At 68.3% G+C, this 57,671-nt stretch carries 43 protein-coding genes and 1 pseudogene (1 of these 44 only partly in view); 25 read left to right on the top strand and 19 right to left on the bottom strand.

Features of this window, described 5'->3' with window-relative positions; all coding sequences use genetic code 11:
• The first annotated feature begins 145 nt into the window (after positions 1-145).
• The 3 genes from DID99_RS04630 (at position 146) to DID99_RS04620 (ending at position 1,602) form a co-directional block, all read left to right on the top strand.
• Complete coding sequence (locus DID99_RS04630; protein ID WP_260434335.1) at positions 146-538, top strand: HPr family phosphocarrier protein; 393 nt, start codon at positions 146-148, stop codon at positions 536-538.
• 76 nt (positions 539-614) lie between these two features.
• Entirely contained in the window at positions 615-836 is a 222-nt protein-coding gene (locus tag DID99_RS04625) for a hypothetical protein (RefSeq protein ID WP_044843444.1), read from the top strand.
• Between the two features lie 211 nt (positions 837-1,047).
• On the top strand, positions 1,048-1,602 hold the full coding sequence (locus DID99_RS04620; RefSeq protein WP_257772146.1) for a GNAT family N-acetyltransferase: 555 nt from the start codon (positions 1,048-1,050) through the stop codon (positions 1,600-1,602).
• A gap of 93 nt (positions 1,603-1,695) precedes the next feature.
• Here the strand turns inward: DID99_RS04620 and DID99_RS04615 are convergent, their stop codons facing one another.
• The 3 genes from DID99_RS04615 to DID99_RS04605 form a co-directional block, all read right to left on the bottom strand.
• Positions 1,696-2,181: a DUF1641 domain-containing protein gene (locus DID99_RS04615; RefSeq protein ID WP_124485837.1), complete on the bottom strand. Its 486-nt coding sequence runs from the start codon at positions 2,179-2,181 to the stop codon at positions 1,696-1,698.
• Between the two features lie 113 nt (positions 2,182-2,294).
• Positions 2,295-2,777 carry a BON domain-containing protein gene (locus DID99_RS04610; RefSeq protein ID WP_044843441.1) on the bottom strand — a complete coding sequence of 161 codons (483 nt, stop codon included), beginning with the start codon at positions 2,775-2,777 and terminating at the stop codon, positions 2,295-2,297.
• 512 nt (positions 2,778-3,289) lie between these two features.
• Complete coding sequence (locus DID99_RS04605) at positions 3,290-3,685, bottom strand: DUF305 domain-containing protein (RefSeq protein ID WP_044843440.1); 396 nt, start codon at positions 3,683-3,685, stop codon at positions 3,290-3,292.
• A 189-nt stretch (positions 3,686-3,874) separates the two neighbouring features.
• Between DID99_RS04605 and DID99_RS04600 the strand changes: the two genes are divergently transcribed.
• Complete coding sequence (locus DID99_RS04600; RefSeq protein WP_124666180.1) at positions 3,875-5,701, top strand: thiamine pyrophosphate-requiring protein; 1,827 nt, start codon at positions 3,875-3,877, stop codon at positions 5,699-5,701.
• A gap of 73 nt (positions 5,702-5,774) precedes the next feature.
• On the opposite strand, the gene DID99_RS04595 is transcribed toward DID99_RS04600, so the two are convergent.
• Together DID99_RS04595 and DID99_RS04590 are read right to left on the bottom strand one after the other, a co-directional pair.
• A complete protein-coding gene (locus DID99_RS04595; protein ID WP_124666179.1) occupies positions 5,775-7,562 on the bottom strand; it encodes a glycoside hydrolase family 15 protein in 1,788 nt (595 codons plus the stop codon).
• A gap of 5 nt (positions 7,563-7,567) precedes the next feature.
• Positions 7,568-7,825 (bottom strand): hypothetical protein, encoded by a 258-nt coding sequence (locus DID99_RS04590; protein ID WP_409362690.1) that lies wholly within the window; start codon positions 7,823-7,825, stop codon positions 7,568-7,570.
• Positions 7,826-8,080: 255 nt separating this feature from the next.
• Between DID99_RS04590 and coxB the strand changes: the two genes are divergently transcribed.
• Genes coxB through DID99_RS04570 form a run of 4 tightly spaced genes read left to right on the top strand, consistent with a single transcriptional unit; the run spans position 8,081 to position 13,788 of the window.
• A complete protein-coding gene (gene coxB / locus DID99_RS04585; RefSeq protein ID WP_124666260.1) occupies positions 8,081-9,136 on the top strand; it encodes a cytochrome c oxidase subunit II in 1,056 nt (351 codons plus the stop codon).
• A gap of 13 nt (positions 9,137-9,149) precedes the next feature.
• Entirely contained in the window at positions 9,150-11,789 is a 2,640-nt protein-coding gene (gene ctaD / locus DID99_RS04580; RefSeq protein ID WP_124666178.1) for a cytochrome c oxidase subunit I, read from the top strand.
• Positions 11,786-12,187, top strand: coding sequence for a cytochrome C oxidase subunit I (locus tag DID99_RS04575; RefSeq protein WP_124666177.1), 402 nt, complete (start codon positions 11,786-11,788; stop codon positions 12,185-12,187). Before ctaD ends, DID99_RS04575 begins: the two co-directional genes overlap by 4 nt.
• Entirely contained in the window at positions 12,178-13,788 is a 1,611-nt protein-coding gene (locus tag DID99_RS04570) for a cytochrome c (protein ID WP_124666176.1), read from the top strand. Before DID99_RS04575 ends, DID99_RS04570 begins: the two co-directional genes overlap by 10 nt.
• 66 nt (positions 13,789-13,854) lie before the next feature.
• On the opposite strand, the gene DID99_RS04565 is transcribed toward DID99_RS04570, so the two are convergent.
• The 9 genes from DID99_RS04565 to DID99_RS04525 form a co-directional block, all read right to left on the bottom strand.
• Positions 13,855-15,201: an MFS transporter gene (locus tag DID99_RS04565; protein ID WP_124666175.1), complete on the bottom strand. Its 1,347-nt coding sequence runs from the start codon at positions 15,199-15,201 to the stop codon at positions 13,855-13,857.
• An 80-nt stretch (positions 15,202-15,281) separates the two neighbouring features.
• Positions 15,282-15,680: a RidA family protein gene (locus DID99_RS04560; RefSeq protein WP_124666174.1), complete on the bottom strand. Its 399-nt coding sequence runs from the start codon at positions 15,678-15,680 to the stop codon at positions 15,282-15,284.
• Positions 15,681-15,815: 135 nt separating this feature from the next.
• Positions 15,816-16,592, bottom strand: a complete 777-nt coding sequence (benD, locus tag DID99_RS04555; protein ID WP_124485832.1) for a benzoate diol dehydrogenase BenD — start codon at positions 16,590-16,592, stop codon at positions 15,816-15,818.
• Positions 16,589-17,611: a benzoate 1,2-dioxygenase electron transfer component BenC gene (gene benC / locus DID99_RS04550; protein WP_124666173.1), complete on the bottom strand. Its 1,023-nt coding sequence runs from the start codon at positions 17,609-17,611 to the stop codon at positions 16,589-16,591. The genes benD and benC overlap by 4 nt, the downstream gene beginning before the upstream one ends.
• 39 nt (positions 17,612-17,650) lie before the next feature.
• Positions 17,651-18,139 carry a benzoate 1,2-dioxygenase small subunit gene (gene benB / locus DID99_RS04545; RefSeq protein ID WP_124666172.1) on the bottom strand — a complete coding sequence of 163 codons (489 nt, stop codon included), beginning with the start codon at positions 18,137-18,139 and terminating at the stop codon, positions 17,651-17,653.
• Positions 18,136-19,494 (bottom strand): Rieske 2Fe-2S domain-containing protein, encoded by a 1,359-nt coding sequence (locus DID99_RS04540; protein ID WP_124666171.1) that lies wholly within the window; start codon positions 19,492-19,494, stop codon positions 18,136-18,138. The genes benB and DID99_RS04540 overlap by 4 nt, the downstream gene beginning before the upstream one ends.
• 116 nt (positions 19,495-19,610) lie before the next feature.
• Complete coding sequence (catA, locus tag DID99_RS04535) at positions 19,611-20,555, bottom strand: catechol 1,2-dioxygenase (RefSeq protein WP_124666170.1); 945 nt, start codon at positions 20,553-20,555, stop codon at positions 19,611-19,613.
• A gap of 74 nt (positions 20,556-20,629) precedes the next feature.
• Complete coding sequence (gene catC / locus DID99_RS04530) at positions 20,630-20,920, bottom strand: muconolactone Delta-isomerase (protein WP_044843427.1); 291 nt, start codon at positions 20,918-20,920, stop codon at positions 20,630-20,632.
• Positions 20,921-20,965: 45 nt separating this feature from the next.
• Positions 20,966-22,102, bottom strand: coding sequence for a muconate/chloromuconate family cycloisomerase (locus tag DID99_RS04525; RefSeq protein ID WP_124666169.1), 1,137 nt, complete (start codon positions 22,100-22,102; stop codon positions 20,966-20,968).
• Positions 22,103-23,358: 1,256 nt separating this feature from the next.
• Between DID99_RS04525 and DID99_RS04520 the strand changes: the two genes are divergently transcribed.
• Together DID99_RS04520 and DID99_RS04515 are read left to right on the top strand one after the other, a co-directional pair.
• Positions 23,359-24,507, top strand: a complete 1,149-nt coding sequence (locus DID99_RS04520) for a dsDNA nuclease domain-containing protein (RefSeq protein ID WP_124666168.1) — start codon at positions 23,359-23,361, stop codon at positions 24,505-24,507.
• Positions 24,508-24,770: 263 nt separating this feature from the next.
• Positions 24,771-26,207, top strand: coding sequence for a hypothetical protein (locus DID99_RS04515; protein WP_124666167.1), 1,437 nt, complete (start codon positions 24,771-24,773; stop codon positions 26,205-26,207).
• A gap of 383 nt (positions 26,208-26,590) precedes the next feature.
• On the opposite strand, the gene DID99_RS04510 is transcribed toward DID99_RS04515, so the two are convergent.
• Positions 26,591-27,982, bottom strand: coding sequence for a hypothetical protein (locus DID99_RS04510; protein ID WP_124666166.1), 1,392 nt, complete (start codon positions 27,980-27,982; stop codon positions 26,591-26,593).
• Positions 27,983-28,469: 487 nt separating this feature from the next.
• Here DID99_RS04510 and DID99_RS04505 point away from each other — a divergent pair, with 487 nt between their 5' ends.
• The 3 genes from DID99_RS04505 (at position 28,470) to DID99_RS04495 (ending at position 32,522) form a co-directional block, all read left to right on the top strand.
• Positions 28,470-29,942, top strand: coding sequence for a benzaldehyde dehydrogenase (locus tag DID99_RS04505; protein WP_124666165.1), 1,473 nt, complete (start codon positions 28,470-28,472; stop codon positions 29,940-29,942).
• Positions 29,943-29,956: 14 nt separating this feature from the next.
• Positions 29,957-31,084, top strand: a complete 1,128-nt coding sequence (locus tag DID99_RS04500; protein WP_124666164.1) for an NAD(P)-dependent alcohol dehydrogenase — start codon at positions 29,957-29,959, stop codon at positions 31,082-31,084.
• Between the two features lie 172 nt (positions 31,085-31,256).
• The gene (locus DID99_RS04495; protein WP_260444542.1) at positions 31,257-32,522 is read left to right on the top strand and encodes a helix-turn-helix domain-containing protein; all 1,266 of its coding nucleotides are present in this window, start codon (positions 31,257-31,259) and stop codon (positions 32,520-32,522) included.
• Between the two features lie 192 nt (positions 32,523-32,714).
• On the opposite strand, the gene DID99_RS04490 is transcribed toward DID99_RS04495, so the two are convergent.
• The 3 genes and pseudogenes from DID99_RS04490 to DID99_RS04475 all read right to left on the bottom strand — a co-directional run bounded on the left by DID99_RS04490 (position 32,715) and on the right by DID99_RS04475 (position 36,444).
• Positions 32,715-34,475 (bottom strand): ShlB/FhaC/HecB family hemolysin secretion/activation protein, encoded by a 1,761-nt coding sequence (locus tag DID99_RS04490; protein ID WP_124666163.1) that lies wholly within the window; start codon positions 34,473-34,475, stop codon positions 32,715-32,717.
• 190 nt (positions 34,476-34,665) lie between these two features.
• Positions 34,666-34,987: pseudogene (locus DID99_RS38425) on the bottom strand (polymorphic toxin type 22 domain-containing protein).
• A gap of 272 nt (positions 34,988-35,259) precedes the next feature.
• The gene (locus tag DID99_RS04475; RefSeq protein ID WP_044843420.1) at positions 35,260-36,444 is read right to left on the bottom strand and encodes a sugar transporter; all 1,185 of its coding nucleotides are present in this window, start codon (positions 36,442-36,444) and stop codon (positions 35,260-35,262) included.
• Positions 36,445-36,636: 192 nt separating this feature from the next.
• Between DID99_RS04475 and DID99_RS04470 the strand changes: the two genes are divergently transcribed.
• Complete coding sequence (locus tag DID99_RS04470; RefSeq protein ID WP_044843419.1) at positions 36,637-37,311, top strand: HAD family hydrolase; 675 nt, start codon at positions 36,637-36,639, stop codon at positions 37,309-37,311.
• A gap of 123 nt (positions 37,312-37,434) precedes the next feature.
• On the opposite strand, the gene DID99_RS04465 is transcribed toward DID99_RS04470, so the two are convergent.
• Complete coding sequence (locus DID99_RS04465; protein ID WP_124521841.1) at positions 37,435-37,677, bottom strand: DUF6566 family protein; 243 nt, start codon at positions 37,675-37,677, stop codon at positions 37,435-37,437.
• A gap of 178 nt (positions 37,678-37,855) precedes the next feature.
• Here DID99_RS04465 and DID99_RS04460 point away from each other — a divergent pair, with 178 nt between their 5' ends.
• The 11 genes from DID99_RS04460 to malQ form a co-directional block, all read left to right on the top strand.
• Positions 37,856-38,551 carry an MgtC/SapB family protein gene (locus tag DID99_RS04460; protein WP_124528698.1) on the top strand — a complete coding sequence of 232 codons (696 nt, stop codon included), beginning with the start codon at positions 37,856-37,858 and terminating at the stop codon, positions 38,549-38,551.
• Positions 38,548-38,886 (top strand): hypothetical protein, encoded by a 339-nt coding sequence (locus DID99_RS04455; protein ID WP_124666161.1) that lies wholly within the window; start codon positions 38,548-38,550, stop codon positions 38,884-38,886. Before DID99_RS04460 ends, DID99_RS04455 begins: the two co-directional genes overlap by 4 nt.
• Positions 38,883-41,105, top strand: a complete 2,223-nt coding sequence (locus DID99_RS04450) for a VTT domain-containing protein (RefSeq protein WP_124666160.1) — start codon at positions 38,883-38,885, stop codon at positions 41,103-41,105. Before DID99_RS04455 ends, DID99_RS04450 begins: the two co-directional genes overlap by 4 nt.
• Positions 41,096-41,911, top strand: a complete 816-nt coding sequence (locus tag DID99_RS04445; protein WP_124521753.1) for an endonuclease/exonuclease/phosphatase family protein — start codon at positions 41,096-41,098, stop codon at positions 41,909-41,911. The genes DID99_RS04450 and DID99_RS04445 overlap by 10 nt, the downstream gene beginning before the upstream one ends.
• A 12-nt stretch (positions 41,912-41,923) precedes the next feature.
• Complete coding sequence (locus DID99_RS04440) at positions 41,924-42,412, top strand: phage protein NinX family protein (RefSeq protein ID WP_124666159.1); 489 nt, start codon at positions 41,924-41,926, stop codon at positions 42,410-42,412.
• A gap of 185 nt (positions 42,413-42,597) precedes the next feature.
• On the top strand, positions 42,598-45,990 hold the full coding sequence (locus tag DID99_RS04435) for an alpha-1,4-glucan--maltose-1-phosphate maltosyltransferase (RefSeq protein ID WP_124666158.1): 3,393 nt from the start codon (positions 42,598-42,600) through the stop codon (positions 45,988-45,990).
• On the top strand, positions 45,990-49,400 hold the full coding sequence (gene treS / locus DID99_RS04430) for a maltose alpha-D-glucosyltransferase (protein WP_124666258.1): 3,411 nt from the start codon (positions 45,990-45,992) through the stop codon (positions 49,398-49,400). Before DID99_RS04435 ends, treS begins: the two co-directional genes overlap by 1 nt.
• On the top strand, positions 49,397-51,598 hold the full coding sequence (glgB, locus tag DID99_RS04425; protein ID WP_124666157.1) for a 1,4-alpha-glucan branching protein GlgB: 2,202 nt from the start codon (positions 49,397-49,399) through the stop codon (positions 51,596-51,598). Before treS ends, glgB begins: the two co-directional genes overlap by 4 nt.
• A 32-nt stretch (positions 51,599-51,630) precedes the next feature.
• The gene (gene glgX / locus DID99_RS04420) at positions 51,631-53,745 is read left to right on the top strand and encodes a glycogen debranching protein GlgX (RefSeq protein ID WP_124666156.1); all 2,115 of its coding nucleotides are present in this window, start codon (positions 51,631-51,633) and stop codon (positions 53,743-53,745) included.
• A 9-nt stretch (positions 53,746-53,754) separates the two neighbouring features.
• Positions 53,755-55,650, top strand: a complete 1,896-nt coding sequence (treZ, locus tag DID99_RS04415) for a malto-oligosyltrehalose trehalohydrolase (protein WP_124666155.1) — start codon at positions 53,755-53,757, stop codon at positions 55,648-55,650.
• Positions 55,647-57,671 carry the 5' portion of a 4-alpha-glucanotransferase gene (gene malQ / locus DID99_RS04410; RefSeq protein ID WP_124666154.1) on the top strand. It continues 282 nt past the right edge of the window, so only the first 2,025 of its 2,307 coding nucleotides appear in the window; it begins with the start codon at positions 55,647-55,649; the stop codon falls past the right edge of the window. Before treZ ends, malQ begins: the two co-directional genes overlap by 4 nt.

Below are 57,671 nucleotides of genomic sequence, written 5' to 3'. Positions count from 1 at the left end.
CCACGGATCGGCAGGGCAGCGCAACGCGCACACGACATTATAATGCAATACACATAATCCAGTTGTCGTATTATAATCGTCAGCTTTCGATCATTCGCCGGACTTGATGGCGGTTTCGCTGAGGATGTCGACATGTTCGAGATGAATGCCGCACCGGCACCCGATGCACGGCGCGCGGCGCCCCGTCGGGAAGCCGCGCGCCGCGCGTTCCCGCCGCGCTGCCGGCCGGCCATTGCACGCCGTTCCGGCGATTTTCCCCGAGGCTGATCCGCACGTGGCAACCGTCGTCTACGTTGAAATCGGCCCCGCATGGAACCGCGGCCGTGCGGCCGCGTCCCGCGACGCGATCGTCGCGGCGGCGCACCGCTTCCAAAGCGAGATACTGCTGCTCGCCAACGGGCTCAGCGGCAGCGCGAAGGACGCAACGGCCATCGCGGCGCTGCAGATGCATGGCGGCACGTCGGCGCAGATGCTTGCCACCGGCCCCGACGAGGAAGCCGCGCTCCAGGCGCTGCTGCCGTTGCTGCAGGCGGGCTGACGCCGCCGCGCGCCGCGTCGCCCGATCCCACGGCCTCGTGCCGTTCACCCTGAATCACCCGTCCCCTGAGGAAGCGATGAACGACAACGTCACGTCCAATACCCCCAACCTGTCCGCGTCCGCGCTCTGGGCGCTCGAGCGCCTCGCCGACGTGCGCTACGGCCGCGACGCGCCGGCGCTCGGCTGGTCGGTCGAGCAGGAACTCGTCGGCGCGGGCTTCGTCAGCCATGCCGCGCATGGCCGTTCCGGAGCATCGATCACCGCGCACGGCCGCAACTTCCTGAAAAGCCGGAAGTAGGAAACAGGAAACGGCCGGCACAGGCGCGCCGCCGCCACGCGGCCGCCATCCCGTGCCGGCCCCGTCGGGCGACGGCTATCCCGGCGATGCGATTCGCATGCCCCGCTGCCGGCGGGGATTTGCGGCCGCGCCGCGGTTTCCGCGGTATCGTACGGGACCCAAGCGCGGCGCACCGTGCCGCCTTCGCCTTCCTTTCCTCATGGAACGCCCGATGACCTCCCGCGCCCTGCCGCCCGTCACGTCCCCGCCGGTTCTCGACACGCCCCGCCTGATCCTCGAAGGCCATCCGCTCGGCGACTTCGACGCGCTCGCCGCGATGTGGACCGAGCCGACCGTCGTCGAGCACATCTTCAACGGCAAGCCGTCGGCGCCGCGCGACTCGTGGATGCGGCTGCTCGCGTATCGCGGGCTGTGGCCGCTGCTCGGCTACGGCTACTGGGCGATCCGCGAGAAGGCGTCGGGCCGCTATGTCGGCGATCTCGGCTTCGCCGACTTCCACCGCGCGGTCGAGCCGCCGATTCGCGGCGTGCCGGAAGCCGGCTGGGCGCTCGCGAGCTGGGCGCACGGCAAGGGCTATGCGACCGAGGCGCTGGCGCATGCGCTCGGCTGGCTCGATGCGCAGAACCGGTTCGAACGCAGCGTGTGCCTGATCGCACCGACCAACGTCGCGTCGATCCGCGTCGCGCAGAAGGCCGGGTATGCCGATCCGGTGCGGATCCGCTTCAACGACGCCGATTCGCTGCTGTTTTCGCGCGCGTGCCGCTAGGCACGATGCCGCCGTCGCTGCCGACGACGGAACGCGCAGCGATCGCGAGCCAGCACAACCCTTGCATGCCGCGGGTCGGTGCGCCCGCCGCCGTCACGTGTCCGCCGGCTTGTCGCTGAGCGCGGATGACGCCGGATTCTCCGGCTCGCGCGCGAGGCCTTGCGCGAACACCTTCAACCCTTCGAGCAGCGGCGTCAGCGCATCCCACAGCGCTTCGTCGTGCAACAGCCGGTACGCGCCGCGCACGCCGGGCGCGACGTGCTCGTGCTCGGCCGGCTGCCACGCGCCGATGTGATGCAGCGCGTCGGCTGCCGCGAACACGGCCTTGCCGAACTGCTCCGGCGGAATCCGCGACAGCGCCGTCACGAGTGCCGCGAGGTTCTGCATGCCGCTTTGCATGCCGGGCTTGTCGAACGCGCCGACGAACGTCTCGGCCATCTGCGCATTCGCACTGACGACCTCGTTCGCGAAGCGCAGGAAGCCATGGCGGTGGAGGCTGCCGAGCAGGCTTTCGAGCGCGTGGTGCGCGTCGGGCTCCGGTGCCGGGGGCGTCGTGGCGGGATAGGGACGATCGGTCATCAGCGGTTCTCCGGATGAGGCGCGGCGTGACGGACGTTGCGGCCGCCACGCGTGCGCCGGATTCGTGTCGTGCTTCGTTCACCGCGCCCGCCGGCGCGCGGCCGATGCCGCCGTCAGTGCGTCGGGCCGCCGGGCGGCGCCTTGTATTCGCTGCGTGCGCCCATCGCGTCCTCGACGGTCTGCACGCCGCGCAGCGCGGCCACGCCGTCGACGACGGCATGCCGTTCCGCTTCTTCCACCTGCCCGCTCAGGCGCACGTGCCCGTGCTCGACGGTCACGTCGACGTCGCGCGGACGCCCGACCAGATGGCCCAGCGCGGCACGCACGCGTTCGGTGACCAGTGCGTCGTCCGCGTCGCCGGCGAGCCAGTCGGCGCGCAGCCCCGCGATCGCGCCGCGCGCATGATCGGCCGCGCGCTTCGCCTGCGTATTCGCGTAGTCGACCACGCCGTGGCGGCCCGCGGCGGCCTTGTCGCGCACGTACGCGCGCCGCCGCCGGCCCGACGCCGGATCGAGGAAATACATCGCCGCCGCGCCGCACGCGACGGCTACCGCGAGATTCAACAACGGGTTGTTCGAGCGTGTTCTGGAAGTCATGGGAGCACCGTGGTCGATACCCGGGACAGCCGGGCTTCGCCGACACGTGCAGCATGAGCCGTTCCTCGCCGCAACGCCGCCGCTGCGGCGGCGTTGCGCGCACGCCGGTGCGGCATCCGGGCCGCGTGGCTTACTCTGCGACGGGGCGATCGAAATGACAAGCGCTTGAAAATTCCGCGACCGGCGAGCACCGCCGGCCATGGACGGTGCCGGGCACGAAAACCGCGGCATGCGTCGTTGACGCGCGTCGAATGGCGCGGTACACGAGCCGGCCGCGGCCTGCGAGCCGGTTCATGCGTGAGCGTCCGGCGACGTGCGTTGCCGTCGCGCGCGCGTATCCGTGCCGCGGGCGGGCATGCGACTGACCGTTAGTTGCAATTGCAGGATCACCCGCCTGGGTGCTGGCCGCGGGCATGCGGCATCCGCCGTGGGTCATGCCCCCGCCCCCTGCTCGGATGCGGCCCGCCGCGACACGACCGACCGCACCCGCTCAACCGCGTGATGGCCGCCGCTCACGGCGTCGCGCCGTGCATCTTCTGCCAGCGCTCCATCAACGCGATCTCGTCGCGCTGCGCCGCGACGATGCGGCTCGCGAGCTGCCGCAGCGTCGGGTCCTTGCCGTACTTCAGCTCGACCCGTGCCATGTCGATCGCACCCTGGTGATGCGGCGCCATCTGCGACACGAAATCGCGATCGGCGTCGCCGGAATAACGCGCGCCCTCCATCGCATCCATCATCCTGCGGTCGGCGCGCTTGTACGCCTGGGTCGAGGTGTCGGGAACGGTCACGGTGTCGGGCGGGCGCAATTGGCCCCCGGCCGGCGATACGGCTGCCGCGGCGGCGACCAGCAGTGCGCAGGCGGCGCAGTGCCGGGCCGCGCGCACCGGGCGGCGGGTGAATGCATCCATGTCACGGCTCCTCGGGAATTGAACGGTCGGTTGCCTGCTCTTCGCGTGCAACGCTTGCCTGCAACGCCCGTACCCGACGCAGCCGGCACGCCCGCACGGCACGCGCATTGCGCGACGCACCGGCAACGCCGCGCACGGCGATCGCCCGCGCCCGGCGCATCGGCTCATCCCGAACCAAGGAGAAACGGCATGGCGACAGTGGCGGATTTCATCGTCGAACGGCTGTATGACTGGGGCGTGCGCCGCATCTACGGCTACCCGGGCGACGGCATCAACGGCTTCTTCGGCGCGCTCGGCCGGGCCGAGGACAAGATCGCCTTCGTGCAGGCGCGCCACGAGGAGATGGCCGCCTTCATGGCGTCCGCGCATGCAAAATTTACAGGCGAGCTCGGCGTGTGCGTCGCGACCTCGGGCCCCGGCGCGACGCACCTCGTGACCGGCCTGTACGACGCGCGGCTCGACCACATGCCGGTGCTCGCGATCGTCGGCCAGCAGGCGCGCGCGGCGCTCGGCGGCCACTACCAGCAGGAAGTCGACCTGCCGGCGCTGTTCAAGGACGTTGCGGGCGCATTCGTCCAGCTTGCCGTCGTGCCGGGCCAGGTGCGCCACCTGGTCGACCGCGCGGTGCGCATCGCGCTCGGTGCGCGCACGGTCACCGCGCTGGTGCTGCCGAACGACCTCCAGACGCTCGACTACGCGCCGCCGAAGCGCGCGCACGGCACCGTGCATTCGGGGATCGGCTACACGCCGCCGAAGGTGGTGCCCTATCCCGACGACCTGCAGCGCGCGGCCGACGTGCTCAATGCCGGCAAGCGGGTCGCGATGCTGGTCGGCGCGGGCGCGCTGCGTGCGACCGACGAGGTGATCGCGGTGGCCGACCGCCTCGGCGCGGGCGCGGCGAAGGCGCTGCTCGGCAAGGCGGCGCTGCCCGACGACCTGCCGTGGGTGACCGGCGCGATCGGGCTGCTCGGCACCCGGCCGAGCTACGAGCTGATGAGCGAATGCGACACGCTGCTCGTCGTGGGCTCCGGTTTCCCTTATTCGGAATTCCTGCCGAAGGAAGGCGAGGCACGCGGCGTGCAGATCGACCTGAAGGCCGACATGCTGAGCCTGCGCTACCCGATGGAGGTCAACCTCGTCGGCGACAGCGCCGAGACGTTGCGCGCGCTGCTGCCCCTGCTGAAGGAACGGGACGACACCGGCTGGCGCGACCGGATCGCGAAATGGAATGCGGACTGGCGCGACACGCTCGCGGCACGCGCGGCCGCGCAGGCGAGCCCCGGTCGCGGCGTGAATCCGCAACGCGCGTTCACCGAACTGTCGCCACGGCTGCCCGGCGACGTGATCCTGACGAGCGATTCGGGCTCCTGCGCAAACTGGTATGCGCGCGACCTGATGATGCGGCGCGGGATGATGGGCTCGCTGTCCGGCGGCCTCGCGTCGATGGGCGCCGCCGTGCCGTATGCGATCGCAGCCAAGTTCGCGCACCCGGCGCGCCCCGTGATCGCGATGGTCGGCGACGGCGCGATGCAGATGAACAACATGGCCGAGCTGATCACCGTCGCGAAGTACTGGCGGCAATGGCCCGATCCGCGCTGGATCTGCATGGTGCTGAACAACGAGGACCTGAACCAGGTCACGTGGGAGCAGCGCGTGATGGAAGGCGACCCGAAGTTCGACGCATCGCAGCAGATTCCGGATGTGCCGTACTACCGCTTCGCGACGCTGCTCGGGTTGAAGGGCATCTACGTCGACGACCCGGAGCAGCTCGGCGCCGCGTGGGACGAGGCGCTCGCGTCCGACCGTCCGGTCGTGCTCGAGGTCAAGAGCGATCCGGAAGTGCCGCCGCTGCCGCCGCACGTGACGCTGCAGCAGGCGAAGCACTTCGCGCAAACGCTGGTGAAGGGCGACGCACGCGAGGCGAACGTGATCGTCGAGACCGCGCGGCAGGTTCTGTCGGCCGTGTTGCCGGGCAACGGCGAACACGGTGGCAAGGGCGGGACAAGCCGGTCGTAGCGCATCACGGGCGGGACGGCGCGGTGCGCGTGTCGTGCCGCCCGTCGCGTGCGGCGCGGCGCAGCGCGGTGGGTCAGCCGATGTCGACGTCGCCGCCGCCGTCCTGCAGCGCGAGCGCCGCGTTGACCAGGCCGACCTGCGCGAGCGCGAACGGGAAATTCCCGCACATGCGCCGCGCCTTCACGTCGTACCCCTCGGCCAGCAGACCGACGTCGTTGCGCAGGCCCAGCAGCCGCTCGAACAGCGCGTGCGCGTCGGCGTCGCGTCCCTGCATCCGGTACACCTGCACCAGCCAGAAGCCGGCCGCGACGAACGCGCCCTCGTTGCCCTCGCAACCATCGTCGAAGCGCGGCGGGCGATAACGGAACGGCAGGCCGTCCTCGACCAGCTCGCGCTCGATCGCGGCGACCGTCGCCGCGACGCGCGGGTCGGACGCGTCGAGCATCCCCGTCAGCGGAATCAGCAGCAGGCTCACGTCGAGCCCGTCACCGTCGTAGCGGTCGACGAAGCGGCCGAGTTTCGCGTGGTAGCCGCGCGCGAGGACGTCCGCATGCACGGTATCGGCCCAGCGCCGCCACGCGTCGAGCGGCGCGTGATGATCGAACGCGTGCGCGGAGCGGCACGCGCTTTCGACGGCCGCCCATACCATCACCTTCGACGACGTGAACGGGTGCCGGCCGCTGCGCACTTCCCAGATCCCCTCGTCGGGCTCGCGCCAGATCGTCGCGAGATGCTCGAGCAGCCGCCGCTCGAGCATCCATGCGTCGTCGTCGGGCGGCAGCCCGTGCCGGCGCGCCTGGTACAGCGCGGCCAGCACTTCGCCGTACACGTCGAGCTGCAGTTGTTCGGCCGCCGCGTTGCCGAAGCGCACCGGCCGCGCGCCTTCGTAACCGGCCAGGTGCGCGGCTTCCCATTCGTCCGCCCGCCGGCCGCCGTCGGCCGCGTACAGCACCTGCAATTGCGCCGGATGATCGGCGATCGCGCGCACCAGCCAGTCGCGCCAGCGCGCCGCCTCGTCGCGGTAGCCGCAGCGCACCAGCGCGCGCAGCGTGAAGCTCGCGTCGCGCAGCCAGCAGTACCGGTAGTCCCAGTTGCGCATGCCGCCGAAGGATTCAGGCAGCGAGCTCGTCGGCGCCGCGACGATGCCGCCGGTGCGCACGCTCGACAGCAGCTTCACCGTGATCAGCGCACGCTCGATCGCGTCGCGATACGGGCCTTGCGCCGTATTGCACATCGACCAGGCGCGCCACGACGCCAGCGTGTCGCGCAGCGACGCGTACGCATCCGGCAAGGGCGGCGGCCGGTCATATGAACGCGCATAGCTGATGCAGAAATCCGCGCGCTCGCCCGCGGCGATCCGCTGCGTGCCGACGAGCCGGTCGTCCCGCACGTCGAGGTGCGCGTCGGTATCGAGCCACATCGCGTCGCCGCCCGTCATCATTCGCCAGCGCCGGCCGAGCCGCCCGCACCACGGCAACGCGTGGCCATAGTCGAAGCGCACGCCGAGATCGACGTCGAGCTCGACCGCGCCGCGCTCGCCGCGCACGCTGCGGATCAGGCACGGGTCGGGCGCCGCCCAGTTCATCCAGTCGATCACGACGACGCGGCCGGACGACGTCTCGGACGACGTCTCGAACGTCGTTTCGAGCACCGCGCTGCCGGGCAGGTAGCGGCGTGTCGCGCGGGCTCCCGGCTCGCGCGGCCCGATGCGGAAGCGGCCGTTGTCCGGCGTGCCGACGAGTGCGGCAAAGCATGGCGGCGAATCGAAGTCCGGCCAGCACAGCCAGTCGATGCTGCCGTCGAGCGCGACGAGCGCGGCACTGCGGCCGTCGCCGATCAGCGCGTAGTCCTCGATTAGCATCGCGCTCACCGGTTCAGCGTGCGCGCGGCGGCGTCGCCGACGTCGACGGCGATCGGCAGCGCCTCGACGCCATGCGCGGGCACTTCGCACGCGATGTCGTGCAGCGCGCGCGGATCGCGGGCAGGCAGCGCGACCTTGGCACCGCGTCGCGCGAACGCATGAGTGGCGGCACGGCCGCCCCGGCACTCGCACTCGTGATCGCGACGGTCCTCACGGTCGATTCCTCCTGTTTGTTCGCGGTGGCCGGCACGCCGCCGAGACATTCCCGGGGTTGCCGGCCGTAACACGATCGGCGTAGCAAACTGCGTGCCGGATATCGCACGGGCCGCGGCACCCTGCCCCCGAACGATGAACCGTCGCCCGATTTACAAGCCGGCTGTAACGCGCTGCACGTTGCGTGCACAACGCCGGGCGCCTCGCCTACGCGCCGGACGCGCACGGAACTTGCTCCGCCGCGAACGGTTTGTCGTCACGCCGCCGGATCCGGCAAGGAGTCGCCGTTGCTCGTCACGCCGTTCATGAATGCGTGCCGTATTGCCGATACCGCCGATATCGCCGGCATTGCCGGCATCGCCGCGGCCGCGTGCATCGTCGCGCCGCGGGCAGCGCGTGCGGCCGGCGCTTCTGCGTCACCCGCCGGCCCGCTGCCGCTCGCGTACGTCGCGCATGCTGCCGGCCCCGCTGCAGACCCGGTGCTCGTGCTCGGCTGGGCCTTGCTCGCGCTGTGCACGTTCGTCTGCGCGACGATCGCGGTGCTGCTGCTGATCGCGATATTTCGCCGCCGCGCTCAGGCGGGCGGCGGTCACGGCAGCGGGCTGGCGATCGTGGCGGTCGGCTCCGCGATCTCGATCGCGCTGCTGTTCGGCGCGCTGGTCTACATGCTGCGCGTGCTCGGCGCGGTCGCAGCGCCGCCGCGTCCGCCCACGCTCACGATCGTCGTGACCGCGCGCGACTGGTGGTGGGCCGTGCGCTATCCGGACGACGCGGGTGGCACCGCGTTCGTCACCGCGAACGAGATCCACATCCCGGTCGGCGAACCCGTCGCGGTCGAACTGAAGAGTGCGGACGTGATCCATGCGTTCTGGGTCCCGCAACTGGCCGGCAAGACGCAGACGATCCCGGGCCAGACGAATCACCAGTGGCTGCAGGCCGACCGGCCGGGCGTCTATCGCGGACAGTGCTCGCAATACTGCGGCGCGCAGCACGCGCACATGGCGTTCGAGGTCGTGGCCGAACCGCCCGATGCGTTTCGCGCGTGGCTCGCCGCGCAGCGGCAGCCGGCGCCCGCGCCCGCCGCCGGTGCCGAGCAGCGCGGCCGACATCTGTTCGACGCGCGCTGCGCGGGCTGCCACACGGTGCGCGGCAGCGGCGCGGCCGGCGACGCGGGCCCCGACCTGTCGCATCTCGGGTCGCGCCGGCTGCTCGCGGCCGGCACGCTGGACAACACGCCCGACAACCTGCGGCGCTGGCTCGCGCAAGCGCAGCAGATCAAGCCGCAGACGCTGATGCCGTCGTTCGCGCTCGCGCCGCGCGACGCCGACGATCTCGCCGCGTATCTCGCGACGCTGCACTGAACGGAGGATGACGATGGCCGTTGCCCGCGACCCGCCCGCCCCGCTCAGCCGCGTGCCGGATCTCGGCGAAGCGCCGCCCGGCTCCGCGCACGAGCGCGAACTGGCCGGCCTGTGGGAATCGGAACCCGGCTGGCGCGGCTGGCTCGGCACGGTCGACCACAAGCGCATCGGGCTGCGCTACATCGTCACCGCGTTCGCGTTCCTGCTGCTCGGCGGCGTCGAGGCGCTCGTGATGCGCATCCAGCTCGCGCGGCCGGATGCGACGGTGCTCACGCCCGCGCAGTACGACGCGCTGTTCACGATGCACGGCGTCACGATGATCTTCCTGTACGCGCTGCCGGTACTGTCCGGCTTCGCGAACTATCTGTGGCCGCTGATGCTCGGCTCGCGCGACATGGCGTTCCCGCGCCTGAACGCATTCTCGTACTGGGCGTTCCTGTTCGCCGGGTTGTTCCTGTATGCGAGCTTCCCGCTCGGCGCGGTGCCGGACGGCGGCTGGTTCAATTACGTGCCGCTCACGTCGCTCGACTACAGCGCCGGCGCGAACATCGACATCTATGCGCTCGGCATGATCCTGCTCGGCGTCTCGACGACCGGCGGCGCCGCGAACTTCGTCGTCACGCTGCTGCGGATGCGCGCGCACGGGATGTCGATCGACCGGCTGCCGATCATCGTGTGGGGCACGCTCACCGCATCGGTCGCGAACCTCGTCGCGGTGCCGTCCGTGAGCCTCGCGTTCCTGCTGCTGTGGCTCGACCGCAATGCCGGCACGCACTTCTTCGATGTCGCGAACGGCGGGCGGCCGCTGTTGTGGCAGCACCTGTTCTGGATGTTCGCGCACCCGTGGGTGTACGTGGTCGTGCTGCCCGCGATGGGGATCGTGTCGGACGCGCTGCCGACCTTCTGCCGCCGGCCGCTCGTCGCCTACGAGGCCGTCGCGGTATCGACGGTGGCGACGATGCTGATCGGCTTCGAGGTGTGGGTCCACCACATGTTCGCGACCGGCATCGCGCCGCTCGCGCTCGCGTTCTTCGGCGCGGCGAGCATGCTGATCTCGATCCCGAGCGCGGTCGCGGTGTTCGCATGGCTCGCGACGATCTGGACCGGCCGCCCGGTGTTCCGCACGCCGTTTCTGTATTTCGCGGGCTTCGTGCTGATGTTCGTGATCGGCGGCGTGTCCGGCGTGATGACGGCCGCGGTGCCGCTCGACTGGCAGCTGACCGACACGTATTTCGTCGTCGCGCACCTGCATTACGTGCTGCTCGGCATCAACGTGTTCCCGGTGCTCGGCGGGCTCACGTACTGGTTCCCGAAATTCACCGGGCGGATGATGAACGAGCGCTTCGGACACCTGACGTTCTGGGTCGTGCTGGCCGGCTTCAACCTCGGCTTCTTCCCGATGCACGTCTCCGGGCTGCTCGGGATGCCGCGCCGCATCTATACCTATCCGTCCGGAATGGGCTGGGACACGTCGAACCTGCTGACGACGATCGGCTCGTTCGTGTTCGGCATCGGGATCGTGATGTTCGTCGTCAACGCGCTGGTCAGCGCGCGGCGCGGCGCGCGCGCCGGCGGCAATCCGTGGGGCGCGGCCGGGCTCGAATGGTCGGTCGCGTCGCCCGCGCCCGTGTACAACTTCGCGGTGCTGCCGCTCGTGGCGTCGCGGCACCCGCTGTGGGAAACGCACGACGACGCGAAGCGCACCAGCGTGCAGGTCGGCTACCGGCTCGCGGACGGGCGCGAGGCGCTCGCCGTCACGCCGCTCGCGGCGACGCCGAGCGCGATCCTGAAGATGCCCGAGGACAGCAGCGTGCCGTTCGTGCTCGCGCTGCTCGCGACCGCGGTGTGCGCCGCGCTGCTGGCGCGCTCGCCGACGCTCGTGTGCGCGGCCGTCGCCGGCTGCGCGATCGGGACCGCCGTGTGGCTGTGGCCGCGCCGCACGCTCGGGCAGCGCGCGCGCCTGCCGGCCCGCGATACCACGCAGGCACCGTCGGCAGCGGCCGGGCTGGATCCGGAACGGCCGCCGTCGGCCGCGGTGCCGCCCGGCGCGCCGGCCGCGTGCGTCGAGCCGTTGCCGGTCGGCAGTTACGGCGAACGCGCGGGCGGCTGGTGGGGCGTCATCACGTTGATCGTGACCGAGGCCGGACTGTTCGGCTATCTGCTGTTCTGCTATTTCTACCTGCAGTCGCAAGCGGCCGCGCCGTGGCCGCCCGAAGGGATGCCGAAGCTCGGGCTCGCGGCCGGCAACACGGTCGTGCTGCTGTCGAGCAGCGGGTTCGTGTGGCTCGCCGAGCGCGCGGTGCGGGCCGGCAGGCAAACCCGAGCGGTGGCCGCGCTCGCCGTCGCGCTGGCGCTCGGCGTCGCGTTCGCGCTCGTGCAACTGCACGAGTGGCGCGACCATCCGTACGGCCCGACCGCGCATCTGTACGGCAGCCTGTACTTCACGATCACCGGCTTCCACCTCGCACACGTGGTGGCCGGCCTCGTGATCCTCGCGCTGCTCGCCGGGTGGACCGCCGCCGGCTTCTTCGGCCGCGAGCGACGCGTCGCGCTGACGGTCGGCGGGCTCTACTGGCACTTCGTCGACATCGTGTGGCTGTTCATCTTCACCGCGCTGTACGTGTCGCCGTACTGGCTCAGGAGCCCGGGATGAACGGCGCGCGACGCTCGTGGACGCCCTTGCTCGCGATCGCGGCCGGCCTGGTCGGCGCGCCCGCGCTGTGGTTCGCGCAGATGCTCGCGTCCGAAACGCTCGCGTCGACCGCCTGCTATCCGCTCGGCGTCGCGCAGGCGGTGCCGCGCTGGGCGCACGTCGGCGTGTGGCTCGCGCTGATCGCCGCGTGCGCGTTCGCGCTGGCGGCCGTCTTCGCCACGTGGCTCGTGCGCACCTGGCAACGCCGGCATGACGCCGAGGTGCAGGCCGCGACGCGCGACGACAGCACGCGATTCCTCGCGCGCTGCGGGATGCTCGCCGCGCTCGGGTTCGTGATCGGTCTCGTGTTCACGGGGATCGTCACCGCTTTCCTGGGGCCGTGCAGTCCATGGCGCTGATCTCGTTCGCTGCGCTCGCTTCGATCGTTTCGCGCCCGGCGCGTCTCGTTCCGGGGCGCGGCGTCGGCGTCGGCGTCGCGCTCGCCGCGTGCGCCGTGCTCGCCGCATGCGACATGCAGCGCGACGACCACGCGATGTCCGCCGGCGATACGGCCGATGCCGCGTCGGCGGCCGAAGCGGCCGAGCCCGCATCGGGCTGGCGGTTCGTGAAGATTCGCGCGTCGGCGGCCGATGCCGGGGCATCGATGTCGGCGCGGGTGGAAAGCGATCGCCGGCTGTCGCGGTCGCGCGATGCGACGGCGTCGGATTCGGCATCGTCGGGGGCGTCCGCCACGCCGCGCGATGCGGCGTCCGCGGCGGCCGCCGCCCGTCGCCCAGTGGTCGCCGCCGCCGCGAGCGCCGATGCCGCCACCCTCGCGCGCGGCCGCTATCTCGCGTTCGCCGGCGACTGCGCGGCCTGCCACGACGCGGCCGACCACACGCCGTACGCGGGCGGCCAGCCGGTGAATTCTCCGTTCGGACCGATCTATGCGCCGAACATCACGCCGGACACGGCGCACGGCATCGGCGACTACACGCTGCGGCAGTTCGACGACGCGTTGCGGCGCGGCGTGCGCGCGGACGGCAGCCGGCTCTATCCGGCGATGCCGTACCCGTCGTTCGCGCGCATGACCGACGATGACGTGCGCGCGCTGTATGCGTATTTCATGCGCGGCGTGGCGCCGTCCGCGAACGCTGCGAAGCTCACGCAACTGCCATTTCCGTTCAACCAGCGCTGGGCGCTCGCGCTGTGGAGCCTCGCGTTCGCGAACCACGACCGTTTCGCGCCGCAGCCGTCGCAATCGCCGGAATGGAATCGCGGCGCGTATCTCGTGCAGGGGCTCGGCCACTGCGGCGCATGCCATACGCCGCGCGGCCCGGCCTACAACGAGCGCGGCTACGACGAACGCAGTCCCGCGTTCCTGACGGGCGGCATCAACGATCACTGGTTCGCGCCGAACCTGACCGGCGCGGATGCGGACGGCCTCGGGCGCTGGACCACCGACGACCTCGCCGCGTTCCTGCGCAGCGGCCACGCGGTGCGCGGTGCCGTGTTCGGCGCGATGGCACCGGTCGTCGCAGAGAGCACCGCGCGGCTGACGGATGCGGACCGCCACGCGATCGCCGTGTACCTGAAGTCGTTGCCCGCGCAACCGACCGCCGCAACGAATCCGCTCGGCGTCGGCGTCCCGCGGCTGACGGCCGCCGGGCCGCGGCCGGAAGGCGGCCAGCAGGCGCCGGGAGCCGGCGTGTATGCAGGATTCTGTGCGCGTTGCCACGGCGCCGACGGCGCGGGCGTGCCCGGGCGCGGGCCGCCGCTCGCCGGCAATTCCGCCGTGCTCGCGGCCGACCCGACCAGCGCGATCCGGATCGTCGTCGAAGGCGCACGGCCGGCGCCCGGCACGCACGGGCCCGTGCAGCGGATGCCGGCGATGCGCGGTGCGCTGACCAGCAGCGAGATCGCCGCGGTGGTCAGCTATGTGCGAGGCGCGTGGGGCAATCGCGCCGCACCGGTGTCGGAGCAGGACGTGAGACGGTTGCGGGCGGCGATCCACCGCTGAACCCCGGTCGCGATCGACATGTATGACCAATCGAACCGTACGAACCGGACCGGCCGGTTCACGCGCTCAGTGCGGCACCGCCGGCGCCGCTTCGACGTCGGACCGGCCCGGGCGCAGGCAGAGCGTGGCAAGCGCGGCGCCCGCGAGCGGCACGGCCAGCGCGAGGAAGAATCCGGACGGCCCGCCCCACGCCAGGAACGTGCCGCCGACGGCCGAGCCGGCGATCGCGCCCGCGCGGCCCATCCCGATCGCCCAGCCGGTCGCGGTCGCGCGCAGCGCGGTCGGATACGCGCCGACGATCAGGTAGTTCAGCGCGATCTGCTGGCCGCCGATGCCGAACCCGGCCGCGCCGACGAGCGCGAACACCAGCGCCCAGTTCGTGCCGGCGTAGCCGAGGGCGAGCGCGATCGCGATGCCGGACGCGAACATCGCGCCGAGCAGGTTGCGCGTATTCACGCGCGGCAGCACGATCGACAGCGGGATCGCGCAGACGATGAACACCGCATTGACGATCACGGTGCCGACCGGCGCCTGCTGCGCGGTCAGGCCGGCCGCCTTCAGCACCGTCGGCAGCCACGACAGCAGCATGAACCATGCGATCCAGTTCAGCAGGTAGATCGCCCAGATGCCGAGCGTGTTGCCCGCGTGGCCGTCGCGGAACAGCGCGGCGACGCTCGCTTTCGTCGTCGCCTCTTCGGGCACGGACAGGCGCGCGTCGGACGGCAGCGCCTGTGCGACGATCTTCGACAGCGTCGCCCGCACCCGCTGCTGCGCGCGTGCGTCGTCACGCGACGCCAGATAAAACAGCGACTCCGGCAGCAGCAGCGCGACGAGGCCGAGCACCGCGAGCGGCGCCGCGCCGCCCACGACGAAGATCCCCGGCCAGCCGATCACCGGCAGCATGCGCGCGGCGAGCAGCCCGCCGAGCATCGCGCCGGCGGGCAGGCCGAGCAGCACGCCCGTCATCACCGCGCCGCGCAGCCGGGCCGGACAGTATTCGGCCGCGAGCGCGAGCAGCACCGGTGTGCAGCCGCCCATCCCGAGCCCCGCGACGAAGCGCAGCGCGAGGATGTGGCGCGGGTCGCCGGCCCATGCGGTCGCGAGCGTCGCGGTGCCGAACAGCGCGAGGCCGATCATGATCGCCGGCCGGCGGCCGATGCGGTCGCCGACGAGGCCGAGCGTCATCGCGCCGATCGTCATGCCGACGATCCCGGCGGTCAGGATCGGGGCGAGCGCGCCCGCCGGCAGCCGGAACGACGCGAGGATCGCCGGGCCGGTAAACGCGATCGCCTGCGTGTCGAAACCGTCGAGCAGCGCGATCAGCACGCACAGCGCGAGCACGCGAATCTGCAACGCGCCGAGCGGCGCGTCGTCGATCAGCGCGGGAATCGAGCGAACGGAAGCAGCAGTCATGAAAGCGTCTCCAGGATCGCCCCGTCGTTGCGGGGCGATCCGATTATCGTTTTTGAATTACGGCGTGAATGGGTCGCGTATCAGTCCGCCAGCACCGCGACGGCCTTGATCTCGACGATGTAACCGGGCGAGCCGCCGAGCATGTGCGCGCCGACCGCGGTCCACGCGGGCCGCGGATGCGCATGCAGATAGCGGTCGCGTACCTCCATGAACAGCGGCAGGTCGCGCATGTCGGTGTGGAAGGTCGTCAGGTCGACCACGTCGTCGAGCGATGCGCCGGCCGCCTCGAGCACCCGCTTCAGGTTCTCGAACGCCTGCACGATCTGCGCCTCGCGGCCTTCGACGAGCTGCATCGCGGCATCGCGGCCGATCTGGCCGGATACATAGACGGTATCTCCGACCTTGACCGCCGGCGCGTAGCCGATTTTCTCGTACACGGCTTCCATTCCGGCGGGGATGATCGCTTCGCGTTTGGGCATGAGTGTCTCCGGGGCCGGCGTGTCGGCGCCGGCCGGTTGTTGGATGGTTGTTGGATGGTCATTCGCGCGCACGCCGGACTGCGGGCTGCGGCGCGCACGTGTCGGAAGAAGCGCGCGGCTCGGCACGCGCGCCGCTCAACCCGTATCGCCGCCCGCGACCGGCAGCACCGTGCCGGTGATGTAGCTCGCCTCGTCCGACGCGAGGAACAGGATCGGCGCGATCTGCTCGTCGAGGCTGCCGTAGCGTTTGAAGAACGTCGAATCGGTCACCTGCCGCACCGCTTCGGCCATCCACGCCTGCTCCTGCGCGTTGTCGCCGGCCGCATTGCGCGGCACCCGGCGCGGCGGCGCCGTGGTGCCGCCCGGCGCGGTCGCGACCACGCGGACGTTGTGCTCCGCGTATTCCATCGCGAGCGCCGCTGTCAGCGCATTGACGCCGCCTTTCGCCGCCGAGTACGGCACGCGGCGAATCCCGCGCGTCGCGTTCGACGATACGTTGACGATCGTGCCGCCGCCCGCGGCCAGCAAGTGCGGCAGCACCGCGTGGCAGCTGTAGAGCGTCGGCATCAGCGAGCGGCGGATTTCGGCGTCGATCTGCTCGGGTTCGAACTCGGCGAACGGCCGCATCCGGATCGCGCCGCCGACGCCGTTGATCAGCACGTCGATCCGGCCGAACGTCGCGACCGCGCACGCCATCGCCGCGCGCGCGCCGTCGTAGGTCTCGAGATCCGCGACGAAGCCGGCCGTGTTGCCGCCCGCCGCTTCGGCGGCCACCTCGGCCACGAAGTCCGCGCGGTCGACGAACAGCACCTGGCCGCCCTCGGCCGCCGCGCGCAGCGCGACGCCGCGGCCGATGCCCTGCGCCGCGCCGGTGACGACGACGACCTTTCCGGAGAATCGTTGCATGGTCATGCCGCCTTTGCCGTCACGTTCGGGGTGAACTTCTCGTAGTGGAAGCTGTTGGGCTTCACACCTTGATCGTCGAAGTACTGGCGCACCGCGTCGACCATCGGCGGCGGGCCGCACAGATAGACGTCCACGTCGCCGTCGTTCAGCGCATCGGCCGGAATGTGCTGCGTGACCCAGCCCTTGCGTTCGTGGCTCGACGCCGCATCGGCGACGACCGTCGCAAAGCTGAAGTTCGGCAGCTTCGCCGCATACGCTTCGATCGCGTCGACCAGCACCAGGTCGAGATCGCGCGTCACGCCGTAGATCAGGTGCACCTTCTGCTGCGAACCGCTGCGCGCGAGCACCTCGAGCATCGACAGGAACGGCGCGAGACCCGTGCCGCCCGCGAGGAACAGCAGCGGCCGCGCGACGTCGCGCAGGTAGAAGCTGCCGAGCGGCCCGTTCAGTTCGAGCGTGTCGCCGGGCTTGGCCGATTCGAGCCACGTGCTCATCACGCCGCCCGGAATCTTCTTGATCAGGAATCCGACCTTCGTGTCGCCCGGCGCGGACGAGAACGAGTACGAGCGGTGCTGGCCGCTGCCCGGCACACCGATGTTCACGTACTGGCCCGGCAGGAACACCGGTGCGGCCGCGTCGACGTCGAGTTCGAGCACGATCGCCGCGTCGTTGTGCTGGTCGACCTTCGTCACGGTCGCGGCGAACGCGCTGTGGCCGGTCTTGCATGCGACCGACGAGCTCGGCACCGCGATCACGCAATCGCTTTGCGGCACCATCTGGCACGTCAGCACGAGGCCGCCGTCCTTTTCGTCCTCGGTGAGCGCGTCGTCGATGTAGTCGTCGCCGAGGTCGTAGCTGCCGCTTTCCGCGCGGCACTTGCAGGTGCCGCACACGCCGTCGGAGCAGTCCATCGGCAGGTTGATCTTCGCGCGAAACGCGGCGTCGAGCACCTTCTCGCCGGCCTTGCAGTCGATGAAACGGGTGACCCCGTCCTCGAAGTTCAGTGCAATCTTGTAGGTGGACATGACCTCGTCTCCCTGTGTTACTGGTCGAAACAATCGGCGTCAGACGTGGTACACGTCGAGCACCTGCCGGATGTAGTCGTTCTTCAGCACGATCTTCTTGTTCGAGATCAGCAGCGCGTCGCCCACCTGGCGCAACGTGACGAACGTCGTGCCGAAGAAGTGATCGGTCACGCGGTAGCGGTGGTTCAGCGTGTGGAAGTTGTAGCGCACGTCCACCTCGCCGTCGCGCTCGGCCAGCACCTCGACGTTCGTCACGTTGTGGCTCGTGCGCGGCTCGGGCGTCGACGCGCCGCTGCGCTCGGTCTTGATCCGGAACACGCGATCCTCGAGGCCGCCGCGATCCGCGTAGTACATCAGCGAGATCTGGCTGTGCGGATCGTCGGTCGGCCGGTCGTCGTCGTCCCACGCGGGCATCCAGTACGTGACGTCTTCCGTGTAGCAGGTGAGCCACGCGTCCCACTCGCGGTCGTCGAGCAGGCGCGCTTCGCGATACAGCGCCGCGCAGATGGTCCGGTAATCGATGTTCATGCTTCCACCTCCCCGCGTTCCTGCTTCAGTGCATCGCGCATCACGCGCACCCAGTGTTCGTGCTGGCACACGAACAGCCCTTCGTCCTCGCTGCGCTCGCCCGACATGCGCGGGTTCAGCCCCATCCGTTTCGCGTTCTCGTCCGGCCCGTCGATCCACAGCGGCGCGCCGCGCGACAGGTCGTTCCACATCGCCGTGATGCCCGCGTAGCCGGCCTGGCACGCGCGGAACTCCTCGAGGTCGTCGGCCGTGCCCATGCCGCTCACGTTGAAGAAGTCCTCGTACTGGCGGATCCGCGTCTCGCGGTCGGCGTCGCTCTCGCCCTTCGGCGCGAAGCAGAAGATGCTGACTTCGGTCTTGTCGACGCCGAGCGGGCGCACCACGCGGATCTGCGTGCTGAACTGGTCCATCAGGAACACGTTCGGGTACACGCACAGGTTGCGCGTCTGGTTCACGATGAAGTCGGCCTGCACTTCGCCCACGCGCGCCTTGATCTCGTCGCGGTGCTGGTACACGGGCCGCACTTCGGGGTTCATCGTCTTGGTCCACAGCAGGATGTGGCCGTGGTCGAAGCCGTACACGCCGGCGACCGACTTGCTCCAGCTGTTCGCGTCGACGGCCTTGGTGCCGTCCTCCTTGCGGCGGCCCATCGTCGCCGCGTAGTTCCAGTGCACGGTGCTCACGTGATAGCCGTCGCAGCCGTTCTCCATCTGCATCTTCCAGTTGCCTTCGTAGATGTAGGAGGAGTTGCCGCGCAGCACTTCGAGGCCGTTCGGCGCCTGGTCGACGATCTGGTCGATGATCACGCGCGCCTCGCCGAGGTAGTCCGCGAGCGGCAGCACGTCGTCGCTGAGGCTGCCGAACAGGAAGCCGCGATAGTTCTGGAAGCGCGCGACCTTCTTCAGGTCGTGCGAGCCGTGCGTGTTGAACTGCACCGGATACTCGGTCGTCTTCTCGTCCTTCACCTTCAGCAGCTTGCCGGTGTTCGAGAAGGTCCAGCCGTGGAACGGGCACGTGAAGCTGCCCTTGTTGCCGTGCTTGCGCCGGCACAGCATCGCGCCCTTGTGTGCGCAGGCATTGATCACCGCGTGCAGCTCGCCGGTCTTGTCGCGCGTGATGACAACCGGCTGGCGGCCGATCCACGTCGTGTAGTAATCGTTGTTGTTCGGGATCTGGCTTTCGTGCGCGAGGTACACCCAGTTGCGCTCGAAGATGTGCTTCATCTCGAGCTCGTACAGCGCCTCGTTCGTGAAGATGTCGCGGCGGCAGCGGAAGATGCCGGCCTCCTTGTCGTCCTGCACGGCGGTGGCGAGCAGGTGGTCCAGTTCGGTGGTGGGGTCGATCGTGGCGGACATGTTGGTTCCTCCTGTGCGCGTGCCGGGTCCTGCAAGCACGCTCGCATCGGTATCGATTGAATCTCGCGGGAGCCCGGCCGGCGGCGGCGCCTGCGCGCCGCCGGGCCGTCGGGCGGTTATGCCGTGGCGGAAGCGCGCAGGCGTTCGACGATCTGGTTGTCCTTGCCCTCGACGCGCGGCGTCAGGACGAAGTTGAACTCAATGTCCTGGTACGCGTCGGCCTTCAGCCCGAGCGCGGCGCCACCGGTCTTGCCGGTGACGGGCGGGATCAGCTCCTCGCGGGTTGCATACGCGAAGTCGTCCCAGATCAGCGGGTCGCCGTCGATGTTGAACTGCGTTGTCAGCTTGCGGTGGCCGTCGCTCGTCACGAAGAAGTGCACGTGCGCCGGTCGGTTGCCGTGGCGGCCGAGGCGGTCGAGCAGCTGCTGCGTCGCGCCCTGCGGCGGGCAGCCGTAGCCGACCGGCATCAGCGTGCGGAACTCGTACTTGCCGTCCGCGCCCGTCTTCACCGCGCCGCGCAGGTTGAACTCGCTCTGCGCGCCGGTCGGGTCGAAGTGCGAATAGAAGCCGTGCGAGTTCGCGTGCCAGCACTCGACCAGCGCGCCGGCCACCGGCTTGCCGTCGAGATCCTTCACGGTGCCGTGGATCACGAGCGGGCCCGCACCTTCGTCCGCGTCGAGGTCGATCTTCGCGACGCCGTCGCGCACCGGCGCGCCGGCGACGTACAGCGGGCCTTCGATCGTGCGCGGCGTGCCGCCGTCCAGGCCGATCGCCTCGTCCTCGGCGTCCATCCGGATGTCGAGATACTTCTCGAGGCCGAGGCCGGCCGCGAGCAGCGCCGCTTCGCCGTCCTGGCCGAGCTTGTTCAGGTAGTTCACGCCGGCCCACACTTCGTCGGGCGTGATGTCGAGGTCGTCGATCGCCTTGAACAGGTCGCCGAGCAGCCGCAGCACGATCTGCTGCGTGCGCGCGTCGCCGCCGTTAGCTCCATTGGCGCCCGCGTTCGACGCGGCCTTCAGCAGATCCTGCACTTCCTTGGTTTCGAAAACTTTGACGCTCATGATGGTGTCTCCACGTGTATTTGGGGAAAGGTGACCCGGGGTGCTCGCCGTTGCAGAAGCGGCGGCTCCGTGGCTCAAACGTCGCCGTCGTGTATCGACGACGGGTGGCGACACAACGGCGTCACCGAAATCTTCATGTACGGGAACAGCGGCAGGCCGGTCAGGATCTCGTGCAGCTCGGCGTTGCCCGACACGTCGAACACGCTGTAGTTCGCGTATTCGCCGGCGATGCGCCAGATGTGGCGCCACTTGCCGCTGCGTTGCAGCTCCTGCGAGTACGCCTTCTCGCGGGTCTTGATCTCGTCGGCCACCGCGGCCGGCAGGTCGGCCGGGAGGTTGACGTCCATGCGTACGTGGAAAAGCATCGTGATGTCCTGGTACGTGAGCGGGTTGTCGCGGGTATTAGCGGGTCAGCGGGCGACTTTCGTCAGCCCGTCGCGGGTGAAGCGCGCGACCTTCGCTTCGTCGAGTTCGATGCCGAGGCCCGGGCCGCTCGGCACGGTCAGCTCGAAATCGCTGTAGTCGAGCGGGGTCGCGAGAATCTCTTCGGTAATCAGTAGCGGTCCGAACAGTTCGGTGCCCCACTGCAGGTTCGCGAAGCTCGCGAACAGATGCGCGGACGCGACCGTGCTGAACGCGCCTTCGAGCATCGTGCCGCCGTACAGCTCGATGCCGGCCGCGTCCGCGATCGCCGCGACGCGTTGCGCCGCGAACAGGCCGCCGCTTTGCTCGATCTTGATCGCGAACACGTCCGCGCCGTGCTGCTTCGCGATCTCGAACGCGCTGTCCGGGCCCTGCAGGATTTCGTCGGCCATCAGCGCGACGGGGAAGCGGCGCATCAGCCGTGCGAGCGCCGCGGCCGACGCGACCGGCTGCTCGACCAGTTCGCAGCCGGCATCGGCGAGCGCCGGAATCGCGCGCGCGGCCTGCGTTTCGCTCCATGCCATGTTCACGTCGACGCGCACCGAGGCGCGCTCGCCCACTGCCCGCTTGATCTCGGCCACGTGCCGGATGTCCGCGTCGAGCGCCTTCGCGCCGATCTTCAGCTTGAACACGTTGTGGCGGCGCAGGTCGAGCATCCGTTCGGCTTCGGCGATATCGGTCGCGGTGTTGCCCGATGCGAGCGTCCACGCGACCGGCAGGCGATCGCGCCGGCGGCCGCCGAGCAGTTCGCTGACCGGCACGCCGAGGCGCTTGCCGTGCGCGTCGAGCAGCGCGGTTTCGAGCGCGCTCTTCGCGAAATGATTGACCTTCGCGAGCTTGCCGAGGAACGCCATCAGCGTCTGGATGCGCGTCGCGTCGCGGCCGATGATCGCCGGTGCGAGATACGCGTCGATCGCGAGCTTCATCGCCTCCGGGCTCTCCGGGCCGTAGGCCATCCCGGCGATCGTCGTGCCTTCGCCGAGGCCCGTCACGCCGTCGCTGCAGGTCACCTTCACCAGCATCAGCGTCTGGCCGTGCATCGTGGCGACCGACAGCTTGTGCGGACGGATCGTCGGCAGGTCGACGAGGCGGGTTTCAATGCGTTCGATGGTGACTGAGGACATGGGGCACGCTGCGTGTGGGGAGTTCATGGAACGGATTTATACGCGGCGGGGAAATGGAGCGTCCAATACTTTTGGTCTCGCTTTTTGATACCTGGGAGGTATCGAAAATCGCTTGGAGATGCGGGATATTGCGGTGCGCCATACCTTTTTTGGCTAGGTGTACGGGCTGGGAGGCTTGCTGGAGCGCGGTCTTGCGGGTCCGGGGTGTTGCTTGGGCGGGGGTGCGGTGCGGCTGCTCTTGGCCGGGGGAGATCGGCTGAAAACGGTGGCCTGCCCGGGTCGATCAGGGTTTTTCCTGGGGGGAAATGGTGGGGTTGGCTGACCGGTCTTCGGGTTTGGCGTCGGGTTCTGCGGACGAATGGAAAGCGGTCGGTATGCGGGTAAGGCGGTACCAGGAGTGCAACCAACGACAGCGCAAAAGTCTTCTACATCGGCGCATGCCCGCAATCGGCCATAAGGCATCGTTCACCTCTGCTCGTTGTGCTGACATTCGGGCGACCGCTTATCTTTTGACAGTGGACTTGCGCAGGTTTGTCAAATAACGGGCCATTGACGTAATTTGCGCCACGCTAACGGGCGAAGATGTTGAAGCGGGCGTTTATCGAGACCAATGTTTGACACCTATCGATGGCGTGTACTGATAGCTTGCATGGCTGTATTGGACGCCCGAGCGCATGACTGTCGTTTTGTCGGTCGTGCGAAAAGTGCTGCGGAGGTTGACGTGGAAAACCCGGGGCTTCGGAACCGCAGTCGGAAGCTTGCCCGAACGGCCGAGAACCCCGTCGCCCGCACTCTTTGCATCCCTACGCGTCACCGGATTTCGTTTGGGGCGCACTTTTGCTCCCCGTCTGGGCTGCCCATTTCGGAGAGCTCCTGCGGCAGCCTTCTAATTTTCAGCATCATGTCTTTCAGCTTCGCCGAACGAGGTCCGAAGCCTCCCGAAGTCTACAAATGCAAAGATGCCAGTGGTTCCGGACGCATCTCATCTCAATCGGTGGATAACCTTCTTTTGTGCGAAGCCCTTCGACGCGGCCGGCGATTGTCCGCTCGTGCGAAAAAAATGCCCGCACAAGCGGACGTCTCTTATAATCAATCGAGTGAACGTTGGTAAGCAGTTCCGCACCGCCTTACCTGACCACGCTGCGTCGTTCCGCATCGCTGGAGTCGCAGTAGCGCTGCTGCTGTTTCCGATGTCCTGCTAGCACAGAACGTACAACCACCAATCGTTTCGGCAGATTGTTATAGAACCCGCACAAATGGGCAAGGTCGCAAATCCATTACTCGCTTGTCAACGAGAGAAGACAGGTTCCGTAACCTTTGACAAGTTCGATTATCAGTATCATTGGGCGCTCTTCGAGATGCTGAAGAGATACGAGCGCGACGAAGTGACCATTGCTTTTGTTGAGTTGCACGAAGACGTTCTGCTTGCGGATTCTCACGACGGCGAACGCGCACGCTTCCTATACTGTCAAGTCAAGACGACGCAGCCCAAGTGGACGTCGAAAAAGCTCCTTAATCGCAAGGCCGAATCTAAGAAAGGTGAGCCGAAAGAAAATTCGGTTCTCGCCAAGATGCTGCTGGGAGTTCAATCTGAAAAGCTAAGTCAAAGTCTATCTGGGCTTGAGCTCGTGGTGACGTCCGGATTTTCCCTCCAACTCGGCGACGAGTCAGTCGAAATTAATCCAATCCCATTTGACAAACTCCACGAGAGCGAGCGAGAACTGCTTCGAGAATCGATAGAAGCTGAACTGGGTCACTCAGTACATCTACAAAAGGTCGCTTTCAGGAAAAGCGATCTCGTCGAAAAATCTTACGACGACGTTGTTATGGGTGTTATTGCCAAGCTTGTTGAACGGAAATGGCCGGGAAGCCGCACGAATGTAAGCGGCGTCTACACGGCTTTGATTGACGAGCTTCGACGAAAAGGCAAGGTTACCTACGACTACGAATATTGGGACGACTTGGTGCGCAATAAGGGCGTGCCATCAACGCGCATCGGCGAACTACTAGGCAAACTAAGTGAGATGACTGACGTAGAGGATTTGGTCAAGTTGGCACAAGAACAACTAATGTTCTGGGGGCATTCGCCGAAACGACAACGCGACCTACGTAACCCACTTCGCGCTTACGCTCTGAAGAGTCTCACCGACCGTTCGCTGTCGCATATGCAAGTTCGAGCCGCCGTTTCGGCACATATCTCGCAAGCCTTGTCGCAAGAGGACGAACTGGAGCGAGACGAATTTGAAATTCTGGTAGCCACTAGCCCAGCTGTGGTCAAAGAGTTTGCTCAATCAAGCGATGAGCTTTTCTGTATCCATCTTATCGAGTATCTGACCTTTGAAAAATCAACCGACGGCAGCACACTTCAAGAGACTGATTCGGAATCTACGGACCAAAGCGCATGAAGCACTTGATATTAAATCGCCTTTACATTCAGTCGAATTCCCAAGAATTGGGCGGTCAATTTTGGTTCGAGAAAGGACTAAACCTCATAACGGGGGTCGATAACTCGATTGGGAAATCGACCCTTGCTCGCCTTCCATATTGGACGCTCGGGTGCGACTACGCATTCAGTGATACGTGGCGCGGGCTAGACGTTCGTACCATTTTGCATTTCACGGTCGACGGTGTCGCATGTGTCGGGACGCGATGGAGGAACAAGGTCCGCTTGAAGATTGCAGATGGCCCTTGGCAGAAATGGGATAAGGTGACTGGAGGATTCTCAGAGTTTTTCGCCGAACTGGTAGGCTTCGTCGCAAAGCTTGCGAACAAATCTCACTCCCATATCTTCGAAACTCCGCCTCCCGCTTATTACTTCTTGGCCTTTTATGTCGACCAGAAGAAAGGCTGGACGCAAGCTTGGAACAGCTTCGAAAACCTGCAGCAATATGCCGATTGGCGCGAAAAGATAATTCGGGCGCATGTTGGATATTACAGTGCTGAGTATTTCGAACTCGCAGCAGATATAGCCCGCGAAAAACACTCAATCAAGAGCGAGAGAGAGAAGGCGCAAGAGCTAGCGCGGGCCGCAGAGATAGTGGAAACGTTCATGCCTGCGGTGGAGATGCCGGCCACGACCGAAGAGCTTGATGCAGCCATGTCAGAGATTAATCAAACGCTCGTAGGCATCCGAGCGCGCGAATCGCACGCTCTGACGAAACTGCATGAACGACGCGAAGAGCTCATGTTTTACAAGGTCCAGCGAGAAATCGCAGCCGAGGCTATCCGAGAACTACAAAGTGACTATGCGTTCGCAGTCGAAAACGTTCCTGAGGACGTTCTCACTTGTCCGCTGTGTGGCACACTTCACGACAATTCTCTGCTAAATCGTGCCGAGCTTCTTCAAGATAAAGGGCAGGCAGAAACGCAGCTAGAAATCCTGACGAAGCAGTATGAAGACTGCGAGAAATCGATTGCATTCCAGGAGTCGAGGCTAGCAAACATTCGGAAGAAACTAGAAGAACTCGAGGCTAAGGTGCGCCGCGTCTCGCGGGACGTTGGGGTGCGCGATATTCTTGCCGGGTTTGCGGCTCACACAGTTCGGTTGAGGGCGGACGAAGCGAATGCAGTCGCTCGAAAGAACGCTCTAGCGCGCAACAGGACCGTTCGGCAATTCGAAAAGGCGCAACGGGATACGAAAGATGCCGACAAGTGGGCAAAGATTGACAAGGACTTCCAAGACGAGCTCTTGAGTCTGTGTACCTTGCTTCGAGTCAATCTCACTGAGAGCATCGGTGATAAGACAGTGGTCGACTATCGTCGTATTGTTGATAGCGGCGGTGCCGCTGAGGGAGCGCGGCTGCATCTTGCCTATCAGTTGGCTCTTTATCACGTCATCGAACTTCACGGTACCGAAGTGGTCAGCGCACTGATACTGGATACACCGAATCAACAGGACCAAGCGCCGATGAATTATGAGGTCATTCACAAGGCTATCATGAAGTACGTTCGGAAGGACGCTCAGTTGATTCTCTGCGCGACGCGCTCTCCCGCGCTCAAGGCATACGAAGCGGGTGCGCACGTAATCGAACTGGATGGCGAAAAGCTGCTCACAGAGAAAGCCTATGGTGAAGTGCGGTCGTTTTTTGATGACGCATTCGCGTGAACGAAGTAGCAGAGGGCTCATCGCCATCGGATCGAAATGCGTGTCTCTCGCGGGTAAGATTGGGAGGAAATGACCTAACGAACGGCATGCCGGTGGCGCTTAGCGCTCACGTCTCACACATCCGGCTCATGCATACACTGCTTTGCTGATATTTGAGCGCAATTGCGAGAGACGCGGAGATGCCCATCGGCTTGTTCTGAGCTCTGAGCAAGAAACTATGCTGCAAAAGGCCGCGAGTCTGGCGGCCGACACGGCTGCTCGAATGGCTGTTCTTCTTTGCCGATTCAACCCGTCGCATTTCCTTGCCCCTTCGGCGAACGTTCTGATCATGGGGACGGGACGATGAGCATCTTTTGATGTCCCTCGCCCATCCCAAACAACGTCTAGGCGTGTGCGTTGAAAGGCGTGCTACTTGATACCAAGACGGCTTGCGCGAGGAACTGTATCAGCTCAATGTCGTCAGAAAGCTGCTCCGATTCATGCGTAAATGGAAGAAGCAAGTCTATGTTTTCGTCTCTCGAGTCAGCCTTTGTGTGGACAATCTTGCAACGAATGTCATATATCCTGTCAGCAACGTCGTTCCTGAGGTCTGCAGATACGTTCGCTAGCGGAATCTTGTGATAGGGAAGCGACTTTGACCTTGTGAGAAAAAAATTCTTCGTTATCTCATCTTCCTCGAAATACCGACGCAATGCGTCCGGGTCAATGCACTCGTTCAGAGTTGCACGAAGCTGCGATCTTTCATCGCCGTATGCCCCGCTTCGACTAACGTAAATCGCCGCGAGCAGCTTGGCAACGTCAGCATCACGATCAGATCGAAACGTTGGATCCTTAAGTATCCCTTTTAATTTGCGTTGCGCTTCGGATCTAGAATAAATAGGAAAATAAAATTCGATTACTTGATAAAACGCCAAAAATTGCAATAAAGGCATACTACCGGCACTTCGCGCATACCAGTAAAGCGACATCGGCGCACTATCGAACTGCGTTTTAGGGTATTGAAGCTCGACCTGGTCCGTATTTCGTGGAATGACTCTTTGCCGCGAACGTATGCGCTTTCTCTCTCGCTCCAGTACTAAGGGGGTGTCGGTGAGCAAATCCAGTTGAAACAAAATTGCCCCCGCCACCTTATTCAGCAGTGACAACGCGTCGTCGTGATTTGACAGATGACAACCAGAAAGTTTCAACGTCAATTTGAAACGACTAGGTACTCGGCAAAGCTCTTGATATACATCCGAAGCCGGACTAATCTCGATGTAGGGCATGCCGGGCCTGTCAGGCGACACGATTATTGCCTTAGAGCTTTCTGAGCCAGTTGTAGGGTTCCAATCGCCACCAAAGATTCGACGATATGTGTAAGACGAAGGTAGAAAATTCTGCACTGCGGGCTTAACGCCTGCCTCGACGGTCCCATCAGCATAGGAGCAAATAGCCTCCAAGCCAGACAGAAAAACGTATTTTTCAAAAGGAATCGAAATCAGATTAGAGATATTGTCAATCGTCGCGACGACGGATCGCTTTCCTCGCGCACAATTTATTTCCATCTTTAATCTCGGCAACCCATTGAACGGTTCGATCAATTCAATTGGTATATTTGCAGTTTTGCACCGCTCTTCTAGTTTGGATTTAGCTTCTTCGAAATCTTCAGGCGTCGGATTCGACTCGACCTGCTCGTCATCGAACTCCCCGTCTACATCAGACATTACCGCACTCCCCGAAAGTCCTACTAAAAATTCGTGAATTGCCCGCTGAAGGCGGGTATTGTGGTTTGCCATTGTCCGTGCCGAAGCTTACGGATGCCCCAATTCTAGCCACGACAATTGCTCGGCACAACTTGTATGACGATACCGAGGAGCTTGTCCGGTCGCCGCACTCGCAACCGTTGAAGAGGAAGGTAGACAGGGGCTTGAAGTCGTTAGATGTCGGATTCTGATCGCGGAGCGGCCGTTCATTGCGCAGAGGGTGAGCGTCCGCTCCGAGTCGGTAACTGCCAATCCGAACAAGCATGAGCGTAGGTCTTGTCACAGGTCTGCGCGATGATCCTTGTCAGACACGGCGCAGCTCCTACTGCACCAACAATCCCCGCACCGACTGTTCAATTTCCGCACACCGAATCGCAGCCACCCACCGATCCGCGCGGCCGCGCCGGGTGAGAATAAACCCGTATAGCCCCGCTTCTCCTCACCCACCTAACCTCGCGCGCATGCTGGTCGGGCGGCGCAACGCCCGCTCCGGCCGATCGGAATTTCGTGAGGAGACTACATGGATAGCAGCAGCAGCACCGCCCTGTTCGACGCCGACATCTGGCGCGGCAAGACCTTCACCGGCCGCTGGCACGCGAGCCCGCACACGGCCGACGTAATCGAACCCGCAACCGGCAACACACTCGGCCGCATCGGTCTCGCCGACGCCGCGGCCATCGCCGACGCATCGGCCGCCGCGCATCGCGCGCAGCCCGCCTGGTTCGCCCTGCCCTACGACGACCGCGCGGCGGTCCTGCGCCGCGCCGCAGCCGTCGCCGAAACGCACTTCGATGCGATCGTCGACTGGCTCGTGCGCGAAAGCGGCTCGACGCGCGCGAAGGCGTCGTTCGAAACCTCCGTCACGATCAAGGCACTGCACGAAGCAGCCGGGCTGCCGTCGCGCGCGGCCGGCGAAGTGCTGCCGTCGGCGGCCGGCCGGCTGTCGCTCGCGCGCCGCCGCCCGCGCGGCGTGGTCGGCGTGATCTCGCCGTTCAACTTCCCGCTGTACCTCGCGATGCGCGCGGTCGCACCGGCGCTCGCGCTCGGCAACGCAGTCGTGCTGAAACCCGATCCGCGCACGGCCGTATGCGGCGGCGTCGCGATCGCGCGCGTGTTCGAGCTCGCCGGCCTGCCGGAAGGCGTGCTGCACGTGCTGCCCGGCGACGGTGCGGCCGGCGCGGCGCTGGTCGCCGATCCGCACGTCGCGATGATCCAGTTCACCGGCTCCACCGCGGCCGGGCGCAAGGTCGGCGAAGCGGCGGGCCGCCACCTGAAGAAGGTGTCGCTCGAACTCGGCGGCAAGAACTCGCTGATGGTGCTCGACGACGCCGATCTCGATCGCGCCGTCGCCAACACCGCATGGGGCGCGTATCTGCATCAAGGCCAGATCTGCATGGCGACCGGCCGCGTGCTCGTGCAGCGCGCGATTCACGACCGCTTCGTCGCGAAGCTCGTCGAGAAGGCACAAAGCCTGCGGGTGGGCGACCCCGCGACCGCGGACGTCGGCCTCGGCCCGCTGATCAACGCCGCGCAGCGCGATCATGCGGCGAGCGTGGTCGACGCGGCCCGCCGGGCCGGCGCACGCGTCGAGACGGGCGGTGGCCATCGCGACCTGTTCTTCGAGCCGACCGTGCTGAGCGGCGTCGCGCCGGGCAATCCGGCATTCGACGAGGAGATCTTCGGGCCGGTCGCGATCGTCGTGCCGTTCGATACGGACGAAGATGCGATCGCGCTCGCGAACCGGACAGAATACGGGCTGTCGATGGCGATCCTGTCCGCCGACGTCGGGCGCGCGCTCAGGATCGGCGAGCGCTTGAACACCGGGCTGCTGCACATCAACGACCAGACGGTCAACGATGAAGTGATCAACCCGTTCGGCGGCGTCGGCGCATCGGGCAACGGCTCGAGCATCGGCGGCAGCGCGAACTGGGAAGAATTCACGCAGTGGCAGTGGCTGACCATCAAGGGTGAAGCGCCGCTTTACCCGCTTTGACGAGGAGACCGACCATGTACACCGAAAACGATACGCGCGCCGTCACCGCGGCCGTCGCACGTGCCGCCGGCGCGCCCTTCTCGATCGAATCCGCCCGGATCCGCGCGCCGCGCGGCGACGAGGTGCTGGTGCGCGTCGTCGCGACGGGCCTGTGCCACACCGACCTGATCGTGCGCGACCAGTACTACCCGGTGCCGCTGCCGGCGGTGCTCGGTCATGAAGGCGCCGGCGTGGTCGAGGCGGTCGGCCCGAACGTGAAGACGCTCGCCGCGGGTGACCACGTCGTGCTCACCTACGGCGCATGCGGCCACTGCGCGTCGTGCGTCGGCGGTCACGGCGCGTATTGCCGGCAGTTCTTCGGGTTGAACTTCGGCGGCGCCGACGCCGACGGGCAGACCGCGATCCGCGACGCAGCCGGGCAACCGCTGCACGATCATTTCTTCGCGCAGTCGTCGTTCGCGAGCCACGCGCTCGCCCGCGAAAACAACGCGATCAAGGTGCCGACGCAGGCGCCGCTCGAACTGCTCGGGCCGCTCGGTTGCGGGATCCAGACCGGCGCGGGCGCGGTGATCAATTCGCTCGCGGTGCGCACGGGCAGCAGCTTCGCGAGCTTCGGTGCCGGCGCGGTCGGCATGAGTGCCGTGATGGCCGCGCGCGTCGCGGGCGCCACCACCATCATCGCCGTCGACATCGTGCCGTCGCGGCTCGCGCTGGCGCTGGAGCTCGGCGCGACGCACGCGATCAACAGCAAGGAAGTCGACGTCGTCGACGCGATCCGCGAGCTCACCGGCGGCGGCGTCGACTACGCGCTCGAGTCGACCGGACTGCCGGCCGTGCTGTCGCAAGGGATCGATGCGCTCGGCTCGCGCGGCACGATGGGCGTGGTCGGCGCGCCGAAGCTCGGCACCAGGGCCGAATTCGACGTGAACAGCCTGCTGCTCGGCGGCCACACGATCCGCGGCATCGTCGAAGGCGACAGCGTGCCGCAGACGTTCATTCCGCAGCTCGTGCAGTTGTATCTGCAAGGACGGTTTCCGTTCGACCGGCTGGTGAAGTTCTATCCGCTCGACCAGATCAACCAGGCGGCGGAAGACAGCAGCAAAGGCATCACGCTCAAGCCGATCCTGCGTTTGCCGCATTGAGCGCGGGGGCGCCGCCGGCCATCGGTGGCCATCGTGGCTATCGGGCTGCCATCGGCGGTGCCCCTGTCGGGAAAATACCGCGCTTCGGGCGCCGGGCTATATTACGCATTCGCGCGACACGCCGGGCCGCCACGCCCGGCCCCGGACACTCGACCCCCAAATGGAGCGCAGCGTGAAGACGGCCCCCGAATCCCTTGCACGACCGGTCGACCTCGACCGGCTCCGCGCCCGCTTCGCGGCGGGCGAGCCGCTGCCGGAAACGGCATTGCCGGCCGCCGTCGCGCGCTCGTGGCTGCGTTCGCGCGACGCCGGGCTCCGGCCGTGGCAAACCGCCCGCTACGAAATGCAGCGCGAGTTCGACGAACCGCGCGCGGACCGGCGGCTGCTGCGCTGCGTCGCGCAGGAGATCGAGCAGCTGTGGGCCGCGTTCGGCGGCAGCGAGTGGACAATCTTCTGCGTCAATCCGCGCGGCACGATCGTCCATGCGCGGCGCAGCCCGCAATGCGACGACACGCTGCTGACGCCGATCGTCGCCGGCCGCCGGATCGTCGAACCGAACATCGGCACGACCGCACCGAGCTGCGTGATTCACGACGGCACGGAGGCCGTCGTTGCGGGCGCGCAGCACTATCTCGACGAGTTTTCGCGGGTGTTCTGTCTCGCGGTGCCGCTGGTCGGTTTCGACGGCGAAGTGATCGGCGCGCTCGACATTACCGGCATCGGCCGGCGCAATGTCGTGCAGCTGCGCGAGCAGTTCCGGCATGCGGCGTTGTCCGCCGAGCAGCGGCTGTATGCGATGCTGCGCGACTGCCATCTGCTGCAGGTGCAATACGATCCGCGCTGGCTCGACACGCCGCTCGCCGGGGTCGTCGCGCTCGACGAAGCGGGCCGCGTGCGCGCGGTGAGCCGGCTCGCGCGCCAGATGCTCGACCTCGCGCCCGAAGGGCCGGTCGCGCCGGTCGATCTCCGGCAACTGTTTCCCGGGGCGACGCCCGCGCAACAGCGCCGCCTGCTGACGCCGGCGCGCACGCCGCAACGGATCGCGCGGGACGATGGTAGCCACGTATGGGTGCGCACGGTGCGTGCGCCGCTCGATCGGGCGACGACGGCACGCCACGCCGATGTGCTCGAAGAAGCCGCCGACGTGTGCAACGCGGCGCCGGCCGCCAGCCCTCAGGCGAGCCTGCACGAACAGTCGCTCGACGCGATTCGCAGGGCGCTCGGCGAGCACGACGGCAATGTGTCGGCGGCCGCGCGGCAGCTCGGTATTTCACGTACGACGCTTTATGCGAAGCTCAGGCAACTCGATGCGGCGGGGCTCAGGACTGGCGGGCCGCATCGCGTAGACCAAAATGAAGTCGCCCCCGTTTGCGAAGTGAAGATGTCACTCCGTCGGTCGTCGTTGACCAAGAAATGCGGAACCTTCGGGAATTCATGAGGTTGCACGTCGCGCATTAAGGTTGTCGCTGAGCACGGTATCGCGAAGACGTGCGGACAGCGGGGACGCGGTTCGTGACTCACGGACTAGACTGCGGCGATCCCCGTGGTCGGAAACACCGTCGGTTCCTGGTCCTCGCCGGCGTCGTCCGGTCCGCGACACGCCGCGCCGCGCGCCTCCGTCGCGTCGTTATCAAAACTGCGCCGTCACCTGGAACCCGAGCGTAACCCGTGCCGTTGGAAAACCGGACGGCTTGTAGATCGGCGTTCCTGCGAACAGGTCGTAGCCGAACCCACCGAAGCGCGTCCCGACGCTGCCCTTGACGCCGATCACCGCGCCGGCAAGCTGCGTTCCGACTAGTGCGACCGGCTGCGGGCCCCACACGCGGCCATAGTCCAGCCCGGCGTAAATCGCTTGGCCCGTTTGGCCGATCGGCATTTGCAACTCGTTGCGCCAATACAGGCCACGTGCTGCCGCCAACATCGTTTCACCGTCGAAACCGCGCACCGTGTAGCGGCTACCGATGGTCAAGTCATCGATGTAATACAGCGTATTGCCCGTGTACTGGCCGTGAATGCTCGTCACGTAGCGGAACGGCTGCTTGGCGATCGCAAACGGAACCGACAGATTCGCATCCACCACCGCCATCTTGTAGCGGTAGGTCGGGCCACCACCGGCCGCGAGTATGTCATCCCGCGCGCCGAGACCACCGACACCCTGGCGATAAGCGAGCGTGCCGTCGAACTGCGCGCCATCGAAGTAGTGACGATCGGTCAGGCCGAATTCGATGACGGTTGTGTTGCGGCGTTGTTGCGTGATTTCCGTGTCTTCGATGAAGCTTTCGCCGAAGCGACGCGACAGGCGGACATACCCACCGAACACATCGTTCTGACTGCGCAGCAGCACGCGCGCCAACTTGAAATCCAGCGTCTTCGAATTGCCGCTCGCGACGAACGTCTGGTTCACGCCGGCAATCTGTTGATAGTAGGTGTTCGTGTACGCCGCAACCGTGGCGGTCCAGTAGCCCCACGGAATCGAATAGAAGCCGTTCCAGCCGTGCGACCCGAGGCGCTTGTCGCCGAATTCGAGGTCTTGACTGACGCCGACGTTGAACACGTCGTTCAGGCCAAGCGGGTTGTCGATGCCGATCGACAGATTGCCCTGCAGTCTGCCTGTTGCGCGTGTGCCTGAATTGTCGATCGATGCGACGACGGTCCACGGCTTGCCGCGCTTCACGTCCAGCACCACATCGCTTTCGCCAGGCTGGTCAGCGGGGACGATTTGCATCGACACGTCCTGACTGGTGACGCGCTTCATCTGCTCCAGACCTTGTTCGAGGTCGCGCAGGTTCAGCACTTCGCCGTCGCCGGTCGGGAACGCGGTCTTCCACGTGCCGCGCAGTTTCTCGTCAACGAAACGGACGTGCCGAATCACGCCCGGAATCAACGCAAGCTTCAGCGTGCCGGTCGCCAACTCCTGTTCCGGCAGCAACACGCGCGTCGTGATGTAGCCGCGCGCCAAGATTTCCCGAGACAAGCCCTTGACGATCGTATCGACGCCTTGCTTACCGACACACTGGCCCGCGTAGTGGCCGAGCCATTCGCGCGCGAAGGCGAAGCGATCCATCGGCAGCGCGGACGCACCGGCTGACTTCGCGGCATCGGGAAACGAATCCGGCACGTCGAGCGCAAAGCGGTCAATACGGAAACACGGCTGTTCGCTCGGCAACGTCGGATAAGTTTCGACGCGCGGCACTTCCGATCGCACGGAATGGACACGAAGCGCGGCGTCGCGCTGCTGCGCGTCGCGTTGCTGCTGCGCCTGTCGATCCTGTTCCGCGTTCACACGTGCGGCGGCAGCTCGATCTTCTGCGGTGGGTGCCTGCTGTGCGTGAACCCCGAGCGATAACAAGGCCGTGATCTGTAACACCGTCAGCCGCTTAACAATTGTAATTATTATTAAATCACTTATATTTGATCGGCAATCTTGATTGCCGATCAGTCAAATATATACTTCTTAATCAACAATCCCGCGAAAATCATCCAAAATGCAGCCACAACAATCCAGTAATTTCTACGAGAACTCTTGCTCATTTTGGACCATGTCTCTTCGTCCGGACCACCTGGCGCGACCATATAAATTCCTATTTCTTCGGGTTATTCAAAGGGACGGCATGACTAAATGGCGAGACGCCAAAGGAGATTTTCCCCGGCGACGCGATTCCAAGCTCAAGCGCAGTGCTTCCGCCAGGAATGTGTTATCGCAATAAATGCATTCACATCAAACGGCGTCGGTACGGACAAATATGCCTGAGTTGCGTCGCCGGTCATAAACGAATTAGTTGAGGTAGCGTCATGGGCGCCCCATATCCATCCCAACGTCCCGACAATACCAGGCATCGTCGTAATCGAACGAGGATTAGCTTGGGTGACCCCTCCAGATACGTATGTTGTGCTGCGCGCCACAACCGCGCGATTTTCCGCTCACGCATCGCAGCATCAGGGAACGCATGGAGGCAGATCGGCGTGCACGTGCGGCGCCACGCGAAATCACGCATGCCAAGCACGCGTGCCTGAAGTCGGACAACGATTGAGTTTGAGGCTGAAGGCGTCCAGCGGGCGCGGCGTCGTGACCGGCCGCATCGCGTGCCGGTAAACATCCTGTGCATTGACGCGCCTGCAGCGATCAGTGCAACGCGCCGGCGGCACGCTCGCCGCCCCCGCCGGCCCAGCGGCGGCTACGCCAACGCCCGCCGCTCATGCAGCCGCAACGCGGCCCACGCAATCCCGGCCGAGAAGATCCCGACCACGCCGCCGAACGTGCCGATCCACGGCAGGCCGAAATCCCCGGCGATATGGTTGCCGAGCAACGCACCGGCACCGATCCCGACGTTGTACAGCCCGGAAAAGATCGACACCGCGAGATCGGTCGCCTCCGGCGCCAGCTTCAGCACCCACGCCTGCATCGCGAGCCCGAAGCAGACGATCGCCCCGCCCCACACCAGCGTGTGAACCGACAGCGTGACGATGTTCAGCGCGCTCGGGAACAGGATCAGCAGACAGGCCGACAGCGCGATGATCGACGCGAGCAAAAAATCGGCCGGCCGTTCCGGAAACACGCGATTGAAGCAGAGCGCGGCCGGCATGCCGGCCACGCCGAACAGGATCAGCACGTAGGTAATCCGGCTGCTGCTCGCATGATTGACGCTCTGCACGAACGGCTCGATGTACGTGTACGACGTGAAGTGCGCGGATACGACCAGCACGGTGATCGCATACAGCGCCACGAGCGCCGGCTTCCTGAGAAACGCGCCGATGCTGGAAAGCGATCCGGCGCCCTGGCTCGGCAGCACCGGCAGCGTCATGCGCAGCATCAGCAGCGCGACGGCCGCCGCGCCGCCGATCACGAGGAACGTCACACGCCAGCCGAGCGCCTCGCCGATCACGCGCCCGAGCGGAATGCCGGCGACCATCGCGATCGCCGTGCCCATCGCGAGCAGGCTGAGCGCGCGGCTTTTCCGGTCGCTCGGCGCGAGCCGCACGGCCAGCGGAACGGAGATCGACCAGAACACCGCGTGCGCGCACGCGATGCCGAGCCGGCCGATCATCAGCACCGTGAAATTCCACGCGACGCCGGTCACGACATGGCTGCCGACGAACACCAGCAGCGCGCAGCTCAGCAGCTTGCGACGCTCGACGTGGCGCGTGACGAACGTGAGCGGCAGCGACACGACGGCGACGGCCCATGCGTAGATCGTCAGCATCAGGCCGACGTCGGTCGGCGGCATCCGCAGGCTGTCGCCGATCGCGCTCAGCAGCGCGACGGGCACGAACTCGGTGGTATTGAAGATGAAGGCAGCAAGGGCCAGGGCCAGAACGCCCCACCACGACTGTTCGGAACTGACGGCGTCCGGGGTTGCCATACGGGAATTCGACGAAGGTTGGGGGCGCGGGCAGCCGGCCCGGCGCATCGGCGCGATTGTACCAGCGGCACATGACATGCCGCGGCGCGCCGCGCCGCCGGGACATGGCGATGACACGGCCGCGCGCCGATAATGCGTCGAAGGATATTTCGCGGACGATTTGCCCGAACGTCATCGGGCCGGGAGATTCACATGCGCATTGAAACGTCGTTTCTGTTCGATCTCGACGGCACGCTCGTCGACAGCGTCTATCAGCACGTGCTCGCGTGGAAGGAAGCGCTCGATGCCGAAGGCATCGAACTGTCGGTATGGCGCATCCACCGCAAGATCGGGATGAGCGGCGGCCTGTTCCTGAACCAGCTACTGCGCGAGACGGCCGGCGACATCGACGCCGAGCGCGTCGAGCGGCTCGCGCGGCTGCACGCGGCCGCGTACCAGCGGCTGCGCGCGCAGGTCCGGCCGCTGCCGGGCGCGCGCGAGCTGCTGGCCGCGCTGTCGAACGCGGGCATCCGCTGGGCGATCGCGACCAGCGGGCGAATGGAAACGGCCGCCATCAACCTCGAGGCGCTCGGCGTCGATCCGGCAAAGAACGTGGTCGTCACGCGCGACCAGGTCAAGTATGCGAAGCCGGATCCCGACCTGTTCCTGACGGCCGCGGCGAAGCTGAACGTGCCGATCGAGCACACGGTGGTGGTCGGCGACAGCATCTGGGACATGCTCGCCGCGAGCCGCTGCCGCGCGCTGGGCGTCGGGCTGCTGTCGGGCGGTTACGGCAGCGACGAGCTGGAACGCGCGGGGGCGCTGCGCGTGTACGACGATCCGGCGGATCTGCTGTGGCATCTCGACGAGATCGCGGCACGGCCATAGACCGTTCGCGTTAGCGGATCCGGTCGCGCGCGGCGTCGGCATGCAGTCACGAAAGAGCCGAGCCGCGCACCCGCGCCCTGTTGATCGAACCGGGTCGGTCGATTCGATTCGATTCGCCCCGAATCAATCGTCATCGACCCGCTTGTCGATCAGATAACGCCCGCGCTCGACGCCCGCGCGCAGCGCCTCCTCCTGCGTCGACCATTCGGAGCCGGCCGGCTCCGGCACGATCAGCTCGATGCGGGCACCGTCGACATAGACCTGCACCTCGTCGTCCCACGCGCCGCGCGCGTTGCGCCGCGCCCATACGCGAATCTCGTGGCCGCGATACGGGTCGCGAACCTGTGCGTCCTGTTGATGTTGCATCCTGGCCTCCTGTACTTATCTGCGATGGCGATGCAAAAAATGCGCGCCGCATGACCGCCGCGCGCGCCGTCGGCCCCGCGCGCACACGCCGTGCCCGCTGTCGGCCGCCCCGGCACGTGTCTTGCGTTCGTGCCCGGTATCGAACCGCTCCGGTCCGCCAGACAACAAGGAGGCCGCGATGATCGGCCATATCGAACTCGTCGGACGCCTGCTGCTCGCCGCGCTGCTCGGCAGCGTGATCGGGCTCGAACGCGAACGGCTGAACTGGGCCGCCGGGTTGCGCACGCACATGCTGGTGTGCGTCGGCTCGGCCCTCGTGATGCTCGTCTCCACCTTCGGCTTCGAGGACGTGCGCGGGCAATACGGCGTCGTGCTCGATCCGTCGCGGGTCGCGGCGCAGGTGGTCTCGGGCATCGGCTTTCTCGGCGCCGGCTCGATCCTGCTGCGCGGCGAAGTCGTGCGCGGGCTGACGACGGCCGCGAGCCTGTGGGCGGTGGCCGGCGTCGGCCTGGCCGCCGGCGGCGGCATGTACGTCGCGTCGATCGGCGCGACGGCGATCGTGCTCGCGATCCTGGCGGGCGTGAAGCCGCTCGAGCGCCGCTTCATCGCGCAGCGGCAGCAGCGCACGCTGCGGCTCGTCGTCGAGCGCGGCGGCCTGACGCTCGGCGTCCTGCACGACACGCTCGGCGCGGGCCGCGTGCGCGTGAAGCGGTTCATCGTCCAGCAGTCCGACGACGATCCGGAGACCGACGACATCTCGATATCGTTCTCGCGCACGAGCGGCGCGGAATTTGCGGCGATCTGCGAATCCCTGCAAGGCATCGCCGGCGTGCGGACCTGCAGTCCCGACACCTCGTCAAGGAGTTTCGCGTGACCCAGACCGACCTGCTTTCCTATCTCGTGTCGAGCCAGCTGGCCGCGCGCATGCGCGGCGGCGCCTGGCTCACGACCAGCCAGGTGGTCGGCGCGCTGCGCGCGTGGCTCGCGTGCCATCACGCCGAATGCGGCTGGCTCGACCGGATCCGGATCGCGAACGCGTCCGCGACGATCGCGCAACGCATCTACGACATCGCGGCCGCGTACGGCGAACCCGAGCACGGCGAACGCGTCCGGCTCGACGCCGGTTCGCCGGAACTGCAGGCGCTGCGCGCACGTTGCGACGCGCTGCTGCAACGCATCGACGGCGGCCGGAACGTCGACACCCGATGATCGCGCCGGACCGCAAGCCGCGCGCCGCCGTCGCGACGGCGGGCCCCGACGAGGCGGCGGCCGCCCCCTCGCGCACGGACGAACCGGTGCGACACGGCCTGCTCGAATGCGGACGCAACTGCGACACGATCCGCAGCGCGGACCGCTTCGCGATGCTGGTGGACGGCGCCGCGTATTTCGCGACGCTGCGCGCCGCGCTGCGGCGGGCGCGCCATACGGTGTTCATCGTCGGCTGGGACGTCGACAGCCGGATGCGCCTCGCGCCGGCCGACGCCGCCGGCGACGGGCTGCCCGACACGCTCGGCGCGTTCCTGCACGCGCTCGCGGCCGCGCGCCACAACCTGCGCATCTACGTGCTCGCGTGGGACTTCGCGATGATCTACGCGCTGGAGCGCGACTGGCCGCCCGTCTATCGCGCCGCATGGCGCGCGCATCGCGGCATCCGGTTCCGCCTCGACGACACCCATCCGCGCGGCGCGTCGCATCACCAGAAACTCGTCGTGATCGACGACCGGCTCGCGTTCGTCGGCGGGCTCGACCTGACGCGCGAGCGCTGGGATACGCCTGCGCACGCGGCCGACGATCCGCGCCGCCGTGACGCCCGCGGCATGCCGTACGGCCCGTTTCACGACGTGCAGGCGATGTTCGACGGCGACGCGGCCGCCGCGATCGGCGAGCAGGCGCGCACGCGCTGGCGCAATGCATGCGGGCGTCCGATCGCGATCCGCGCGCAGCGCCATCTCGAGCGTGACGAAGACGTCGATCCGTGGCCGCCCGGCGCGCGCGTCGACGTGAGCCACGTGCGGCTCGGCATCGCGTACACGGCGCCGCGCCACCGCGACCGCGAGCCGGTACGACAGGTGCGCGCGCTCGTCGAGGACACGATTCGCGCCGCGCGGCGCCACCTGTACATCGAGAACCAGTATTTCACCGCGGCCGTGGTGCGCGAAACGTTGTCCGCGCGACTGGCCGACCCGCACGGGCCGGACGTGACGGTCGTGGCACCCCGCGTGCAGAGCGGCTGGCTGCAGGAAGCGACGATGGGCGTGCTGCGCGCGCGGCTGCACGACACGCTCAAGTCCGCCGACCGCTTCGGCCGCTACCGGCTGCTGTACCCGCACGTCGACGGCCTCGGCGACGCATGCGTGAACGTGCACAGCAAGATCGAGATCGTCGACGACGAATGCATCGTGATCGGCAGCGCGAACCTGAACAACCGGTCGATGGTGCTCGACACCGAATGCTGCATCGCGCTCGTCGCGGCGGGCGAGCCGCGCATCCGCGCCGCGATCGCCGGCCTGCGCGACCGCCTGCTGGCCGAACATCTCGGCACGCCGCCGGCCACGGTCGCCGCTGCGTTCGCGCAAGGCGACCGGCCGAACGCCGCGCTCGACCGGCTGCGCGCGAAACCGGGCCGCACGCTGCGCGTGCTCGACCCGGTCGTGACGCCGCAGCTCGACGCGTTGGTGCCGGTCAGCGCGCGGCTCGACCCCGAGCAGCCAATCGAGCCGGACCGGTTCGTCCGCGAATTCCTGCCGCGCGAGCAGCATCGCCCGCTGACCGCGCGCTTCCTCGCGCTCGGCGCGGCCGTGCTGCTGATCGCGGCGCTCGCGTTCGCGTGGCGCTTCTCGCCGCTCGGCAAGGCGCTGAACGTCGCGGCGCTCGCGCAGGCGGCGGCCCGCGCCGCGGCACTGCCGGGCGCGCCCGCCCTGCTGCTGGCCGGCTACGTGGTCGCGGCGACGCTGTCGGTGCCGATCACGCTGCTGATCGCCGCGACGGGGCTCGTGTTCGGCGCGTGGCCGGGCTTCGCTTACGCGGCCGTCGGCTCGCTGACGGCCGCCGCCGCGACCTACGGGATCGGCCGCTGGCTCGGGCGCGACGCGGTGCGCCGATTCGCCGGCGCACGCGCGAACCGGCTCAGCGAACACATCGGCCGGCGCGGCGTGGTCGCGATGGCCGTGCTGCGGCTGCTGCCGATCGCGCCGTTTACGATCGTGAACCTGGTCGCCGGCGCCTCGCACATCGGCCTGCGCGACTTCCTGGTCGGCACCGCGATCGGGATGCTGCCGGGCATCGTGTTGACGGTCACCTTCGCGCACCAGCTGACCGCCGCGTTCCGCCATCCGGGCCCCGGCGCATTCGCGTGGCTCGCGGCGATCGGCGTCGCGCTGGTCGGCGTGTCGGTGCTGCTCGTCAGGGTGCTGCGACGATGGTGCTGAGCCGACAGCCGGCCCCGCCGCCGGACATCGTCACGTCGGACGGCGCGCCCGCCGCCGCGCCGGGCGGACGCGACCTGCGCATCGCGACGTACAACATCCGCGGCGGCTACGGTGCGTGGCCCGCGCGCGCGGCCGATCGAATCGCGGCGGTGATCCACGAGCTCGACGCGGACGTGATCGCGCTGCAGGAAGTGCCGCTCGGCGGCACGCGCGCGCCCGACGTGCTCGCGCACCTGCGCGACGCGACCGGCATGCACGCGGTGGCCGGCCCGACCATCGACACGCCGGAGCGCCGCTACGGCAACGCGGTGCTGTCACGCTGCCCGATCCGCGCCGCGCGCACGCTCGACCTGTCGTTCCACCCGCGCGAGCCGCGCGGCGCGCTCGATGCGGACATCGACTGCGGCGCCGGCACGCTGCGCGTGGTCGCGACCCATCTCGGGCTGTCGGCGAACGAACGCAGCGCGCAGGTGCAGCGGCTGCTTGCCGCTTTCGACACCGGTGCGATGCCGGTGATCCTGATGGGCGACATCAACGAGTGGTTCGTGCGCGGCCGCGCGCTGCAGGCGCTGGTCACGCGATTCCGCCGCGCGCCGGCGCCGCGCACGTTCCCGACGCTGTACCCGGTGTTCTCGCTCGACCGGATCTGGATCCATCCGGGCGAGTTGCTGGTCGACGTGACCGTGCATCGCAGCATGCTGGCCCGGCGCGCGTCGGATCATTACCCGCTCGTCGCGCGCATGCGTGCGCGGTCCGCGCCCGGCACGCCGCCCGCGCGCGACGCGCACCACGCCGACGAAACCTGACGGAGCATGCCCATGCGAACCGACGAACTCGACGGAACGGCCCTCGACTACTGGTGCGCACGCGCACTGTGCGCGGACGACGAAAACACGCTGTACTTCACGGCCATCGAGCCGCAGGTGATCGTGACCGCCGCGTGCGATGCGTTGCGGCGCCTCGACGCGCATTTCGCGCCGTCGGCGTCGTGGGCCGACGCGGGGGCGGTACTCGATCGCGTCGGCGACCTGCGGATCGCGCGGCGCGGCGACGGCGTCGAATGCGACGCGTGCTTCATCGACGGCCCGTCGACCTGCGCGGCACGCGCGCCCGACGCGCGCACCGCGCTGCTGCGCGCGTTCGTGCGCGCGCGCTTCGGCGACGAGGTCGATACCCCGCCGCCGTTCCCACACCGGATCGAGCGCGGCGCGCCGGTGCGCTACGACCCCGGTGCGCCGCTGCCCGAAGCGGACGACGATCCGGCCATCGGCGACAGTTCGGACATTCGCTCGATTCCGCGCATGTGACGACGCCGGACGCCGAGGCATGGGCCATGCGCGCGATGCAGTGACCCTCCCGTGTTCATGTAAAAACGACAGGGTGCCGCCCCCGGCATCGCGCCCGAACGTTGCCGCGCCGGGCGCCGCGCCGCAGGCACGCGCGTTGCGGCGCACGGCCGTTACCGTTCGCCGACGCCCGGACCCGCCATCCCATGAACGCCACCCCGCCCTTCGCTCCCCACCTCTACTTCTGCGACGCGCGCCTCGTCGGCCCGCTCGACGCGTGGCCCGACACGTTCGCGCACATCGCCGGCATGGGCTTCGATCACGTGCTGATCGGCGGCTTCTGGGCCGCGAGCGTCGCGGGTTTTCCGCGGCACGTCGCCGACTTCCACCGGCCGGCCGCGACGTTCGCGACGCGCGCCGGCGCGCTCGAAACCTTCTCGCGGCTCGCCCAGCTCGCGCACGGCCACGGGCTGCGCGTGCTGCTCGAAGTCGTGCCCGACCGCATCGCGCGCGACAATCCGCTGCGCGCCGAGCATCCGGACTGGTACGCCGAGCGCGCGCACGACGACGCGCTGATCGATCCGCGCTGCGGCGCGCATGAACTCGACGTCGCCCATGCGCGGGTCGGCGACGACGCGACGCACGACGCGCTCGCCGCGTGGTGGTGCGCGCATCTCGCCGCGTTCGCGGACGCCGGCGCGGCCGGCTTCCTGATCGACGCGCCGCATCACCTGCCGGCCGCGTGGTGGCCCGGCTGGCGCGCGGCGCTGCGTCGCGCACGCCCGGACGTCGCGGTGCTGGCCGGCGTGCCCGGCCATGCGCGCGACGCGCTCGCGCAACTCGAGGGAGCCGGCTTCGACGCGGTGTTCTCGTCGGTACGCTGGTGGGATCTGCGCTCGCCGTGGTTTGCGGACGAGCACCGGCTGCTGCGCCGCATCGGCTCGCCGATCGCGTTTCCCGACGCCTTCGACGGCCCGCGTCTCGCCGACGACTGGCACGACGCGCCGGACGAGACGCTCGCCCGCGCGTACCACCGCGCGCTGTGGACCGCGGCTGCGCTCGGCACCGGCTGGCTCGTGCCGATGGGTTTCGAGCGCGGCATCACGCTGCCGCTGATGGTGCGCGATGCGGACGCCGCGCGCTATCGCGCCGCGTTCGACGGCGCGCGCTTCGACCTGTCCGGCGCGATCGCCGACGCGAACGCGTGGCGCCGCGCGACGCCGCTTGCGGCCGGGCGCGGCGAAATCGCGCAACTGAGCGCGCCCGGCGCGGCCGCGACCGCGCTGCTGCGCGGCATGGGCCCGTCGCTCGAGCACGACGACACGGCACTGCTGATCGCGCTGAATCCCGCTCTCGATGCCGACGCGCCGGTCGATCCCGCGACGATCCTGCCCGGTGTGCCGGGCGGCTTCACGCAGGTCGCGACGCCGGCGGGCACGCACACGCATGCACCGGTCGCGCTGGCCGCGTTCACGCTCGAACCCGGCGGCTACGCGCTGCTCGACGCGCGGCGCGCGCCGCCCGCGACCGCGCGCGCCGGCGCCGCGGACGAGCGCGCCGCGCTGTCCGCCGCGCTCGCGGCCGACCGGATCGCGATCGAACGCGTCGAGCCGGCGGTCGACGGCGGCCGCTTCGCGATCAAGCGCGTGATCGGCGAAACGCTGGTTGTGCACGCATCGATCTTCACCGACGGCCATGCGCATCTCGCGGCCGCGCTGCAGTGGCGCGCGGACGACGAAGACGACTGGCGCGAAGTGCCGTTCGTCGCGGAACCGAACGACCGCTGGCACGCGCGCATCGCGCTCGAGCGGCTCGGCCGCCACGCGTTCCGCGTGATCGCGTGGCGCGACGACTGGGCCTCGCTCGTCACCGACATCGCGAAGAAACGCGCGGCCGGCCAGGACGTGACGCTGGAGGTGCGCGAGGCGCAGTTGCTGCTCGCGACCGCGCTGAAGCGCGCCGCGCCGGACGCTGCGCACGCGGTCCGGCAGATGGAACGGCTGGCGGCCGACCTCGACGACGCGTCGCACGAACACCGTCTCGCACTGATTGGCGAACCCGCGCTCGCCGACGCCTACGCGGCGCTGCGCTACCGGCCGTTCGTCACGCACGACGAGACCGTCTACCCGGTCGAGGTCGAGCGCCGCGCCGCACGCTTTTCCAGCTGGTACGAACTGTTTCCGCGCTCGGCGAGCAACGACCCGCACCGGCACGGCACCTTTGACGACGTGATCGCGCAACTGCCGCGCATTCGCGACATGGGCTTCGACGTGCTGTATTTCCCGCCGATCCATCCGATCGGCACGACCGCGCGCAAGGGCCGCAACAACACGCTGAAGGCCGGCCCCGACGACGTCGGCAGCCCGTACGCGATCGGCTCGCCGGACGGCGGCCACACGGCCGTGCATCCGCAGCTCGGCACGCTCGCGTCGTTCCGCGCGCTGGTCGATGCGGCGCGCGCGCAGGGGCTCGAAATCGCGCTGGATTTCGCGATCCAGTGCTCGCCCGACCATCCGTGGCTCGCCGCCCATCCGGGCTGGTTCGCGTGGCGGCCCGACGGCTCGCTGCGCTATGCGGAAAATCCGCCGAAGCGCTACCAGGACATCGTGAATCCCGACTTCTATGCGCCCGACGCGCTGCCCGACCTGTGGCTCGCGCTGCGCGACGTGGTGCTGTTCTGGGTCGAAGCCGGCGTGCGGATCTTCCGCGTCGACAACCCGCACACGAAGCCGCTGCCATTCTGGGCGTGGATGATCGCGGACGTGCGCGGCAAGCATCCGGACGTCGTGTTCCTGTCGGAGGCGTTCACGCGGCCCGGGATGATGTACCGGCTCGCGAAGATCGGCTTCTCGCAGTCGTATACGTACTTCACGTGGCGCGAGACGAAGCACGAATTCATCGACTACCTGACCGAGCTGAGCGCCGGTCCCGCGCGCGAGTTCTTCCGGCCGAACTTCTTCGTGAACACGCCCGACATCAATCCGCGCCACCTGCAGAACGCGCCGCGCTCGCAGTTCGTGATCCGCGCGGCGCTCGCGGCGACGCTCGCCGGCTCGTGGGGCCTGTACTCGGGCTTCGAGATCGGCGAATCGGCACCGCTGCCCGACAGCGAGGAATACGCGGACGCGGAGAAATACGAGCTGCGCGCGCGCGACTGGGCCAAGGCCGCGCACATCGGCGGCGAAGTCGCGCGGCTGAACCGCGCGCGGCGCGAGCATCCGGCGCTGCAGACCCACCTCGGCCTCACGTTCGCCGACGCGGACAACGACCAGGTGCTCGTGTTCGTGAAGGCGACGCCCGCGCACGACAGCGTCGTCGCGGTCGCGATCAGCCTCGACCCGTGGCATCCGCAGGCCACGAACTTCATGCTCGATGCGTCGCTGTGGCGCGGCCTCGGGCTCGTCGACGGCGAACCGCTCGACGCGCTCGAACAGGACGCCGCGCGCGCCGAAACCTGGCGCGGGCATCGCCAGTACGTGTCGCTCGACCCGCACGTGCGGCCCTATGCGATCTGGCGGCTCGCGCCGTCTCCCGGCGCCGCGCGAGCACCGGCGCCCGACCCGGGCGGTGCCCGGGGCCCTTCCGGAGCACACGCATGATGAAACGCGAAGACTCCCTCGACGACGTGCGGCGCGCGCAGTTCCCGTCGCTCGCCCCGGCCGGCACGCCGCGCCGGCGCCGTGCGCGGCGCCGCGCACCCGCGCTCTGCGCGGACGACCCGCTGTGGTACAAGGACGCGATCATCTACCAGGTGCACGTGAAGTCGTTCTACGACTCGAACAACGACGGGATCGGCGACTTCCCCGGCCTGATCGCGAAGCTCGACTACATCGCCGAGCTCGGCGTCGATACCATCTGGCTGCTGCCGTTCTACCCGTCGCCGCGCCGCGACGACGGCTACGACATCGCCGACTACCGCGACGTGCATCCCGACTACGGCACGCTCGCCGACGTGCGGCGCTTCATCCGCGAAGCGCACGCACGCGGCATCCGCGTGATCGCCGAGCTCGTGATCAACCACACGTCGGACCAGCACCCGTGGTTCCAGCGCGCGCGGCGCGCGAAACCGGGCTCGATGCATCGCGACTACTACGTGTGGTCCGACACCGACACGAAATACGCGGGCACGCGGATCATCTTCCTCGATACCGAAACGTCGAACTGGACCCACGACCCGATCGCCGGCCAGTACTACTGGCACCGCTTCTACTCGCACCAGCCGGACCTGAACTTCGACAACCCGGCCGTGGTGCGCGAGGTGATCCAGGTGATGCGCTTCTGGCTCGATCTCGGCATCGACGGGCTGCGGCTCGACGCGGTGCCGTACCTGGTCGAGCGCGAAGGCACCAACAACGAGAACCTGCCCGAGACGCATGCGATCCTGAAGCGGATCCGCGCGACGATCGACGCCGAGTACCCGAACCGGATGCTGCTCGCGGAGGCGAACCAGTGGCCGGAAGACGTGCAGGAATACTTCGGCAACGAGGACGAATGCCACATGGCGTTCCACTTTCCGCTGATGCCGCGCATCTACATGTCGATCGCGAGCGAGGACCGCTTCCCTATCGTCGACATCATGCGGCAGACGCCGGCGCTCGCGCCGAGCAACCAGTGGGCCGTGTTCCTGCGCAATCACGACGAGCTGACGCTCGAGATGGTCACCGATTCGGAGCGCGACCTGCTGTGGCAGACCTATGCGAGCGACCGGCGCGCGCGGATCAATCTCGGCATCCGTCGCCGCCTCGCGCCGCTGATGGAGCGCGACCGGCGCCGCATCGAACTGATCAACTCGCTGCTGCTGTCGATGCCCGGCACGCCGGTGATCTACTACGGCGACGAGCTCGGGATGGGCGACAACATCCACCTGGGCGACCGCGACGGCGTGCGCACGCCGATGCAATGGTCGTCGGATCGCAACGGCGGCTTCTCGCGCGCGGACCCGGAACTGCTGGTGCTGCCGCCCGTGATGGGCTCGCTGTACGGCTACGACGCGATCAACGTGGAAGCCCAGACGCGCGACCCGCATTCGCTGCTGAACTGGACGCGCCGCATCCTGTCGACGCGCCGCGCGACGCAGTCGTTCGGGCGCGGCACGATCCGCTTCCTGCGCCCGGAGAACCGCAAGGTGCTCGCCTACCTGCGCGAACTCGAAGGCCACGAGACGGTGCTGTGCGTCGCGAACCTGTCGCGCGCGTCGCAGGCCGTCGAACTCGACCTGTCCGAATTCGCGGGCCGCGTGCCGATCGAGATGACGTCGGATTCGCCGTTTCCGCCGGTCGGCCAGCTCCCGTATCTCCTCACCTTCCCGCCGTACGGGTTCCTGTGGTTCGTGCTGTCCGAGCATGGCCGCGAGCCGTCGTGGCGGCAGCCGCACGCGCAGCCGCTGCCCGAGTACGTGACGATCGTGATGCGGCGCGGCGACGCGCGGCCGGACGTCGGCCAGCTGCATGCGCTCGCGCACGATGCGCTCGCGTCGTGGCTCGCACGGCGCCGCTGGTTCGCGTCGAAGGACCGCAAGATCGGCGACGCGTGGCTGAACGTCGTCACGCCGATGCCGGACGAGCCGTTCCAGTACGCGGAAGCATGGGTATCCGCGAGCGACGGCGGGGTCGAACGCTACGTCGTGCCGCTGGCCGCCGCGTGGGGCGGCGAGACGTCGCAGCCGCTGTTCGCGCAGCTCGCGCTCGCGCGCGTGCGGCGCGGCCATACCGTCGGGTACCTCACCGACGCGTTCGCGCTGCCGTCGTTCGCGCGCGGGATGCTGCGCAAGCTGCGCGACGGCGCGACGGTGCCGACTTCCGACGGCGGCCGCCTCGACTTCCTGCCCGAGCAGGCGCTCGCCGCGCTCGATCCCGGCGACGACGCCGAAGTGCGCTGGCTCGCGGCCGAGCAGAGCAACAGCTCGCTCGTGATCGGCGACGCGATCGTGCTGAAGCTGGTGCGCAAGGTCGCGCATGGGATCCATCCGGAAGCGGAGATGAGCCGCCACCTGACGCGGATCGGCTATGCGAACACCGCGACGCTGGCCGGCGAAGTCGTGCACGTCGATCCGGACGGCACGCCGCATACGGTCGCGATCCTGCAGCGCTACGTCGACAACCAGGGCGACGCGTGGACGCGTTCGTTCGACTTCCTGAGACGTGCGGTCGACGAGCTCGCGCTGCCGACCGTCGACGAAGGCGACGCGACGGAGTCCGGCGAGGAACCGGACGCGCTGCTCGGCTACGCGGCGTTCGCGGGGATCGTCGGCACGCGGCTCGGTCAGTTGCACGTCGCGCTCGCGCAGCCGTCCGACGACCCGGCGTTCGCGCCGGAGCGCGCGACCCCGGCACACGTCGATCACTGGCGCAGCGATGCGATCGCGTCCTTGGAGCACGCGCTCGACGTGCTGGGCACGCGGCTCGATACGCTGGCCCCCGCCGAGCGGGCCGCGGCCGACACGCTGCTCGCGTCGCGCGACGCGGCCGTGCGGGCGCTCGGCGAACTGGTGCCGCGCACCCTCGACGCGCAATGCACGCGAATCCACGGCGATTTCCATCTCGGCCAGGTGCTCGACGTGCAGGGCGATGCGCTGCTGATCGACTTCGAGGGCGAGCCCGCGCGCCCGCTGGAGCGGCGCCGCGCGAAGTCGCATCCGCTGCGCGACGTGGCCGGCTTCCTGCGCTCGCTGTCGTACGTGAGCGCGGCCGCGCAGTTCGTGATCGAGAAGGCGCCGCCGCAGGCGGCCGGCCGCAAGCGCGCGCTGTTCGACCGCTTCGGGCAGGCCGCCGCCGACCGCTTCGTCGAATGCTATCGCGCGGCCGCCGAGCAGGCGCCCGAACGCTTCGTCGACCCGCGTTATGCCGATCGCCTGCTCGCGCTGTTCCTGATCGACAAGGCGTCGTACGAGCTGTGCTACGAAGCCGCGAACCGCCCCGACTGGCTCGGCGTGCCGGTCGGCGGGCTCGCCGCGCTCGTCGAACGCCTGCTCGACACGCACGGTGAACCCGACGACGGAGGCACCCGATGACCGACACGCTGTTCGACCGCCACGATATCGATGCGCTGCTCGCCGGGCGCCATCCGGACCCGTTCGCGTGCCTCGGCCCGCACCGGGATGCCGGGCGGATCGTCGTGCGCGCGCTGCTGCCCGGCGCGCGGCGCGTGCGCGCGGTGACGCCCGACGGCGACGAACTCGGCACGCTCGCGTGCGTCGACGAAGCCGGCTGCTTCGCCGGGACGATCGCGCGCGACGGCCACTACCGGCTCGCGATCGAGTGGCCCGACACGCGGCAGGTGACCGACGATGCGTATGCGTTCGGCACGCTGCTCGACGACGCGGCGCTCGCGCGGTTCGCGGCCGGCGACCCGGCCGCCGTGCTCGAGTGCCTCGGGGCGACGCCCACGCGCGTCGACGGCATCGACGGCGTGCGCTTCGCGGTATGGGCGCCGAACGCGCAGCGCGTGTCGGTGGTCGGCGACTTCAACACCTGGGACGGCCGCCGTCATCCGATGCGGCTGCGGCGCCCGTGGGGCGTGTGGGAACTGTTCGTGCCGGACATCGGCGCCGGCGAGCACTACAAGTACGAGCTGTGCGCGAGCGACGGCCGCGTGCTGCCGCACAAGGCCGATCCGTGCGCGCGCGCGACCGAAGCGCCGCCGCGCACCGCATCGGTGGTCGCCGACACGGCGGCGCTCGACGCGTTCGCATGGCATGACGACGGCTGGATCCACGCGCGGCCGCATCCGGATCGTCGCTTTCGGGTGCCGTGGTCGATCTACGAGGTGCATCCGGAATCGTGGCAGCGCGTGCCCGAGGAAATGGACCGCAGTTCGACCTGGGACGAACTCGCCGAGCGGCTGATCCCGTACGTGCGCGGCATGGGCTTCACGCACGTCGAGTTCATGCCGATTTCCGAGTACCCGTTCGGCGGCTCGTGGGGCTACCAGCCGCTCGCGCAGTTCGCGCCGTCGGCGCGCTTCGGGCCGGTCGACGGCTTCGCGCGCTTCGTCGACCGCGCGCACGCGGCCGGCATCGGCGTGATCGTCGACTGGGTGCCCGCGCATTTCCCGAACGATCCGCACGGCCTCGCGCAGTTCGACGGCAGCGCGCTGTACGAGCACGCCGATCCGCGCGAGGGCATGCACCCCGACTGGAACACCTGCGTGTTCAACCTCGGGCGCAACGAGGTCGGCGCGTTCCTCGTCGCGTCGGCGCTCGCGTGGGCGCGCCGCTACCACGTCGACGGGATCCGCGTCGACGCGGTCGCGTCGATGCTGTACCGCGACTACTCGCGCAAGGAAGGCGAATGGGTGCCGAACATCCACGGCGGGCGCGAGAACCTCGAAGCGGTCGCGTTCCTGCGCACGCTGAACGACACGCTGCACGGTGCGCTCGCGCCGCCCGGCATCGTCACCTTCGCGGAGGAATCGACCGCGTGGCCGGGCGTCACCGCGGCGACCGGCGACGGCGGGCTCGGCTTCGACTTCAAGTGGAACATGGGCTGGATGCACGACACGCTCGCGTATCTGCGCGAGGATCCGATCCATCGCCGCTATCACCACGACCGGATGACGTTCGGGCTCGTGTATGCGTTCTCCGAGCGCTTCGTGCTGCCGCTGTCGCACGACGAGGTCGTGCACGGCAAGGGTTCGCTCGCCGCGAAGATGCCCGGCGACGCGTGGCAGCGGCTCGCGACGCTGCGCGCGTACTTCGGTTTCATGTGGGCGCATCCGGGCAAGAAGCTGCTGTTCATGGGCAGCGAATTCGCGCAATGGGCCGAGTTCGCGCACGATGCGACGCCGCACTGGGACCTGCTCGACGCGCCCGCGCATCGCGGCGTGCAGCGGCTCGTGCGCGACCTGAACCGCACGTACGCGGCCGAACCGGCGCTGCATGCGCTCGATTGCCATGCGGCCGGCTTCGCGTGGCTGATCGGCGACGATCGCGACAACAGCGTGTTCGCGTTCGCGCGCCGCGACGACACCGGGCGTCTCGTCGTCGCGGTCTGCAACTTCACGCCGGTGCCGCGTGCCGGCTATCGCGTCGGGTTGCCCGCGCCCGGGCAGTGGCGTGAACTGATGAACACCGATGCCGCCGTGTACGGCGGCACGAATGCCGGCAACGACGGCACCGTGTCGACGGAGGCGATCCCCGCGCACGGCGAGTCGTGGTCGGCCACCTTGCGCCTGCCGCCGCTCGCGACGCTGTGGCTGAGCCCGGCCTGACACCCGGCGCCCTCGACACGGAGACGATCCCCATGCCGACCGCCCTGCCCGCCCGTCTCGAACCCGGCCGCTGCCATCCGCTCGGCGCGGCCTGGGACGGCCTCGGCACCAACTTCGCGGTGTTTTCCGCGCATGCGCAGCGTGTCCAGCTGTGCGTGTTCGACCCGACCGGCCGCAAGGAGCTCGCGCGCCTCGACCTGCCCGAATGCACCGACGAGGTATGGCACGGCTACCTGCCGAACGCGCATCCGGGCACCGTGTACGGCTTTCGCGCGGACGGCCCGTACCAGCCGCAGCACGGCCATCGCTTCAATCCGACCAAGCTGCTGCTCGACCCGTACGCGCGCAAGCTGGTCGGCCACTTTCGCTGGTCCGACGCGCTGTTCGGCTATCGCGTGCATTCGAACCGCGCGGACCTGTCGATGGATCGCCGCGACTCGGCGCCCGCGATGCCGAAGGCCGTGGTGGTCGACGAGGCGTTCGACTGGAGCATGGACCGGCGCCCCGACGTGCCGTGGCGCAGCACCGTGATCTACGAGACCCACGTGCGCGGCGCGTCGATGCGCCGCGCCGGGTTGCGCGCGCCGGAGCGCGGCACGTTCGCGTCGCTCGCGCATCCGGCGTTCATCGATCACCTGCTGTCGATCGGCGTGACGACGGTCGAGCTGCTGCCGGTGCACGCGTTCCTGCAGCAGCGCGCGCTCGTGAACCGCGGGCTGCGCAACTACTGGGGCTACGACACGGCCGCGTTCTTCGCGCCGGAGCCGGCCTACCTGTCGACGCGGCGGCTCGACGAGATGCGCATCGCGATCCGGCAGCTGCACGCGGCCGGCATCGAAGTCGTGCTCGACGTCGTCTACAACCACACGTGCGAAGGCAACGAGCTCGGCCCGACGCTGTCGTGGCGCGGCCTCGACAACGCGAGCTACTACCGGCTGCGACCGGACGACCCGCGCTACCACGTCGACGAAACCGGCTGCGGCAACACGCTGAACCTGTCGCATCCGCGCGTCGTGCAGATGGTGATGGATTCGCTGCGCTACTGGGCGAGCGCATTCAACGTCGACGGCTTTCGCTTCGATCTCGGCGTGACGCTCGGCCGCGAGGATCACGGCTTCGAGCCGGGCGCGGGTTTCTTCGACGCGCTGCGGCAGGACCCGCTGCTCGCGCAGCGCAAGCTGATCACCGAGCCGTGGGATCTCGGCCCCGGCGGCTATCAGCTGGGCCGCCACCCGCCCGGCTTCGCCGAATGGAACGACCGCTTTCGCGACACCGTACGGCGCTTCTGGCGCGGCGACGCCGGGCAGCGCCCGGAACTCGCCGCGCGGCTCGCGGGCTCGGCCGACCTGTTCAATCATCACCGGCGCCGCACGTGGGCGTCGGTCAACTTCATCACCGCGCACGACGGCTTCACGCTCGCCGATCTCGTGTCGTATGCGGAAAAGCACAACGAAGCGAACGGCGAGGACAACCACGACGGCCACGGCGACAATTGCAGCGCGAACTGGGGCGTCGAAGGCGCCACCGACGACGCGTCGATCCGCGACCTGCGCGCGCGGGTCGCCCGCTCGATGCTCGCCACGCTGTTTACCGCGCTCGGCACGCCGATGATCGTGGCCGGCGACGAATTCGGCAGGACGCAGCACGGCAACAACAACGCATATTGCCAGGACAACGAACTGTCCTGGCTCGACTGGGATCTCGCGCGCAGCGACGAAGGTGCGCAGATGACGCGCTTCGTGTCGCGGCTCGCCGCGCTGCGGCGCATGTATCCGCTGATGTCGGCGCCGCGCTATCCGTCCGGCGACCGCGACGGTGCGCCGGGCATGCGCGAGATCGACTGGTTCGACGAGCGCGGCGACCCGCTGAGCGTGCCCGCGTGGGAGGACGGCGAGCGTCGCGCGCTGACGATGCGGCGCGTCGGCACCGGCCGCACCGGGCGCACCGAGGCGTTGCTCGTGATGCTGAATGCGTCGACCCACGTCGTCACGTTCACGCCGCCCGCACCCGTGCTCGACTATCGCGTGCTGCTCGACACCGCGACGCCCGACGCCGGCCCGCGCGGCTGGCCCGACGCCGGCCGCGACGTCGCCGCGCACGCGGCCGTGATCGCCGTCGCGGCCGTGCCACCCGCCCCGTCCTCGTGAGGAGCCGCCATGACGTCACGCACCGCCCATCCGCCCGGCACGCACGCATTCGCGTCGTCGTTCGGCGCGACCTGCCTCGACACGGAACACACGCGCTTCCGGTTGTGGGCGCCCGCGAGCCGCACGGCCGCGGTCGAACTGCACGGCGAACGGCGCGTCGCGATGCTGCCGGCCGGGGACGGCTGGTTCGAGGTCGTCGCGCCGTGCGGTCCCGGCACGCTGTACCGCTTCCTGCTCGACGACGGTCTCGTGGCACCCGATCCCGCATCGCGCTTCCAGCCGCATGACGTGCACGGCCCGAGCCAGGTCGTCGACCCGGCCGCATACCGCTGGCGCAACGACGCGTGGCGCGGGCGGCCGTGGCACGAGACGGTGCTGTACGAACTGCACGTCGGCGCATGCGGCGGCTATGCGAACGTCGAGCGGCGCCTGGCCGAGCTTGCCGCGCTCGGCGTGACCGCGATCGAGCTGATGCCCGTCAACGCGTTCCCGGGCGCGCGCAACTGGGGCTACGATGGCGTGCTGCCGTTCGCGCCCGCGGCGTCGTACGGACGGCCCGAGGAACTGAAGGCACTCGTCGACGCCGCGCACGGGCTCGGGCTGCAGGTGTTGCTCGACGTCGTCTACAACCACTTCGGCCCCGAAGGCAACCTGCTGCCGCGCTATGCACCGGGATTTTTCCGCGCGGACCGGCAGACCGCCTGGGGGCCCGCGATCGACTTCTCGTGTGCGCAGACGAGCGCGTTCTTCATCGACAACGCGCTGTACTGGCTCGACGAATTCCGCTTCGACGGCCTGCGCATCGACGCCGCGCATGCGATCGACGACGATGCATGGCTGCGCGAGCTCGCCCGCCGCGTGCGCGCGTATGCGGGCGACGCGCGCCACGTGCATCTGGTGCTCGAGGACGAGCGCAATCTGGCGAGCCTGCTCGGCCCCGGCGGTTTCGACGCGCAGTGGAACGACGACTTCCACAACAGCGCGCACGTGCTGCTCACCGGCGAGCGCGAAGGCTACTACCGCGCGTACGCCGATGCGCCGCTGCGCCATCTCGCGCGCACGCTCGGCGAAGGGTTCGCGTACCAGGGCGAACCGTCGCCGCTGCACGACGGCGCGCCGCGCGGCGAGCCGAGCGCGCACCTGCCGCCGACCGCGTTCGTCACGTTCCTGCAGAACCACGACCAGATCGGCAACCGCGCCTTCGGCGAGCGGCTGCGCGCGCTCGCGAACGACGACGCGGTGCGTGCGGCGACCGCGCTGATGCTGCTCGCGCCGCAGGTGCCGCTGCTGTTCATGGGCGAGGAAATCGGCAGCACGCAGCCGTTCCAGTTCTTCACCGACTATCGCGGCGCGCTCGCCGACGCGGTGCGCGAAGGCCGGCGCCGCGAGTTCGCCGCGTTTTCCGCGTTCGCCGATCCCGCGCATCGCGACGCGATTCCTGATCCGAACGACATCGGCACGTTCGTGCGCTCGTCGCCCGGTCATGCCGGTGACGACGCATGGCCCGACGCCGAAGCGTGGCGGCGCTTCTACCGCAGCGCGCTGGCCGTGCGCGCGGCGCTCGTGACGCCGCACCTGCCGGGCGCTCGCGCGCTCGGCGTCGAGCTGCTGTGCGCCGCCGGCAGCGGCATCGGCAACCGCGACGGCGACGGCAACGCGGAGGCGCTCGTCGCGCGCTGGCGGCTCGGCGACGGCAGCACGCTCACGCTCGCATTCAATCCCGGCTCGCGCGACGCGCTGCTGCCGATGCTGCCGGTCGGCAAGATCGTGTTCGAGACGCCGCCGCGCGCGCGCGACCGTCTGGCCGAGCGGCGGCTGCCCGCGCGCACCTGCATCGCGTGGCGCGACGGTGCGGTCAACCGCGATGCGCTCCATCACCGCACGAACGGGCACACACGACAATGACGACCGACGTGCCGATCGCCGACCTCGCGCGTGCGGCGGGGCTGGCGCCCGACTGGATCGACGCGGGCGGCGTCGCGCGGCGGGTGGGCGACGACGCGCTCGTCGCGCTCGTCGATGCACTCGGCTGGCCATGCGGCACGCCGATCGAGCGGGTCGACAGCGCGGCCGCGCTGACCGATGGCCGGGACGCAACGCCGCGGGTCGTCACCGGCGACGCCGGCGTGCCGCTGACGCTCCCGCGCAGCGTCGCGCCGCCGGGCGCGCGCTTGCGGATCGCGCTCGAAACGGGCGAGCACGTCGACGCTCGCGTGGCCGACGCGGGTGAATCCGGCGCACTGCCGCCGCTCGCGGTGCCCGGCTATCACGCGCTCGAGATCGGCGAGCAACGCATCGGGCTCGCCATCGCGCCGCCGCGTATGCGGCCGTTCACCGCCGACGACGGCGTGGCAGGTGCGCAGCGCCGCTGGGGCATCGCCGCCCAGTTGTACAGTCTGCGCCGCACGGGCGACGACGGCGCGGGCGACTACACCGCGCTCGCCGGCCTCGCCGCGCATGCGGCGCGGCACGGCGCGCACGCGGTCGCGATCAGCCCGACGCATGCCGGCTATCCGGCACTGCCCGAGCACGACAGCCCGTATTCGCCGTCGTCGCGGCGCTGGCACAACGTCGCGTATCTCGACTGCGACGCGGTGCCGGGCGCCGATATCGTGCAGCGGATGCGCGGCGCGGCGGCACATGGCGCTCCCGCGCCCGATACGCCGCTGATCGACTGGCCGCACGTGCTGCCGCTGAAGCTGCGCCGCTTGCGCGCGTGCTTCGATGCGTGGCGCGCGAACGGCGGGCCGTTGCGCGACGCGTTCGAGCAATTCCGTACGGCAGGCGGCGCGGCGCTCGACGCACACGCGCGCTTCGATGCGCTGCAGGCGTTCTGCATCGAACACGGGATCGGCGCGGACTGGCGGCAATGGCCCGCGCCGTGGCGCATGCCGGACTCGGCCGAGGTCGACGCCTTCGCACACGCGCATGCCGAGACGATCGCGTTCCATGCGTTCCTGCAATGGTGCGCGTCGGACGCGCTCGGCAACGCACAGCATGCGGCGCGCGAGGCCGGGATGGCGATCGGGTTGATCGCCGATCTCGCGGTCGGCTCCGATCGCGCGGGCAGCGACGCATGGGCGCACGGCACGACGCTGCTGCGCGGCGTGTCGGTCGGCGCGCCGCCCGACCTGTTCAATGCGGACGGCCAGGCCTGGGGCGTGACGACGTGGACGCCCGCCGCGCTGCGCGCGACCGGCTTCGCGCCGTTCGTCGACCTGTTGCGCGCCGCCTTCGCGCAGGCGGGCGGGGTTCGTATCGACCACGTGCTCGGCTTCGCGCGGATGTGGATCGTGCCGGACGGCGGCTCGCCGCGCGACGGTGCGTACTTGCACTATCCGCTCGACGATCTCGTGCGGCTGGTCGCGCTGGAGGCGGCACGGCATCGCGCGGTCGCGATCGGCGAGGATCTCGGCACGGTACCGGCCGGGTTTCGCGAGCGCCTCGGCGCGCGGGGGATCGCGGGAATGCGCGTGCTGTGGTTCGAGCGTGAGGCGGATGGCGCGTTTCGGCCGCCATCGGCGTGGGATCGCGACACGATCGCTATGACGTCGACGCACGATCTGCCGACCGTGGCGGGTTGGTGGCGTGGTGTCGATCTCGAGTGGCGGCGGGGGTTAGGTGATGCAGATGCAGATGCAGATGCCTCCGAGGATGCACGCACCGACGACGGGAGTGGCCAAACGCAACGCACCGCGAGCGCGCGTAATGTCGGTGACGACATCGGTCGCGCCGCGGCCGCACACCGAGCGGGACGTTACGAACGAAACAAACCTGCTTTGCGTGACGAGCATCCCGCCAAGGATGTCGGTCACGGCGTGCCCGCCACACGCGACACGCCGCCGCCCACCCCTGACCTCGCCCTCACTGCGGCCCGGGCCGAACGCGCGACCGAGCGCGCGGCACTGTGGCGCGCGTTGCAGCAA

Source organism: Burkholderia sp. Bp8986 (assembly GCF_003854225.1).
Classification (GTDB): Bacteria; Pseudomonadota; Gammaproteobacteria; order Burkholderiales; family Burkholderiaceae; genus Burkholderia.
This window is presented reverse-complemented; position numbering and strand designations above follow the sequence as displayed.

What these genes read in the sequence shown, in the direction of transcription:
- benC (WP_124666173.1), bottom strand. Translation starts at nt 17,611, where the DNA reads ATGTCCACCTACAAGATTGCACTGAACTTCGAGGACGGGGTCACCCGT.
- DID99_RS04505 (WP_124666165.1), top strand. Translation starts at nt 28,470, where the DNA reads ATGGATAGCAGCAGCAGCACCGCCCTGTTCGACGCCGACATCTGGCGC.
- DID99_RS04450 (WP_124666160.1), top strand. Translation starts at nt 38,883, where the DNA reads ATGATCGCGCCGGACCGCAAGCCGCGCGCCGCCGTCGCGACGGCGGGC.
- DID99_RS04560 (WP_124666174.1), bottom strand. Translation starts at nt 15,680, where the DNA reads ATGCCCAAACGCGAAGCGATCATCCCCGCCGGAATGGAAGCCGTGTAC.
- DID99_RS04600 (WP_124666180.1), top strand. Translation starts at nt 3,875, where the DNA reads ATGGCGACAGTGGCGGATTTCATCGTCGAACGGCTGTATGACTGGGGC.
- DID99_RS04595 (WP_124666179.1), bottom strand. Translation starts at nt 7,562, where the DNA reads ATGCTAATCGAGGACTACGCGCTGATCGGCGACGGCCGCAGTGCCGCG.
- benD (WP_124485832.1), bottom strand. Translation starts at nt 16,592, where the DNA reads ATGACCATGCAACGATTCTCCGGAAAGGTCGTCGTCGTCACCGGCGCG.
- DID99_RS04520 (WP_124666168.1), top strand. Translation starts at nt 23,359, where the DNA reads ATGGGCAAGGTCGCAAATCCATTACTCGCTTGTCAACGAGAGAAGACA.
- DID99_RS04625 (WP_044843444.1), top strand. Translation starts at nt 615, where the DNA reads ATGAACGACAACGTCACGTCCAATACCCCCAACCTGTCCGCGTCCGCG.
- DID99_RS04475 (WP_044843420.1), bottom strand. Translation starts at nt 36,444, where the DNA reads ATGGCAACCCCGGACGCCGTCAGTTCCGAACAGTCGTGGTGGGGCGTT.
- DID99_RS04460 (WP_124528698.1), top strand. Translation starts at nt 37,856, where the DNA reads ATGATCGGCCATATCGAACTCGTCGGACGCCTGCTGCTCGCCGCGCTG.
- treS (WP_124666258.1), top strand. Translation starts at nt 45,990, where the DNA reads ATGAAACGCGAAGACTCCCTCGACGACGTGCGGCGCGCGCAGTTCCCG.
- DID99_RS04605 (WP_044843440.1), bottom strand. Translation starts at nt 3,685, where the DNA reads ATGGATGCATTCACCCGCCGCCCGGTGCGCGCGGCCCGGCACTGCGCC.
- benB (WP_124666172.1), bottom strand. Translation starts at nt 18,139, where the DNA reads ATGAACATCGATTACCGGACCATCTGCGCGGCGCTGTATCGCGAAGCG.
- DID99_RS04525 (WP_124666169.1), bottom strand. Translation starts at nt 22,102, where the DNA reads ATGTCCTCAGTCACCATCGAACGCATTGAAACCCGCCTCGTCGACCTG.
- DID99_RS04575 (WP_124666177.1), top strand. Translation starts at nt 11,786, where the DNA reads ATGAACGGCGCGCGACGCTCGTGGACGCCCTTGCTCGCGATCGCGGCC.
- DID99_RS04440 (WP_124666159.1), top strand. Translation starts at nt 41,924, where the DNA reads ATGCGAACCGACGAACTCGACGGAACGGCCCTCGACTACTGGTGCGCA.
- DID99_RS04630 (WP_260434335.1), top strand. Translation starts at nt 146, where the DNA reads ATGCCGCACCGGCACCCGATGCACGGCGCGCGGCGCCCCGTCGGGAAG.
- glgX (WP_124666156.1), top strand. Translation starts at nt 51,631, where the DNA reads ATGCCGACCGCCCTGCCCGCCCGTCTCGAACCCGGCCGCTGCCATCCG.
- treZ (WP_124666155.1), top strand. Translation starts at nt 53,755, where the DNA reads ATGACGTCACGCACCGCCCATCCGCCCGGCACGCACGCATTCGCGTCG.
- DID99_RS04445 (WP_124521753.1), top strand. Translation starts at nt 41,096, where the DNA reads ATGGTGCTGAGCCGACAGCCGGCCCCGCCGCCGGACATCGTCACGTCG.
- coxB (WP_124666260.1), top strand. Translation starts at nt 8,081, where the DNA reads ATGAATGCGTGCCGTATTGCCGATACCGCCGATATCGCCGGCATTGCC.
- DID99_RS04590 (WP_409362690.1), bottom strand. Translation starts at nt 7,825, where the DNA reads ATGTCTCGGCGGCGTGCCGGCCACCGCGAACAAACAGGAGGAATCGAC.
- DID99_RS04500 (WP_124666164.1), top strand. Translation starts at nt 29,957, where the DNA reads ATGTACACCGAAAACGATACGCGCGCCGTCACCGCGGCCGTCGCACGT.
- DID99_RS04540 (WP_124666171.1), bottom strand. Translation starts at nt 19,494, where the DNA reads ATGTCCGCCACGATCGACCCCACCACCGAACTGGACCACCTGCTCGCC.
- ctaD (WP_124666178.1), top strand. Translation starts at nt 9,150, where the DNA reads ATGGCCGTTGCCCGCGACCCGCCCGCCCCGCTCAGCCGCGTGCCGGAT.
- DID99_RS04620 (WP_257772146.1), top strand. Translation starts at nt 1,048, where the DNA reads ATGACCTCCCGCGCCCTGCCGCCCGTCACGTCCCCGCCGGTTCTCGAC.
- DID99_RS04570 (WP_124666176.1), top strand. Translation starts at nt 12,178, where the DNA reads ATGGCGCTGATCTCGTTCGCTGCGCTCGCTTCGATCGTTTCGCGCCCG.
- DID99_RS04435 (WP_124666158.1), top strand. Translation starts at nt 42,598, where the DNA reads ATGAACGCCACCCCGCCCTTCGCTCCCCACCTCTACTTCTGCGACGCG.
- catC (WP_044843427.1), bottom strand. Translation starts at nt 20,920, where the DNA reads ATGCTTTTCCACGTACGCATGGACGTCAACCTCCCGGCCGACCTGCCG.
- DID99_RS04510 (WP_124666166.1), bottom strand. Translation starts at nt 27,982, where the DNA reads ATGGCAAACCACAATACCCGCCTTCAGCGGGCAATTCACGAATTTTTA.
- catA (WP_124666170.1), bottom strand. Translation starts at nt 20,555, where the DNA reads ATGAGCGTCAAAGTTTTCGAAACCAAGGAAGTGCAGGATCTGCTGAAG.
- DID99_RS04565 (WP_124666175.1), bottom strand. Translation starts at nt 15,201, where the DNA reads ATGACTGCTGCTTCCGTTCGCTCGATTCCCGCGCTGATCGACGACGCG.
- DID99_RS04470 (WP_044843419.1), top strand. Translation starts at nt 36,637, where the DNA reads ATGCGCATTGAAACGTCGTTTCTGTTCGATCTCGACGGCACGCTCGTC.
- DID99_RS04465 (WP_124521841.1), bottom strand. Translation starts at nt 37,677, where the DNA reads ATGCAACATCAACAGGACGCACAGGTTCGCGACCCGTATCGCGGCCAC.
- glgB (WP_124666157.1), top strand. Translation starts at nt 49,397, where the DNA reads ATGACCGACACGCTGTTCGACCGCCACGATATCGATGCGCTGCTCGCC.
- DID99_RS04615 (WP_124485837.1), bottom strand. Translation starts at nt 2,181, where the DNA reads ATGACCGATCGTCCCTATCCCGCCACGACGCCCCCGGCACCGGAGCCC.
- DID99_RS04610 (WP_044843441.1), bottom strand. Translation starts at nt 2,777, where the DNA reads ATGACTTCCAGAACACGCTCGAACAACCCGTTGTTGAATCTCGCGGTA.